Here is a 57,671-nt window from a genome sequence, read left to right as displayed (position 1 = left end):
ACTCGATAACGGGCCTGTATCCTTTTCCCCATTACATTCAATTCTTCTTCATATCGCTCAAAAGACTTAATACATCATTAGTATGACATTAAGTAAAGAAAGGAATGGAACATTTGAATTCAAAATCACAGCCATTAACAGATCTATTTAAAAAGAAAGTCTATGAAACTTTCAGCCATCTTCATAAAAACCCGGAGCTTAGCTGGGAAGAGTGGAAAACTACAGAATATATTGAGTGCATTTTAAAGGATGCAGGCTGCCATAGGGTAACCACATTTGACGACTGTACAGGTGTGATTGGAGACATGGGGAATTTCAGCGGAAACTGTCCAATCATTGCCATCCGGGCAGATATGGATGCCCTATACCAGGAAGTAAACGGTAAAATGCAGGCCAATCACTCCTGCGGGCATGATGCCCATATGACACTGGTATTAGGCGTTTTATGGAGCCTGCAGCATAATGAACATCTGAAGAAACAAATAGGTGTACGTTTTATTTTCCAGCCTGCAGAAGAGGTGGGAGCAGGCGCCCTGAAGCTGGCTGGAAAGGGAGTTGTTGCTGATGCGGATTACTTATATGGAGTCCATCTCCGGCCGATACAGGAGCTTGCAGCAGGCTATGCGGCTCCTGCCATTCTGCACAGTGCGACACGTTCCATCGAGTTTGAAATCCATGGTGAAGATGCCCATGGCGCAAGGCCGCATCTCACACAAAGCGCCATTGAAATTGGCGCCTATATTATGAATGCGATTCACTCTCTGTATTTTGACCCCAATATTCCGCATTCCGCGAAAGTGACACGATTTATCTCAGGAGGAAGGAATACAAATATTATTCCCGGGAAAGCTTCCCTGGCCATTGATATGAGGGCACAAACAAATGAACTTATGGAAAAACTCCATAACCGTGTGCTTGATGTTATCCATAATGCACAAGAAATTTATAAAACAGATATTGAGATTACCAGCGACCATGGAATAGTGGCTGCAGAATCAAGCCAGTCTGCGCAGGACATTGCTGCCAAAGCCATACAGAATATTCTGGGACCTGAAAAAACGGCTCCTCCTGTCGTGACTCCCGGCGGTGATGACTTCCATTTTTATAAAGTGAAAATGCCTGACTTAAACGCCACAATGATTGGTTTAGGATGTAATCTTCAGCCTGGTTTGCATCATCCTGATATGCATTTTGAGATTGATTCGCTATTTACCGGAATTCATATCTTTAACGAAATTTTGCGCCTGCATAGTCTGGCGGATTAAAAATTGGGGCGGCAGAGTTTATCTGTTGCCCTATAACCAAATGAACACCCATGCAAGAAGGCTGAGTCCTCCAAACACCAATTCCCCCGCATGAATAGCCATGATAAGGACATCACTCTTTTTCGACCGGGGAATTCCAAAAAATCCTGTGTTATGGATGATATAGGTGAATCCAGAGGCAAAAATCAGGACCGCCAGGTAATTCACAGCCTGTGGGACAGTGAGGGTTTCTTCAGAACCGCTTTCCATTCCTACATTTAACTGAATTCCGCAGTGCTTCGAAATCAAAAAGGATGCTGCATAAAAAAGGAACAGTATAAGTGACAAACTGAAAGGCTGTTTACGGTAATCTGCCATGTTCAGAAATGTATTTTTAGGCTGCCGCTTTTCACCCTTATCCTGATCATGGAGAATAAAAATAAGGGCAACACCGCTCATGCCTGCTACAAATAAAGGGCTAAGCAGGCTAATTGCAAGGTTAAAATCAAAACATGCGATAATAATCAATGCCGCAAGGATTCCTCCTGCCAGTTTTTTTCCGTACTTCTCGCCACTTCTCCATGCCCATTCCATGTAATCCTTTTTATCTTCTGATTTCTGCAGTGATGGTTTCCGCCGCACTGCTGCGGTTAATAAAAATGATACGATGGACAGAACAATCCCCGTAATCAACAGCATGTATGAGAAATAAGGATATGAATCATAATCATCATACACATTTAGAACCCAAAGGCCTGATGAAACAATACAAACCAGACCCGCAAGCAAAAAATAAGGTGCTGCTTTCCTAATGAACATTGTAACCCTCCCTATTTAAAGAAAGGCTTTTGCTAAACCCTGCTGATTACCATCCCGAACAATTGGGGACCAGCGCCTCTAGAAGTAATCCCACCCGACGCAAACAGCCCTGTACTTTAACAAAGCCCATATGAAAAAGGAAGCTGGACTTTGGATCACTGCTTCCTCTTCTTATTTGTATCGATTATGAAACTATTTTGCGCTGACACTATAAATCAGTAAAAATTGATCGCTGAAATTATATATTTCCCATTTGACTGCAGAATGAATGTGAAGGCTACCTTGGCAGATATGTAAGAGCCTGCTGGTTTATATTCATAAGTGATCTGCGCGGAATAATCCTTAATATATTTTTGTTCTATTTTGAGCTTTGAAGCTGTTGCTTTTTTTAAACCTTTAGAAAAACGGCTCACTTTTTCCTTTGAAGTATACTTCTTAGTTGTGCTTACCCTCGTTTTGTAGGATTTTTTAGTAGCTTCACGGCCGCCTACGAATATTTTTGAAGTGCTGTTCATCATATGTTTATCTACATAGGCATTGAAATTTCTGGTGCTCCCTGTCTGAAGGGTTGAGCCATAGGTTTTTATGAGATTGACTGCTTCTGGCTTCAGCTCATTGATGACATTTTTCTTATTGAATCTTTTCGGAAATGACATGACACCCTTTTTCGACACAGTTGCAGCTGCTTTCACGGAGCTGGCATATAGCTGGGCTTGCCTTGTTTTGCTTGCTGCAGTGCTGCCTTCTGCTCCAGCCCCCATTGAACCAGCAAATAGGCTGCATGCTGCAATCGCCGAAATTACGATTGCTTTTTTAGATTTCCTGTTTAGTAGTTTCATACAATTAACCTCCCATTATCCGATAATTGACTTATAAATATGTAAAATGTTTAATTTTACCATATCCTCCTTACCCTCTTTGGCTTTTTTGTAAACATGAATAAATAAGGTTTACTGGCCCATATCTTGATCATGAACGGTTTGTTTGTAAACCTTAGATATCTGCTTCTCCAAGTTGGCAAATTTTTAAAATTCCACATAGCCATTGACCTCTCCACTGATGATAGTTAGAATGTAAAATAATAAATTTCCAACAAAAAAATGCATATAGTCACTCGTATAATATTGGAGATAGGGTCCAAAAGTTTCTACCAAACCGCCGTAAATGGTTTGACTACGAGAAGGATTTGAGTTTTGGCACTCTTTTTTTGCTATGACTCTATTTTTCCTTCTCCATGTTAAACCTTAGATAAATCTAGGGTTTATTTTTTTAGGGAGAGATTAAAATGACAGCTGAAAAAACAACATTAAAAAAACAAATAGCATCCGCCGGAAAACAGGCACCTGCAGATATTGTGATTAAGAATGGACGGATTATTGATGTTTTCAACCTTGAAATAATTGAAGCGGATCTTGCGATTTCAGAGGGTATGTTTGTTGGCATTGGAGATTTTGAAGGAAAGCAAATCATCGATGCAAAAAACCGGTATGTCTGCCCTGCTTTCATTGATGGACATGTCCATATCGAATCTTCAATGGTGAGCCCTGCTGAGTTCGCCAAAGTCCTGCTTCCCCATGGGGTTACAGCCGTTGTCGCCGATCCCCATGAGATTGCTAATGTATCCGGAAGTGAGGGTATACGCTTTATGATTGAAAACTCCAGCGGCCTTCCACTGGATACATTTTTCATGCTCCCTTCCTGTGTACCTGCCACTCCCTTTGAGAACTCAGGGGCCGTGCTGAAAGCAGAGGACCTGGAACCTTTTTATGCCCATAAAAGGGTGCTGGGATTGGCAGAGATTATGGACTATCCTTCTTTAGCAAATAGGGAGGATGCCATGATGGATAAAATTGCGGCTGCATTGAAGCACCGGAATCAGATAGATGGCCACCTGGCAGGATTGGATACCAATGCAATTAATATATACAGGGCAGCCGGGGTCAGCACCGACCATGAATGCAGTACACCTTCTGAGGCGTTAGAGCGCTTAAGGCGCGGCATGTATCTATTGATTCGCGAAGGTTCTGTTGCAAAGGATTTAAAGTCACTCATTAAAGCAGTGAATATCCATAATGCCCGCCGCTGTTTATTTTGCACGGATGATAAGCATTTGGATGATTTGATGCAAGAAGGCAGCATTGACCATAATATCCGTTTAGCCATCCAATGCGGCCTTTCTCCGTTAACAGCGATCCAGATGGGCTCATTAAATGCTGCCGAATGCTACGGTTTGTCTAAAAAAGGGGCAATCGCTCCAGGCTTTGAAGCAGATTTCTTATTGTTGGATGAACTGGAGTCCATTGCGATTTCGGAAGTATATAAATCCGGAAAGCTTGTTGCGAAAGATGGAAAATATACCGGAGAGTCCATTGTAAAGGAACAACCGCTATCTCAGCTCACTGCTACCGTCCATATCCCACACATAGAGGAAAAGGATATCCAAATTCCTATCGGGAAAACTGGCAGAGCGAACATCATTGAAATCATCCCCAATCAGCTGAGAACCAATAAGCGAATAGAAACTGTCCATGTAAAGAATGGCTGCTTTTCTCCCTCTGGTGATGAGGACCAGCTGAAGATATTAGTGATAGAACGGCACAAATATTCAGGGAATATTGGAAAAGGCATCGTGAAAGGATTTGGGCTAAAAGGCGGAGCCATCGCGACAACCATTGCCCATGACTCCCACAATATCGTTGCAGCCGGCACCAATGACAGCGACCTTTTAACAGCAGTACGGGTCTTAAAAGAATTAAACGGGGGACTAGCCATCATCAAGAATGGAGAGATACTCGCCTCCATCCCATTGGCAATCGCGGGATTAATGTCCGATAAAGACTACCAATCAGTAAACGCGGAACTGGATCTATTGAAATCTGCTTTATCGCAATTAGGCTTTGCTGGAGCATTTAATCCTTTCCTTACCCTTTCATTCTTAACCCTTCCTGTCATTCCGGCATTAAAGTTAACCGACACCGGCCTGTTTGATGCAGAGAGTTTTCAGCATATTGACGTATCGATTACCTGACATAACACAAAAAAGGCCGCTTTGAAAGTGGCCTTTTTTGCATGATGCATATAAAGATGACACTATTATTCTCACATCATCTCTCACCTTAAAAAATTTGCAAGCCAAAAGAACTATTTTTTTATTAAAAGCGCTTGCATAATTTTAAAATCCGGTTATACTACTTGTATACAAGTATACTTCGAAAAATTATAGGGAGGGAGTTCATGGCCAAAGAGGAGTTTTTATATCCTGAAAAATGGCTTTTAAAGGCTTCAGCCGGCGAGAGAATCGCAAGTGAGCTAAGAATATCGATTATTTCAGGGATGATTGAAAGCGGTACCATACTATCTGAAAATAAAATTGCTGCAGACTTTTCTGTAAGCCGGTCTCCCGTCCGTGATGCATTAAAAATTCTGGCATCTGAAAATATGGTCCAGCTAAAGAGAATGGGTGCATCAGTCACTGGTTTAACAGATAAGCATATAGAGGAAATTTATGATGTCCGGCTGATGATCGAGTCGTTTGTATTTGAACGGATCGTAAAAGCAGATACCGGGGATTTAGTAAAAGAACTCAGCAAAATATTGGAAATGATGAAGGTTGCCGTCAAATATGGCGATGCAGATGAATTTTCCTGCCAGGATGTCATCTTTCATGAAACCATTATTCGTTTTATCAATCATTCCTATATTCTGATGATCTGGAATAACTTGAAGCCTGTTATGGAAAGCTTAATTCTCTTATCCATGCGAGTGCGTTTCAAGGAAAAATATGACGACTTTCAAAGAATCCTGAAAAATCATGAACTATATATTGATGCAATTAAAACAAAAGAAAGAAACTTAATGATTCAGTCCCTGCACCAGAATTTTGATGATGTCCAAGGAAAAGTCGAAGATCTGTGGATGTCTCAGCAGCTGCTGGCTAAAGGTGCGGGCCAGGGTGAACAGGCTTAACGCGCATACACTTGAAACCGATCCCAAACACCCGTGTTTAAAGCAATTGCCAAATAAATTTTACTTTTAAGGAGAAATTATCATGCCATTAATCATTGTTGCAGCTGGTATTCTCGCATTGCTGCTGTTAATTATGGGCTTAAAGCTCAACACATTTGTTTCACTGATCATCGTATCATTCGGAGTGGCCTTAGCACTCGGAATACCTGTAGAAAACATCGTCAAGACTGTTGAAACAGGACTCGGCGCCACTCTCGGCCACTTAGCACTCATTTTCGGCCTAGGAGCCATGCTCGGCAAGCTGATTGCTGACTCAGGCGGCGCACAGCGGATCGCTATGACTCTCGTTAACAAATTTGGAGAAAAGAATATTCAATGGGCAATCGTAATCGCTTCTTTCATTATCGGTATTGCTTTGTTCTTTGAAGTAGGTTTAGTCCTATTGATTCCAATTGTATTTGCGATTTCAAGAGAATTGAAAGTATCCATCCTGTTCCTTGGCATCCCGATGGCTGCTGCACTATCTGTTACACACGGCTTCCTTCCGCCGCATCCGGGACCAACAGCGATTGCAGGCGAATATGGAGCAAACCTTGGAGAAGTACTTCTTTACGGATTTATCATTGCCATTCCAACCGTGATTCTTGCTGGACCTGTTTTCACGAAGCTTGCTAAAAAACTCGTGCCAGATTCTTTCAAGAAAACCGGCAGTATTGCTTCACTAGGAGAACAAAAAACATTTAAGCTTGAAGAAACACCAGGATTCGGCATCAGTGTATTCACTGCCTTGCTTCCAGTAATCTTAATGTCCATTGCGACCATCATCACTTTGATTCAAAAAACAACAGGCGCTGCAGACAATCACATCCTTGTTGCTATCCGTTTCATTGGAGACGCATCACCTGCCATGCTGATTTCCCTTTTAGTAGCAGTGTACACAATGGGAATCGGCAGAAAGATTCCGATCAACAAGGTCATGGAATCCTGTACAACAGCCATCACCCAAATCGGAATGATGCTTCTGATTATCGGAGGAGGCGGCGTTTTCAAACAGGTATTGATTGACGGGGGAGTCGGAAACTATGTTGCCAAGATATTCGAACATAGCGCCCTGTCACCTATCCTGCTTGCATGGCTGATTGCAGCGATCCTGCGTATTTCCCTCGGATCTGCAACAGTTGCAGCTCTTACGACTGCAGGACTGGTCATTCCGCTGTTAGGACATTCTGACGTCAACCTTGCACTAGTTGTGCTTGCAACTGGAGCTGGAAGCCTGATTGCTTCGCACGTCAATGATGCAGGTTTCTGGATGTTCAAGGAGTACTTCGGTTTAAGCATGAAAGAGACATTTGCTACCTGGACACTGCTTGAATCCATTATTTCTGTATGCGGGCTGGGATTCACTTTACTTCTTAGCTTGATTGTTTAATAAATTGATAGAACAGGAAAGCACCCTCAAAATATCGGGGGTGCTTTCCTATTTCATTTGAATGGCTGCATAAAAAATGAAACAAAACCATATGCAAAGTGGTGTAAATAAATAAGTATCGTAATAGGAGAACCGCGAATCCCGTTCCTTTTTAAACAGTCCGAAGTACTTGAAATCTCCAACCACCCTCAAGAAGAAAACTGCGATACATGTCCAGCATCCCCACTTAATCACAAAGTTCGGCTGAACCACAGGAAATAGTCCCCCTTGCAGGATAAGAAGCAATGCTGAAGAAAATACAAGAAACGCGACAACAAGCGTCGCCATTTTACCGGGAGCAAACACTGGCTGCCTCCCCCTTGTTTTACCTTGAGGCAGAACATTATTACCGCCCCATGTGCCGCCGAACGCCCAGTAGACATGTATGCATCCAATCCCAATCAAAAGCACAGCCGATATTCCAATCATCAGTAAAATCAACAGCAGCCCTCCTTTGAAGGATAATACAGGTATATTCTATAGAGATTAGCGCTATTCCTTGTTCACATCATTCACAGCTACTGGCCATACAGCCACTCTATATCAATTGATTTTTAGTTAGGCTTGGCTGTTTAATTCCATTGTCATATTTAATTTACTTCAATATTTCATGAAGCTTTGTCACATACATTTCCTCTTCATCGTCATACGTTATGAAATAACAAATGGAGGTTATCTTATGGCTGAAAAATGGGATGTTGTTATTATTGGCGGCGGCCTGGCTGGTTTGGTGGCGGCTAATTATTTAGCGGGAAACAATTTGTCCATATTATTAATTGAAAAAGGCAAAAAAGCCGGCGGAAGGGCCAGAACTGATCAAATACGTCAGCAATATTTCAACTTAGGCCCACATGCGCTATATAAAAAAGGAAAAGCCATGTCGATACTCGAAGAATTAAATATACAGATCTCTGGAAGGTCACCTAAATTAGGAGGCATTATAGTCAAAGACAATCGGGAATATAAGGCACCATTTACTCCTTTAGGCATACTTGAAACAAGTCTATTAAACTGGAAAGAACGTATTGAATGGGCTAAGGCTTTGAAGAAATTGATGACAACTAATACGGAAAACCTGGCACAGCTGACATTCAAACAGTGGGTTGAGCAAACCTCACATTCAGCTAACATTCAATCACTGCTCTATACATTAGGCAGGCTTGCAACCTATTGCCATGCTCCTGAAGCTAGCGCAAAAATTATCGTATCACATTTAAAAACGGTCATGAGCGGTGTACTTTATGTAGATAACGGCTGGCAGACAATCATAGATCAGCTCCACAATAAAGCCGTAATCTCCGGTGTGCAGGTGCAAACTCATAAGAGCGTCAAGTACATTAATACTATGGATCATGACCATTTTTCATTAGTTCTATCTGGGGATGAGGAAATTTCCGCGAAATATATATTATGTACAACTGGCCCTCATGAACTCCATCACATGTTAGGTGAAAAATCTGCTTTCTCCCGCCCCTCTTTTGCCAAAATTACTCCTGTACAGGGAGCGGCGTTTGATGTTGCTTTAACACAGCTTCCAGAACCCAGAAAATTGTTTGCCATGAGCCTGACAGATCCGATTTATTTCTCCGTTCATTCAAATTATGCCCGCCTCTCCGATGATCCGGGAAGTTCAGTTATGCATGTATTTAGATATCACCATCCTGATGATACTTTAGATGGAACAAAGGTAAAGAATGAGCTTGAACTTTTTTTAGAAAAGATGCAGCCAGGATGGAAAAAATACGAAATCACCAGTCGTTACATGCCACAAATTACAGTTAACCAGCGCTTACCTCAACTGGGTGATGAACAAATGCTGCAAAATTCCAGCAGTATAATTCCCGGATTATATATAGCCGGAGACTGGACTTCTCCACATTCCATTTTGTCAGAGGGGGCAGCCAGCAGCGGAAAACTGGCTGCGGAGGAAATTATTGAAAAGGAAAAGAGTGGATTCCGTGCAAATCAGTAATGAAGATTATCGGCAATTTAAACCCTTAATGTTTTCAATAGCCTACCGTATGTTAGGTTCGGTTGCGGATGCAGAAGACATTGTGCAAGAAACCTTTTTAAAAGCATATCAAATGAATGAACAGAAGATAGATAATAAGAGAGCATACCTCTGCAAAATAGTGACTAACCGATGTCTTGATGAACTAAAGTCAGCACGTCACAGACGGGAACAATATACAGGGCCATGGAATCCTGTACCTTTGCTCCTCGAGAACACCGATCCTTCCTACATGCTGCTGCAAAAGGAAGGGTTAAGCATTGCCTTTTTACGAATGATGGAGCATTTAGCACCAGATGAACGAGCTGTCCTCCTTTTAAGAGAGGTGTTTGACTTCTCCTATTCGGAGATCTCTGCAATTATTGGAAAGAAAGAGGAAAACTGCCGGAAAATTCTCAGCCGCGCTAAGCAAAAAACCTCACGAATAGAGGATGAAAGTTTAAACTATGAGGACAATAAGTCCATTGTTAATCACTTTATCCAAGCTTTTCAAACACAAAACACTGATGCCTTAATACATCTTATCTCTGAAAATGTCACGCTATACTCGGATGGCGGCGGAATCGTCAAGGCTGCTGTCCGGCCAATCGTGTCACGCACTAATGTTTTGGCTTTATTATACGGAATCACAAAAATTGTCCCGGAAGACTACAATATTATGATTAAAAATGTCAATAATCAGCCAGCAATCGTGATTTATATGAATGGTAAAATTCATAGCATAATGAGTTTTTACATTTATAATGCTAAAATTAACGAAATTTATATGACGATGAATCCTGATAAGTTACCCGCTGTTTAAAAAAGGAAAGGGTCTGGGTGTTAAACACAATTCCCTAAAGGCTGGATGCAGCCTTTAGGGAATTGTGATTTATCCATGCCTATTTTATGAGTTCTCCCATAGCAGATTTATTTGAGTTCTGCCCTCTTGAAAGATTTCTCATGCAGAAGCAGCCATTCCTTTCTCCACAGGCCGCCTGCATAACCGGTTAATTTCCTATTTGAACCGATTACTCTGTGACAAGGAATGATAATGGTTAACTTGTTTTTCCCATTCGCATTTCCTACTGCTCTAATCGCTTTTTCATTCCCAATAGACACGGCAATATCCTTATAAGACCCCGTTTCCCCATAAGGAATTTCTTTTAAAGCCTCCCATACAGTTTTTTGAAAACCAGTCCCTTCAGACTGATAAGAAAATGTAAATTCACGGCGCTTTCCTTTAAAATATTCGTCGAGCTGGTTATAGCATTCTGCTAAAATCAGGGGAGTTTCAGCATGCAGCAGATTTACCTGTTTTTCCTCTTCAGAGAACATAATAGAACATATTGTTTTATCCGTACCGATTATTTCTAACACGCCAATCGGTGATTCATAATCTAATTTATATATTGTTGTCATATAAAGACCTCCAAAGATAAAATACAGCATATGCCTGCCACCCTTCCCAATCCGCTGCATATGCTTCTATTTCTTTTATAGCAGGTTTTTTCTCAAGATTTAATACATTCTTCAATGCATGATGGAGGCCGACATCGGCAACTGGTAAGGATGAGATATCATGCAGGCATTTCATCATCACATAATCTGCTGTCCATGGACCGATACCCCTTATTTTCAATAATGACCCGCGTATTTGCTGATGATTTTTTTCCTGAAGCAATAATTCCTTTGTTAATTCGCCGTTTGTCATCGCCGCAGCAATGCCAATGATATACTCTGCCTTCCTGCCAGTAAATTGAAGTTTCCTCAAGTCATCTGTGTTTATTAAAGCTATTTTTTCAAATGAGGGAAATAGCCAAAACGTTTCACCTTCGAATGTAAGACTTTCTCCAAATTGTTCGACGAGGCGTTTCTTCAGTGTGTAAGCAAATGTTAAATTAATTTGCTGTCCTATAATCGCCCACACTAACGCCTCAAATAAATCCGGAATACACATCATACGCAGCCCATAATATTTACGAACAAGATTCTTTAAAACTTTGTCCTGTGCTGCCATTTGATAAAATGCCCCTAAGTTCTGCTCCAAGTCATACCATTCCCAAATAAATTCTGCTGCTTTTTTGCGAAGTTGAGCGGACGGGGAACCCAGCGGAAATTCAATTTTCATGACATTATTAATGAACTCAATCTTACATAATATCTGGGATCCATTAACTTTTATTAGTTTATATACAGCCCCCTCGTTAATATGATGAAGGACTTCAAGGTCAGATCGTTTTAAAAAAATCAAACACTCTTCAAAGTTAAATTCTTCTGGTGGATATATTTCTATATATGATTCATGATCCATCCAATTCATTCATATGTTCCTTTCGGTATTCACTAGGTGAACAGTGTTTTAAGGTGCGGAATACTTTATAGAAATTGGAAGGGCTCCTAAATCCCGCCTCATAGCAAATATCCAGGTTCATCAAGGACGTGTTTTTAAGAAGATGGGCTGCTTTATCGATGCGTATTTTATCTAAATAAGTCCGCGGAGTCTCAGAGGTTTCTTGCTTAAATAAACGGTCCAAATAAAAGGGACTTAAACCGGCTTGATCTGCTATATCTTTTAAAACCAAATTTTGCTTATAACCGTTGATCAGGTACGTAATGACATTCTTAACAACCTCCATGTGGGGGGATTGTTCAGCTTCAGGCTGACATCTTTTGCAGGCACGAAAACCCGCTTTTTCAACTTCAGTGATATCATCGTAAAACTCTACATTCACTTTTTTCGGCTTTCTTGATCTGCAGGAAGGACGGCAGTATATTTTCGTTGTTTTTACAGCCGTAAAAAATAGACCATCATACATACGGTCACACGCGATGATTTTCTCCCACATCTCTTCGAAAGAAAGATTGATATTAGCCATGGCCCCACTATCCTTTCTGCACGAATGCTAGTGCGCATACAGGGGATGTATTCCGTTAACCTCCGCTTGCCGCAGCAAGATTGCTTTGAAGTACGCTATTGAAACCATTTTAACAAGTATCCGGCTTATATTTCATCCTCATTCTTGCTCTTATGGTCTGTCATTAAGAGCCCGCTACCATACAGCCATTCAAAATTGCTTTCAATTGTATCACTTCTTTCTGCGAATGCGTTGCTTAGAAATAATAATCTTATTCTTTAATTTTGGACTGAGTTATCATATTTCTTGCTGCAATCCCCTCTTTTGCAGGGAGTGACTTGCAGCATATGCAAGAATTTTATTTCACGTTGAATGATTGACACTTTACTGTTAGAAACAGTATACTGTCGTTAACAGTAAAAATGAATGTAAAATTTATATGAAACAGGCGGGTGTATATTTTATGAAACATACAGGGAGACATACGGGTGCATTCATATTGATGTTTTTATTAAAGGGAGATAACTATGGAGGAAAACTTCTGCAGAAATGTGAAGAAGAGCTGCCAATCAATCCTATTGATAGTGCCATTTTGTATCGCACACTTAAGAAATTGGAGGAAGAGGGTGCTGTGGAATCTTACTTGGATACTAATCGGGATAAGCCGGTAAGAATGTATAAAATCACTGCAGCCGGAAAAAGCAAGTTAGATGATTTTCAGATGGATATAGAAGAAAAAATGAAAAACCTGTCTTTTTTTCTAAAGAACTACAAAGAATGGAAAGCTCAAAATAATGATTAGCGGAATGGTTTTATATACAATAGCACTTGCGTATGTGGTTATTTCTTTCAAAAAAGATAAACATAAAACAAAGCTTGCCCTCTTAAAAGCATGGAAAATGTTTAATAATGCCTTGCCTGATTTATTAGCTATTATGCTTTTCATCGGGCTTGCCTTGTCTTTATTAACACCATCTATTATTTCTTCCATCATTGGCGCCAATTCTGGGTTCCTTGGCATCGCTTATTCAACAATCATCGGCTCAATTGCTTTAGTTCCGAGCTTTATTGTCTTTCCTCTCGGGCATACATTAGTCCAGAATGGTGCTGCTCTTCCACAGGTGGCGGTATTAATGTCGACTTTAATGTCCGTAGGACTTGCATCTTTATCTTTGGAACAAAAAACTTTTGGATCCAGCTTTGCCTATGCCAGAAATATTTCCGCCATCATCATGTCTCTTCTATTTGCCTGTATAATATGGGTGGTGATGACATGAAGAATCTAAAAAAATATCGTTTCTTTTTCATTTTATTATCAGGTCTGCTTCTAATTGCCATATTGAACCAATCTATTGCTATAAAAGCAGTTCAGTTAACCGGAAACAGCATGATTGATATGTTATTTTTGCTTCCTCCTATATTTATACTAGTGGGATTATTGGATCAATGGGTAAAGAAAGAAACACTCATTCGATATATGGGTGAAAAATCAGGCATATATGGCATCTTCTTCTCCTTATTTTTAGCAACAGTAGCTGCGGGCCCGCTATATATAGCCTTTCCGATTGCCGTACTGTTATTGAAAAAAGGGGCTAGTGTCCGATATCTGGTATTTTTCTTAGGCGCCTGGTCAACAGTGAAATTGCCAGTTTTAATATATGAATTCACTTCTTTTGGCCCTGAATTCACACTGATCCACATATGTTTCGGCCTCATGTTTTATTATGTAACAGGCCTTTTATTTGAAAAATACTATGATCAAAAAAAGCTGTTGAAACATGATATAACAAGTTAGTTGTTGTATCGAATTATGGAAACCTATAAACCAAGTAATTATTGAGAGAACATTCCCATGCATGTTCTCTCTTTTTGTATAAATCTTTCCGGTAACTATGACTTTTTTAACTAACTATATCTGGCTGATTTCCGATGAATTTGATACTTACTTTGACATCAACAGACGCTGAACATGCGGTTCCCTTGTTATATTTATGCCGATAAGCTATTTTTAGATACCCCGGCATTCTTGCCAATGAGTACGGAAAATACGACAATGATTGCCGTTATTATTGTTACGCTTGTAATAGATTCTCCTAAAAAGAGCACTGCAAATAAAATCATCAGAAACGGCTGCATATATTGCAGTTGGCTAATTCGTGCAATTCCGCCTAATGCCATCCCGCCATACCAGGCAACATATGCTAAAAACTGGCTTACAATCGCTAAGTAAAGTAAACTGGCCCAAGCTTGTATTGGAGCATTTAACATTTCCAAAGAAATACTCATCCCTACTGGAATCAGAAAGAATGGTGCTCCTATTACAATAGCCCATGCGATTACCTGCCAGCTTCCTATTTCTTTTGATAGTTTTCCGCCCTCAGCATAACTAAAACCTAAAATAACCACTGCAGCTAAGAGTCCTAAATCCTCCAATTGAAGTTTTCCAAAACCTAAATTAAACGCATATAAAATGACAGCTCCTGCACCAATGAAACTTGCCAGCCAAAATTTCAAAGAAGGTTTTTCCCCCGCTCTAAACAGCGCGATACCAGCTGTTGCTAACGGCAGTAATGCTAATTCAACGGCTCCGTGTGAAACGGGCAATGACTTCATCACCCATGAAGTCAGTAAAGGAAAACCTAAGACAGCCCCTGCAGCGACAATTACAATACTTTTAAATTGCTTCCGGTCAGGTACTTTTTCCTTTCGAACAATCAGTATTACACCAACCAGTATTCCTGCAATGACCGTTCTTCCTAAACCAACTACCGTTGTTCCGAAATATTCAACAGCAATCCTGGTAGCCGGCAAAGTCAGACTAAAACAAATAACACCCGCCAGCCCAAGCAATAACCCCAATTTTTCTCTTTCCACACAGCTTCCTCCCTAACTCCATGTATTTCTTCCTGAAAAATCCAATGATAATTTTGTTATAATCACATAATACTAGATACAGATAATGGATATGATGGCTGTTTTCTGCATCTGTCAGGGTACAGTTTAAGGAGGATGAAATAATATTGAATCCAAAGTACAAGAAAATTGCAGATGAAATTAAGCAGCAGCTTGCAAATGGAAATTTAGCTGCTGGTCATAAACTTCCCTCTGTTCGACAGCTATCTGAAAAATTTAACTGCAGTAAAAATACGGTCATTAAAGCTTACAGTGAGTTAGAAAGAGAACACTTAATTTATGCAATACCTCAAAGCGGCTATTATATTGTCAATGAATTCAAACTGCCTGATAATCAGCCTGATGTAATAGATTTCTTGTCAGCAGGACCGGATAAGCATTTGTTGCCATACATTGAGTTTCAGCATTGCTTAAATCAGGCGATTGAAAAATATCAGGAAGAAATTTTCACATATTCCGATCAACAAGGCCTTCTATCATTACGTACAGAAATCGTGAAAAACCTTCAAATTTCACAAGTCTTTACTGAAATAGACCGTGTTGTCATAGTCTCAGGCTCTCAACAGGCTATTCACTTATTAACGGCGATCCCCTTTCCAAACGGCAAAAAAAATATCCTTATTGAACAACCAACGTATTTCGGGATGATTGAATCTCTTGATTTAAACCAGGTTACAACCTTTGGCATCGAATTATCCATGAAAGGAATCGATTTAGAACGCCTTGAATATATGTTCAAAAACAACGATATTAAGTTTTTCTATGTCATTCCAAGATTTCATAACCCTCTTGGACATTCTTATACAAATAGTGAGAAGAAGAAAATTGTGGAATTGGCAAATAAGTATGATGTATATATTGTGGAAGATGATTTTCTAGGTGAATTAGAGCCTGATAAAAAAGCTGACCCGTTTTTCGCTTTTGATCCGTCTGGAAGAGTCATTTATATTCAAAGCTTTTCAAAAGTATTTCTTCCCGGGCTGCGGATTGCCAATGTTGTATTGCCAAAAATAATGATAAAAAGCTTTTTGCGTTATAAATTCAGTTCAGATTTCAACAGCCCTGTCCTTTCTCAAGGGGCATTAGATATCTATTTGAAAAGCGGGATGTATCACAGTCACTTGAAAAAGATAAAGAATGTATATTTTCATAAAATACAAATGCTAAAAAGTGCTTGCGAACAATTCCTTCCGGAAGGCACACAATACACGAAGCCTGTTTCAGGATTTTATCTTTCCATCTATTTACCAGATCACATTTCAGCAAAAAAACTCGCTATTCTACTTTCTGAACAACAAATATTAATAGATGATACAGGCAGAATGTTCTTATCCGATTTTAATAAAGACAATCTCATTCGTTTATGTATTTCTCAAGTGCATGACTATCAAATAAAAGATGGGATAGAAAAGATCGCTCAAACCATTAGCGATTTGGGCAATAAAAAGAACTACTATTTAAATAAGATCTCACTCATTTAAACAAATCTTCCTCTAATCATAAGCAGCACCAGACATATACAGACTGGTGCTTTATTAATTCATTGGAAAATCGCGTAAAAACTAGTACCTGTTTCACTTTATTTGACAGTCTCCAACGTTGAAGTCTTTTACTTTGGCTCTTTTCTTAAAGATTGTTGTTTTTTAATGAGTTCTGTGAGGAGACCTCATTATTAAAGGAGGGTGATTGGAGCATAGGGTGCGAGACTCCTGCGGGGTTAGCTGGAAGGTGAGACCCCGCAGGCAAAGCAGAGGAGGCTCACCGCCCGCCCCGCGGAAAGCGGGCATCCTAAGCGGAAATCAACCCCTTGTTCCATAGCAGAAAAGCTTTCGAAAACAGCCTTTACTTTTGATTAAATAATGTCGGTGTCTAAAAAAGTTTTAAAAATTCTTTTGCCGCTTTCGATAAATAACTATTCTTCCTCCAAATCACTTTGGGTTCAGATATTAAGGTCTGATCCTTTAGCTGAATGACCCTCAATCCTCCCAATGAATGGAGGGATAATAACGAGAGCGGTAAAATCGTTGCACCAAATCCCGATGAAACGAGACCAAGCAACATAATTAAATCCTGACATTCGCACAGTATATTTGGTTCTAAATCTAACCGTTGAAATTCATTGACAATTTGTCCATACGCACCTAAACCATAGTTTGGCCGCAGAAGAATCAATGGCAAATCGATGATTTCCTCTAAGCTGCATTGCTCCGATCCGCTCCACGTCCATTTTTCAGGCAAAACAAGCACATATGGGTCACTTTCCAATGTCATTTGAGAGATACTTTTTTCTGTTATTGGACTATTTGTTACCGCAATCTCAATCTGACGTTTAGATAACATTTTTATGAGATGAATCGTTTCACCTTCCCATACTTTGAAAGTGAGACCAGGATTTTTCTCACGAATATCTATCACCTTAGAAAGAATTAAAGGGGCACAATAAAGATTGGATCCAACAGATAAAATCCCACTGGCGTCTTTCCTCAATTCTTGAACTTCAACCATTGTTTCATCAAGTTTATTTAAAAGTTCTTTTGCTCGAAAAAGTAATCTTTCCCCCTCCAAGGTTAAATTAAGACTTTTGTTATCTCGATCAAATAAAATGACGCCTAGCTCTTCTTCCATTTGTTTGAGTTGTCTGCTCAAAGGGGGCTGGGCAATATTTAATTTCTTTGCAGCTGTCGTGATCTTACCTTCTTCTGCTATAGTGATAAAGTATTTTAACTGTCGAATATCCAAGATGAAACCTCCATCATACCTAAAGGGTATAGTAAAAAGATAAAACAGATATTTTAAGTATTGATAAATTAAGTATACACTAAGGTGTAGCGTAATTCATAAAGTGAAGGGGAGTGACTTTGTTGTTCAAAAAAAATACCATACAATTTCCAAGGCTTTTATCGGTTGGAAATATATCGAATGGATTTGTGGCCTGGCTTTTTGGTTCAGCAGGACCACTATTAATTGTTTTACAAGCTGCTGCAAAAGGTCATTTGTCTGATAGCATAACCAGCTCATGGATTTTCGCCATTTATGGAATGGGCGGACTCCTAACGCTCATCGTCTCCTTATATTATGGGCAGCCCATAGGCTATGCCTTTTCAATACCTGGAGCCATTCTTGTCGGCTCAAGCTTAACCCATTACTCTTTCAGCCAAGTGGTTGGTGCCTATATTATAACCGGGATCCTCATTTTCCTTTTAGGAGTAACTGGCCTTGTTACAAAATTGATGAAGGTTATGCCTATGCCAGTTATGATGGGGATGGTGTCAGGTGTCTTGCTCCCTTTTGGAACTAACATGATCGGCTCGGTTGTAAAAAATCCGCTACTTAACGGAATCCCGTTACTAGTCTTTCTGGCTCTTTCTTTTTTCTTACGATTTTCAAAAAAGTTTCCACCTATATTAGGGGCGATCATTGCAGCAATTCTTTGTCTTAAATTTTTGCCGAACGTATCGGTACAGCCTCTCCATATAGCAATGGGCATACCCCATTTTATCATTCCATCATTTAGTTTTTCCGTTGTAGGGGAACTTGTCATTCCATTGCTCTTAACGGTTATTGCCATTCAAAATGCCCAAGGGATTGCTATGTTAGAGACCCATGGCTATCAGCCGCCGATCAATGCCATGACCAATTGGAGCGGAATCGGTACCATTATAAATGCTTTTTTTGGGGGCCACCCAGCCTGTATTGCAGGTCCCATGACGGGCTTACTTGTTAATAAAGATTCAGGCAAACTTGAACATCGATATGTCGCTGCTATTGTATTAGGAGTATTATCCTGTCTATTAGCTCTATTCTCTCCAATAGCTTCACAAATCCCATATGTCATTCCTGCCTCATTAATTCAATTACTAGGCGGCATTGCCATGATTAGTGTACTGGTTGACTCTTTGAAAATGAGTTTCTCTGGCCGATTTAAATCAGGCGCCCTCTTTTCTTTTATAATCACAATCTCAGGGATCTCTATTCTCCATATTGGAGCGCCATTCTGGGGTCTGGTTGGGGGTACCTTGGCCACCGTATTCTTGGATAAACAAGATTTAAAATCTGCATCAAGTGACCCTGAAAATGAAACTGACTTTATTAAAGCTTCCTGACACAGTTTCTTTAGACCCCGGTTACATCCCATGACAAAATAAATGACACCTAGACTGCACTATGTCTAGGTGTCATTTATTTTTTGTACAGAATAACATCCTCCCTATCACACCGGAAACAATGGTATAAATTTTTTTCAAATGAACTATTCTGAGTATCTTACTTTTGGCAATAATACATTTCTTAAAAAGGGCACCATATCCCTTAAATTCACCAGTCTGTGTTCTCATTGAACCACATCGAAAAATTTCCTATACCACCGCCTATACAAAGGGTAAACAAAAGATTCTCTATCATAGCTAAGTTATTCACTAACTTCTGAAACATTTTTAATAACGATAATGAATCTTTCTGAGAACCATTGAAAAGAATATAATAAAAGTTTTTCTCTCCAATTATGAAACAGCCTTTTGTTCTTGATGTGAATTTAAATTCTATAGGGATTTGACAGGAATCTTCTTTGAATCGGGTGATTTGCAGGTAGCATCAAAATCATAGATAGCATGTCCTTGACCAAGTATTTCATTTACCCCCCATCCCCCTTCAACCTATGTAAATCACTTCCCAACCTGCCTGCTCGATAATCGGAATTAACTATAATATGCTAATTGGGCGAGTGCCTTCAGATGAAATTCGGCCAATTGCTGGACCAGCATTCTCATCCCGTTTCCCAGCCCTGCCTAAAGCATAAAAGTTGATTTTGGGTATAAAGAAAAGTAATATAGATATATCGCAAATTATCAATATCCTATTGTTTGGTTAGTTTATACGTATTCCAAAATAGATTTTAATCAGAAAGGGGCAGGCAGCATTGGATCGGGAATCAAATATGATAAAAGACGAACAGGCAGTTGAAATTTTCAAGGCTCTCTCAAATCAAATAAGAGTAAATATTCTGCAAATGTTGAAAGAACCTGATAATAATTTTTCCCCGCAGGCCCATGTCATCAATGAAAAAGGCTTTGATGGCGGGGTTTGTGTTAGTGATATTCGAAACAAAGTAGGACTATCACAATCCACTACCTCCCAGTATTTGTCTATCCTATTGCAAAGCGGTCTGGTGGAAATGAAACGAATCGGACAATGGACTTATTATCGACGCAATGAGGAAACCATTAAACAGTTTGAAAAGTATATAGGCTTAAAAATATAACCGTTTAAGGAGGACCAAGAGTGAGTTTTCAAAATCATCGTGCCTATAACAGCATGTATCTAAAAGACAAAATGACACTCGGATTTGTCCTCCCGACTGCAAGGATGTCTAAAAATCCGATTATGGAAAATCAGCTGGAGCTTGCCCGTAAAATTGAGGAATATGGCTTTGCTTCATTATGGCTCCGTGATATTACGATGCAGAATTTGAATATAGATGATAACGGCCAAAAGTACGATTTATGGATTTATTTGACGTATCTAGCTGCCTATACGAAGCACATCGCGTTAGTGACAGGAAGTGTCGTTCTCCCTTTGCGCCACCCTCTCAGGGTAGCCAAGGAAGCTGCATCAATCGATCAATTGTTTCCAGGTCGATTGATTATGGGAGTGGCTTCAGGGGACAGGGAAAAAGACTTTACAGCTTTAGGGATATCTAAGCAAGAAAGCGGCCCGTTATTTAAAGAAAATTTCCAAATTCTCGACCGGCTGTTAAAAGAGGATCAGCCGACAATCCACAGCAACAGAGGGGTGATCGATGGTACGGATATGAGGTTAATCCCAAAGCCCGTATCTTCGATTCCGACCATGGTAACCGGATTTAGCAATCAGTCTATCAATTGGATAGCCAGGAATGGGGATGGGTGGCTTCAATACCCAAGAAGCATTATTCAACAGGCGCAGCTTATCCAGGATTATCGTGCTTTAACTGAAGTTCATGCTCCAGGAGTTTTTAAGCCCTTCTCTCAAAGCTTGTTCATCGATTTAGCAGAAAATCCTGATGAAATGCCTGTCCCCATACCCTTAGGCTATTCCGTAGGAAGAAACCATTTAGTTGATCTGCTTCATCAATTCCAAGAGATTGGTGTCAACCATTTGGCGTTTGTTCTGTATTTTTCCAAGCGCCCTCCAGAGGAAGTAATCCAGGAGCTTGGAGAATTTGTTTTACCCCACTTTCCGACCCATAAAGGGACAAGCCAGCTTTAAAAGCTGTATAAAAGGAGGATGAATTATGACAAAGAAAATAGAACTTTCAGTACTGGATCCCTCCCCAATTGTCGAGGGAGGATCAGCCGGATTTTCCCTTCAAAACACGCTTGATCTAGCAAAGAAAACAGAACAGTGGGGATATAAACGGTTTTGGCTTGCTGAGCATCATAACTGGATAGGAATGGCGAGTTCAGCATCCCCGATCGTAATTGGACGAGTAGCCTCTGTCACGGAAAAGATGCGTATTGGATCAGGCGCAATGCTGCTTTCCCATTATTCTCCTCTCTCCGTGGCAGAGCAATTTGGAACATTAGAAACCTTCTTCCCTGGCAGGATCGACCTTGGATTGGGGCGGGCACCTGGCACCGACCAATTTACAGCAAATGTATTGCGGCAGCGGGTTGCTGGGGAACCAGAATTTGATGCCCGGCTAGAGGAGCTTATCGCATATCTTTATGGTACAGGAACAGCCACTGAGAATGGTTCATTTAGTTTTCACGCCATTCCCGGCGAAAAAACAAATGTGCCAATCTGGCTGTTAGGTTCAGGATTTTATAGTGCACAATTGGCTGGAATACTTGGGTTGCCATTCTCTTTCGCGGGACATTTTGCTCCAGGTAACATGATGGAGGCCATAAAACTGTACCGGGATTCTTTTCGTCCGTCTCAATTTTTGAAGGAGCCTTATGTACTGTTAGCCGTTCAAGTAGTGGCAGCTGATGAGAAACAGGAGGCACAAAGGCTTGCCACTTCGATGTATCAAAAATTTCTTTTGTTAACCCGCGGAAAGCCTTCGCCCATTTTGCCTCCTGTTGATAATATGGACGAGCTTTGGAGCGATAATGAACGCAGGGCGGTTGAAGAACAGCTTTTCACTTCCATCATCGGGGACCCTGCAGGCGTGAAAGAGCAGCTCCATGAGTTAGTAGAAAAGACTGGCGCTGATGAAATTATGGCTCATACAGAGATTTTCGATCATAAGGCACGGCTGCGCTCTTATGAAATTTTGTCTCAGGTGCAGTAAATTAGTCTAATAAAGGATGTATTTTCTGCAGATATTAAATCAGTTAAATTATTCTGATTTAGATTGAAGCATTAAAAGAAGACAAAGAAAATTATTAAAGAAAGAAGATGAACATATGCCTGAAAATGATACAAAACAAATTACGGATATTCCATTCTCTGTCCTGGATCTCTCTCCAATTGCAGATGGAAGTACGCCAGCTGATTCTTTCCGCAATACTTTGGAGCTCGCCCAGCTCGCTGAAAAGCTGGGATATAACCGATATTGGCTCGCTGAGCATCATAATATGCCGTTTATTGCCAGCTCTGCAACATCGGTAGTCATTTCCCATGTTGCAGCAGGTACATCAAAAATCCGGGTAGGTTCAGGCGGCATTATGCTGCCAAATCATGCACCTCTTGTTATTGCTGAGCAATTTGGTACTCTGGAATCATTATATCCAGGACGTATTGATCTTGGCTTGGGCCGTGCACCAGGCACTGACCAGCTTACCGCACGTGCATTAAGACGTGACTTGAGAAGTTCAGGAGAAGATTTCCCTGAGCAGCTGGCTGAGCTCCGGAATTACTTTGATCCTTCCCTGGCACAAGGAAATAGTCATGTTAAAGCAATTCCGGGTCAGGGATTAAACATACCTATTTGGCTGTTAGGTTCAAGCGGATACAGTGCCCAGCTGGCAGGAGAGCTTGGACTCCCGTTTGCATTTGCGAGCCATTTCTCGCCGCATAACACACTGCCCGCTATCCAGCTGTACCGCCGTTCGTTTAAGCCTTCTAAAGTACTGGACAAGCCGCATGCAATGGTAGGTCTAAACATCATTGCGGCCGATACAGATCAAGAAGCTGAGCTGCTCGCTACAACATTGCAGCAGCAGTTCTTGAATTTGATGCGCGGGAAGGAAGTCCCATTGCAGCCGCCAGTGGATAATATTAATGATATAGCGAGCGACTATGAAATAGCAGCCCTTAAGAATCAATTAGGAACTTCTATTGTCGGCAGTCCTCAAACCGTAAAAGAAAAGCTGGAAAAGTTTCTGGTTGAAAGTCAAGCTGATGAAATCATGGCAATCGCCCAGGTTTATGATCAAAAGGCCCGCCTCCATTCCTATGAAATATTGGCAGAAATCACTCAGCGAAAATAGGTCAAAATTGGCAATCCTAATAGAAAGCTTTTAATGTATATCTAAAAATTTTTTGTTTAGACTATAAAAAAAGTGCCTGTACAAAGAAAGTAGTCTATGTTATCCATTTGCAAATTAGTAACCCTTAAAACTTGATGTATACAAAAGGAGAATAAAGATGAATCCAAAATATGAAGCTGCATTTAAACCATTTACCTTCCGTTCTGGAGTTGAAATAAAGAACCGTATTACAATGGCTCCTATGACAAATACGGCGGCACATGAAAATGGTGAAGTATCAGACGAAGAAGTTGCGTATTATCAAGAACGTGCCGATGGTGTAGGAGCAGTAATCACCGCCTGCACATACGTCACCAGGGATGGAAAAGGATTCCCGGGTGAATTTGGTGCAGATTCCGATTCCCTGATCCCTAGTTTAAGACGTGTGGCGACAGCTATACAGGAAAAAGGTTCAAAGGCGATTTTACAAATTTTTCACGGTGGCAGAATGTGCCCTCCTGAAGAATTGCTCGATGGTCAACCAATTGCTCCGAGTGCGGTAGCAGCGGAACGGGACGATGCCGTGGTACCTCGGGAAATGACAGCAGACGAAATCGATGACATTATTAAAGCATTTGGTGAAGCAACCAGAAGAGCAATAGAAGCTGGGTATGATGGAGTTGAAATCCATGGTGCCAATACGTATTTGATTCAGCAATTCTTTTCCCCACACTCAAATCGCAGAACTGACAAATGGGGTGGAACGCTGGAAAAACGTATGGCCTTCCCGCTTGCTGTAGTTGACGTTGTTAAAAAAGCAGTTTCAGACCATGCAACCAAACCTTTTATCATCGGCTATCGGTTATCACCTGAAGAAAGAGAGAATCCTGGCATTACCATGGAAGATACATTGCAATTAGTGGACAAGTTAGCGGACCAGGACCTGGATTATCTCCATATTTCTGTCGGCGGCTTTTGGAACGGATCAATCCGTGATGATAACGATAAGACATCCCGAGTTGTTATGATCCACGAACGTGTCGGCGATCGTGTACCTGTGATGGGTGTTGGGATGCTGCGGACAGCCGATGAAGTGATGAAAGCATTTGAAACAGGTGTACCTTTAATCGCTTTAGGCAGGGAATTGATAATGGAACCTCAGTGGGTACAAAAAGTACAAGCCGGTGAAGAAGACAAAATCCGTACAACATTATCTAAAAAAGATCAAAAAGAACTGGCTATTTCTGACAAAATGTGGGAGTACTATACTAGCATCCCTGGCTGGCTTCCTATTGTATAAGGAGTTCATTTATCATTCCATCTCTGCTTCCATGAATTGTTCTACAAAAAATGGGAATCGTGATGATAATTGTCCTTGCTCAGCAAGTATAAGAATATAGCTTAAACTAAATAAGACAGAACATTTTAAAGGGAAACCATCTTAGTGGTTTCCCTATTTTATTGTGTATCAGAGCAGAAATCAGCCATAATTCATTTGTTTATGACTAGAAGTTATTGTTAATATATAATCAGCAATAGACGCACATAGAAAGGATTGGATATAAAGTGAACCTGGGGTTAAAAGATAAAACAGCACTCGTGACAGGCGGCAGTAAAGGTATTGGAAAAGCAATTGCCATCGCGTTTGCCAAGGAAGGCACCAATGTTGTAATTTGTGGCCGTGGTGAAGAAACATTAAAAGAAGCAGCAGCGGAAATTGAAAAGCTGGGAGGGAATGTGCTTGCCGTTCAGGCGGACTTAACGAAACAATCTGATGTGGAACATCTGGTCTCCTCTGCATTCGACCGCTTCAAATCAATCGATATACTCGTAAATAACGCAGGAATAGCCAGTGGATTTGACGACTTTGAAACATTGGACATAGAGGCCTGGCAGCATATATTTGATGTGAATGTATTTGGGACTGTCCGCGTAACCAAAGCAGTTATCCCTTTTATGAAAAAAGCCGGATTTGGTCGCATCATTAATATTTCATCTGAGTCAGGACTTCAGCCTGATTCGTTTATGCCTCATTATAATGCTTCAAAGGCAGCAATTATCAATTTTTCAAAGAGCTTATCAAAGGCGTATGCCGCTCAGGGAATTTTGGTGAATACTGTATCACCAGCATTTATCATGACACCAATGCTGGAAAATCTATTAAAAGATAATGCGAAGCAGCTGAATATAACCTATGAAGAAGCTACTCAACAATTTTTAAAGGAAAACCGTCCACATGTCGAAGTAAAACGGCCTGGAACAGTTGATGAAGCAGCGTCTGCTGTTGTTTATCTTGCTTCCAAACAGGCCTCCTTTATTAATGGTGTAAACCTTCGGGTAGATGGCGGTTCGGTTGCGAGTATATAAATTCCCTTAAGAAAAAACTTCAACAAAAAAGGCTATCTTTTTTAGATAGCCGCTTTTTTTTAGATTGCACTTACCTCGTTTTCTTTAGCTATGCATAAAGCTTTATCCGCCCGAGATAGTAAAGGAATGCTTCCTGTCACCCTTTTTATATTCTGTAACACCAAAACTGCATGTGATGTTTCTTTGAATAGTCCTGGATAAGGTAAACATGTTTGGAGTTTACTTTTTTTTGATACAGTTCCCCATAATGTGTCTGAATGAGTTTTTTAACTAGCTGACATTCCTTTGATTTCATGTTAAAAACAGAGACATTATCGCAACTGCCCCTGTCTTAGATATTTCAAGAAGTCTTAGAAAAACGTTTGGTTTGAGCGTTTGCTGCGCGATTACCGATGCCAAACGCGTAATAGCTGATGGAAACAAGCGCGAGAAAAACAATTCCTACAACAAGCGATACGCGTGTATCTTTATTAAAGCCCATCCCTATTAGTATCAGAATCAGAAAAACAATTGTCAGGTAGTTTGATACAGGGGCAAAAGGCATTTTGAATGGATGATTGTCCATTTTGTCACCCTTCGCTTTCCTGAATTGAATTTGGCTGATCAAAATGACAAACCAAGGAATCATCCCCGGAAGTACACTGGCACTATATACATAGACGAATAAATTTTTTGGTGCAATATAACTTAAAATAATGCCCACTGCCAAACCAGCCAATACACCAATCGTGCTTAAAAGCGGGACCCCACCTGAAGTCAATTTCGTGAAGATTTTGGGTGCTTGTCCATTAACGCCCAAGGTGTACAGCATCCGTCCTGCACTGTAAATCCCGCTGTTACACCCGGACATTGCCGCAGTGATGACAACAAAGTTAATAATTCCGGCGGCCGCTGTAATGCCAACTTTTGCAAAGGTTGCAACAAACGGGCTGCCGACTGAATGCAGCTGGTCCCATGGAAACACAGTCACAATCACAAATATTGCCCCTATGTAAAAAATTAAAATCCGCCAGATAATACTCTGGGTTGCTTTTGTTAAGGTTTTTTGCGGATCTTCTGCTTCTCCGGCTGTAATCCCGATTAATTCGACACCTTGATAGGCCCCAATAACAAGTGACAGAGCAAAAAAGAATCCTGTCCAGCCTCCTGTAAAGAAGCCGCCATGTTCCCAGAGGTTTGCGAATCCGGTTGCGGTTCCTCCATTGCCAAATCCGAAGAAAATAAGACCAAATCCGCCAACGATCATGATTAAAATAGTGGCAACTTTAATCAATGAAAACCAAAACTCAAACTCGCCAAATGATTTAACAGAAATTAAGTTTGCTGCCCCAAGAATGACAAAGGCTACTAAACCTGGAATCCAAGCAGGAAGATCCGGGAACCAATACTTCATGTAAGCCCCAACGGCAATAATCTCTGACATCCCGACAATCACCCATTGAAACCAGTTGCTCCATGCCGTTAAATACCCTGCCATTGGATGAATATACTTATAGCCGAATGTTGCAAAAGAGCCCGTACTTGGCTCCACATATAACATTTCACCCATTGCCCGCATAATAAAAAAGATAAAAATTCCGGCAATCATATAGGCAAGCAGCACAGAAGGACCTGTCCATTGAATCGTTTTTGCTGAGCCCATAAATAATCCGACACCAATTGTACCGCCTAACGCAATCATCTGAATATGACGGGACTTTAAGCCTCTCTTTAATTCTTCCGCTGCCACTTTGACTCCCCCATTCCAGCAAATCGCTTCTTTTTTACTTATCTGAATTATTATACAATTATAATACTACCACTCAAAAGATACAATTGTGTATTTCAGAAATACATCTATTTACCCAGCATTTTTCCATAAGAGGATTAAAATATAAATATATGTTAGATTTCACAATAACTTTACCATCAGCTCTTTTATATATTAACTGCTTCCTCCCTTCCAAATTATTTTAATCCTTCCTCCGTCTCGCTTAAAAACCCCTCGCCAGTGAACCGTAAACATAAACTATAAAACTGGAGTCTTTAAATTATGAATGGCTCTTCTCCCTATTACTTCGATTGAAAGCTTGATATCAGCTATTATCGCTACCCTTCTTAAGGCTGGTCCATATACAAATGGGATGTATTCAAAAAATCAAACAAGACATTTACTAAATCTTCTTACCTCTGATTCAATCGAAATACACTTTATGAGAGAAACAAGTACTTTATCATCAAAAATTGCATTTATACTAAAATAATTCTCTTCTGTCATCTTTCAGTAAAGTTCAATCAATTGGAATATTTTTGAATTATCTCTGCTGCCTCAAATAATAAATGATAAAATATATCTACCAGACTCCTAATGAGGTGACACCAACTTGATTATTTACGAAGCAACAAAAACCGAATTTATTTCTGATGTTACGAATGAACTCCTCGTAGAACGTCTTTATGAGTCATACCAGCGAAAAATAGGCAGGACTACTAAAAGTGAAATCAACTCTTGGGAGAATTCACTCCAACGCATGTCAAATGTTATGCAGGATAAGGAGATACCTGATGATACATCGGTGGCAATAGAATTTAAGATTCCGAATACTTCTAAACGAGTAGATTTCTTAGTGGCGGGGCACGATGGCGTTCAGGATCATGTTGTAATTGTTGAATTAAAGCAATGGTCGGAGGTTGAGAAGGTAACATCCAAAGATGCTCTTGTATCTACCTATCTTGGGGGAAGTAAGCGGATTGTAACGCATCCTTCATATCAAGCATGGTCATATGCAGCTTTGATTCAAGACTTTAATCAAAACGTTCAGGATCAGCAAATTGTCTTAAAACCATGTGCCTATTTACATAATTATCGAAAGTCAGAAGATGATCCTTTGACGGATTCTCACTATGCAGAACATCTAGCCAAAGCACCTGTTTTTGCAAAAGGAGAAATACAAAGACTTAGAGATTTTATAAAAAAATACGTTCGCTACGGTGACCGCAACCAATTGATTTATCAAATCGAGCACGGCAAGATCCGCCCGTCCAAGTCATTACAAGACTCACTTGTAAGCTTGCTGAAAGGCAATCAGGAGTTTGTGCTGATTGATGAACAAAAAGTTTTTTATGAAGATGCCTATCATTTAGCGTTGGAGAGTATTAAACATAACCAGAAGAGAGTTATGGTAATCGAGGGTGGGCCGGGAACCGGAAAATCGGTGATGGCTGTGAATCTTCTTGTTAATCTTATCAATCAGGGTTTAATGGCACTGTATGTATCCAAGAACTCAGCTCCGCGTAATGTTTATGCTTCTAAACTGAAAGGGACAATCAAGAAAACACAGATAGATAACCTGTTTAAAGGATCAGGCAGCTTTTATGAATCCGAAAAAAATGAATTTGATTTGCTCATAATCGATGAGGCACATCGTTTGAATGAAAAATCAGGACTATTCAGCAATTTAGGCGAAAACCAAATAAAAGAAGTGATACATTCATCTAAATTTACTATTTTCTTTATTGATGAAAATCAAAAAGTCACATTAAAAGACATTGGGAGCATTGATGTAATAAAAAGATATGCAAAAGAGTTAGATGCTGAACTGATTGAAGGCAAACTCGTTTCACAATTTCGCTGTGATGGATCTGATGCGTATATTGCCTGGTTGGATGACGTGCTTCAAATCAGGGAAACTGCGAATGCAAACGACCTTGGCATGGATTATGATTTCAGGGTATACGATGACCCAAATGAAATGCTAAAGGAAATTGAGGAGCTGAATAAGAAAAACAACAAATCACGTATTCTTGCAGGTTACTGCTGGGAATGGCCGAAAAACGGCAGGACTAATACCCTCCATAAAGACATCGCAATCCCGGAGCATAATTTTAAAATCAGCTGGAATCTCTCTGACAGCATCTGGGCAATCGAACAGGATTCTGTTTCTGAAGCAGGCTGCATCCATACATCTCAAGGACTTGAATTTGACTACGTAGGCGTCATCATCGGACCTGACCTTGCCTATCAGGATGGCGGGGTCATTACAGACTATACAAAACGAGCTAAAACGGATCAATCTCTTAAGGGAATTAAAACTATGGCAAAAGAAAACCCTGAAAAAGCTCAATCTCTGGCGGACCAAATTATACGGAATACCTACCGGACGCTTATGACAAGAGGACAGAAGGGATGCTTTATCTTTTGTACATATCCAGAATTAAACGAGTATTTCAGAGAACGGTTAAACAAATCTTTTGTATATGAAGATTTGTCACCTAGGCAGGCAATGGTGGTCGCGGAGAATCAGAGTAAGTATTAATGAAAACTTCGAAAAGGATGAACAATATGAATGAAATAAAGCAACTAATAGACTCGATCAATGAATTTCGAGATGCAAGAGGATGGAAACCATATCATAACCCAAAAGACCTTGCTATATCCCTCTCAATTGAGGCTGCTGAACTTTTGGAAGATTTTCAATGGAGGAGCAGCGAAGAAGCTCTGGATCAAAACATTGAAAACATCAAAGAAGAAATCGCTGATGTATTTATCTATGGACTAATGCTTTGCAGCGAATTAGATCTGGATGTTGAGACTATCATTAAAGATAAGATTAAAAAGAATGCGTTGAAGTATCCAATCTCTAATACAAATGGCAGAAATCAGGAATAGATATTATTTTTATTTCTCTAATAGAATCTTTTAGAGAAATTCATGAATAGAACTTCTGCTGTTTATAATATGAGGAAGCACGAGACCCGTTCTCGCGCTTCCATTATTCTACTAAGGTTTACCGTTATTTTATAATACGGTTCACAGCACCTATTCAAACTGAGATTTTTAAAAACTGTCAGCCTTTTAATTCACTTCTGCGCTAAATCGACGCTGATGAAGAAGCAGCAGCTTGATCAGCCTTTACACAATCAATGGCAACAACAAGTGCAATAATTATGGTTTCCAGTTCTTCATCTATAATTTGAACTTTGTAACTATCTCCCCAAGTGAACCACTCTTTGCTCACTTCGCCTGCAAGTTTACCATGATGAAAAACTTGAAAATCCATATCCCACCAATTACCATGTACTTCAATGCCTTCCGCATCAATTGAATAACGTGCTTTTAAGAAGGAAAATTCCTTCTTTATAGTAATTACATCCCGCCCATTCACATCAACGAAAAACTTTGGTAAAAAGCTGAACATCTTTTTTGTAATGAGTGCTACTTCGTCTCTTTCTGTATTCATAATGGAGAAAGTCTTTGGAACTTTCATAAAACTACCCTCCACGTAATATATATCCTTCTCCTGCTGATCCTTTACTGTAAATTTCCCGCTAAGACTGAATACCTTCTGCTTAATATAAAGCTGCCTCATACTCATGCCTCCCAAGCTTACGTCTTTTACAATATTTACGTTTGAAATGAGCATTTGTTTCATAATTATTCATAAAATTCTAAATAAAAACTCATTAAAAAGCGGCTAAAAAGAGCTCAGGATAAAAAAATCCTTTACTATTTGCATACAATGTCAGCAAATCAACTAACAGGGTGTGGTCTTCTAACCTGGAATAGCAAGAAGAGGGCTTACCCATTTAGGTTAAGCCCTCTTCTATTTGTTTAGCTATTAATTTCGGTCTACTTGTAATCATTTATTGGCCCAGAATCCATTAAAACTTCTACCATATTGGAAGCACCCATCCTAAGTTTTGGCCTGAATTCAGAGTTCGGGGCACTATACAGCTCCAATGGAGTGATTGCAATGCCATCTTGCGTATTATGAAGAATGCCTGGCACACAGGTATAGATTCTATCATTGTTATTTGCATTTTTGGAGGATATCGTAACGGAGGTGCCTTTGTGGTTATCTATACTCATGGACACTTTGTATCTGTAAAAGGAACCTGTTCCATTTGACTGAGCAGAGTACACCACAGGAACAACGGCGAGAATATCATTATTTAGCCTTAATTTAATGGTCTCTGTCTTCATCGACTTATTATCTCTTCCCACATCTCCCATATGCTCAACCGCACCGTTGCCATAGGTTCTGAGGGGAGGAGTTCCTTGTGCCCCAAACATAGCAACATCTATCTGCTTGCCGTTCTTTGTATAAACTAAAGCATATATATCGTAATCGGTACCCGTCTTCCACGATACCGTAGCCGTAATTTCGGGCGTTTTTTCAATGATCACCGATTTTTGCCCTTTGTCTAGACTGATTTTACCTTTCACCTTTTCTAGGCTGATTGAAGGAAGCATGTTTTTGTTTTCAGGAACTGCTGCAGCGGGAGCCTTGGACGGCTGCTGCAGAATAGTGTTAGGTTCAGAAGGCTTGTTTTGCTCATCTTCAACCTCAACACCAAAATGGTTACATAATCCATCAAGCCCAGAATCAAATCCGCGCCAAATGGACTTCGCCTTTGTCTGGCCATTTCTTACATATACCTCTAACGCAACAATCCCATTTTCATTTTTAAAACTGGATGGAACAAAATCGATAACAGTTCCCTCTGAACTTATTTGTGCCTTTAAGTTTTTTACATTAGCAAAGCCCGTGCTATTATCCTCCGTAAGAGTTATAGCTATTTTGGCAATACCTTGTGGAGCTTTACTCATGTCAAAATGAATCTTATGTACTTTTGTATGGCCTATTTCCTCCGTTGGCATAAGTGCCGCTACACCAGAGATAGTCGTTGGCTGATTATAAAAGATAACCCCGCTGTCTCCCTGTACCTTTTCTGAATCTGTTAAAAGAAAAGCGGTTAAGGAAATATCTATTAAATCAGACTTATCATAGCTGACAGTAACCGTACCTTTAGAGGAGCTTAACGGTGTATTCGCTCCCATCTGAAGCAATTGGTTCATTTTACCCTCTCCCTATTCACCGATCCCTTAACCTGCTGATGGATCTCCATGTTTTTTACATATTATTTTTGAATTTAATCATACCATTATGTTCCTTCCCCCTCAATTCTGCTTTTTGAACGTCTTTCAAACCATGTATCCACACTGTATCTGTATCAAAAGTATTAGAGAAACTTCACTCCTTTTGAGGACGAAATTACAAATATTACATCATAAAATAAAGTCAGGAAGAAAAACGTAAAGGGAGTTGTTGATATATGAATTTTCGTAATAAAGTTGTGATGATTACTGGTGCATCAAAAGGTTTGGGAAATGCGTTAGCTATCGCGTTTGCAAAAGGAGGTGCCAAATTGGCTATTTGTGCACGTAACCCTGAAGCAATTACTGCGGTTCAAAAAGAACTTGAACAGTTTGGCTCACCTGTAATAGCGATACCAGCCGATGTCTCCCTCACACGAGACGTTGAAAAATTTGTATCTATTACAGAGGAAACGTTTGGCCAAATTGATGTGCTCATTAACAATGCCTCCATTCTTGGCCCTAGCCCGATGCCCTATCTGCTGGATTATCCAGAACAAGACTTTACAGAGGTATTAAAAGTGAACACGCTCATTCCATTCCTAGTTAGCAAACGCGTTCTCCCAGGAATGCTTCAGCGTAACGAAGGGTCGATTATTAATGTAACTTCTGAAGCAGGGCACACCGGATATGCCGGATGGGGGGCATACGGGTTATCCAAATTTGCTGTCGAAGGTCTGACACAAACGTGGGCTGACGAAGTGAGCCATACAAACGTCAGAATTAACATGGTTGATCCAGGTGAGATGGATACGGAGATGCACGCACTCGCTATCCCAGATGCAGATTATGAATTAGCCGATCCCGCGGATATTGTTGCTGTATTTTTATACCTAGCATCAGAGGCTTCAAGCCAAATAAATGGGCAGCGTTTCATGGCACAAAACTTTCAAAAGGGAAGTGACTCTCATGACTTCTAACACTTCTATTAATTTCTATCTTCCTGATGAACTTAACGCTACAGCACCACCAGAACGCAGAGGCATACGTCGGGACCACGTTAAACTGATGGTGCTTGACAGAAATACAGGACAGGTTCGACATGATGTTTTTTATAGTTTAGAAGATTATCTCAAGCCAGGAGATGTTATTGTACTAAATGATAGCCGAACGCTGCCAGCCATCTTAATTGCAAGTCACCACAGACTGAACAATACGCTCACTAATCAAACAGAAATTCGCCTTGCACGAAGGGTTCATGATGATATTTGGGATGTTCTGGCAGTCACCGATCAATTAAAAGCAGGGGACACCTTTCACTTTTCTAACACGCTTTTTGCAACAGTTATAGACATTCCTTGTAATGGTCCAATTTCAAGACTTAGATTTTCCAAAAAAGGGACCTCTCTATTAGAAGACATTTATTCACTAGGTGAACCAGTACGTTATGAATATATCAATACCCCTTGGGAACTTGAATATTATCAAACAGTCTTTGCCAGTAAACCCGGTTCAGTTGAGATGCCTTCTGCTGGACGGCCGTTTAGTTGGCAGCAATTCATGAAGCTTCAAAAAAAAGGCATCAAGTTAGCGTTCCTGCAACTTCACACCGGATTAAGCTATTTTCTCGACGATAAATGGGAACACGATCCCACTGAAAATCATGAAGAATACAAAGTTCCAATAAAAACAATGAATGATATTCAGCAGGCCAAGGCAAGTGGACATAAAGTCATTGCAGTCGGTACAACTGTAGTAAGGGCACTAGAAACAGCCGTTCAGATGGGGCAACTTTCAGGCTGGACAAATTTATATGTCACAAAGGACTATCATCTCCAGATTGTCGATGCCATTATAACTGGACTTCACGAGCCCAAAGCGAGTCACCTTGATATGCTTTGCGCCTTTGTGTCAGCTGAACATTTATATAATGCCTATGAACTTGCCATCAAAGAGCAATATTTGTGGCATGAGTTTGGTGATATGAACTTAATCATATAGGAGGTAGGACATGTACCTGCATCATATCGCAATTGGAGTGACAGACATTGAAGCATCCCTAGACTTCTACCAGCGCATACTCGGGTTTACATTTTCCCGGACTGTTCAATTCCGAGGTTCAGATATTCCTTTTTTAGAGCTTAATGGATGTACGCTTGAGCTCATTTTGGTGAAAGAAGTCACCAAGGATTTAGGTGAACATCATTTTTGTTTCGAAGTACCCCATCTTAAAGAAACGATTAGGAGACTGCTAGCAGAGGACATTCCCCTATTAGAGGGGCCATATCAACTAGAGAATCTACAAACAGTTTTTTTTCAAGGACCAAGCGGAGAAGTCATTGAGTTTTTACAAAGGGCCTAGCAGAAAAAAGGGCACATCCTTGTGCTGTTTTTATCCTCGAAAAGTTATAATAGCAGTACCTTATTTTTTTACGGAAAGGAGGGGGTGTTTTGACCATTCGAAGGATAGATAAAGAGATTCATATTTTAAAAGAAATTGCAGAACTATTAAATGAGGGTACAGATATAATTCCTGTCTTACAGGAGGTTCTTAAAAAATTACTTGATGTTACTGGACTCAAAGTTGGCTGGGTATTTCTAATTGACGATAATGGCATGCATCGGCTCGCAGCCCATCAGTCCCTTCCACCCGCACTTGCTAATGAACAAGACCGCATCATGTGCCAAGGGAACTGTTGGTGTGTGGACCGTTATAACAGAAAGACTTTAACAAAGGCAACCAATATCATTGAATGTGCACGGATTGAGGAAGCCATTGAGAATAACATCGGCAGCCATCTAGGCATTACCCATCATGCGACAGTACCGCTCCGGGCGGGTGATGAACGATTTGGACTGCTTAATGTAGGATCGCCGCACAAGACTCATTTTGAAGCCTCAGAGTTAGATTTACTGGAATCCGTAGCCTATCAAATTGGTACAGCACTCAAGCGAATTACCTTAACACAGCGCGAGCAGGAACATGCGTTACTCGCCGAACGCAACCGCTTAGCAAGGGACTTGCATGATTCGGTCAACCAACTATTATTTTCCCTTTCACTCACGGCACGAGCAGGAAAGGAACTGTCAGAAGAAAAACAAATCAACCAAACCTTTTCCCATATCCAAAAACTTGCTCAGGAGGCTCTAGGGGAAATGCGCGCTCTCATCTGGCAGCTGCGGCCGCGGGGTCTTGAGTGCGGCTTGATCAGTACTCTTACAGGCTATGCTGAATTACTTGGATTAACAATGAATACGACGGTTACCGGTATAACCAGTCTGCCAGGAAAAATAGAAGAGGCTCTACTGCGAATTGGCCAAGAAGCACTTTCCAATTGCAAAAAACATGCGCAAGTCAATCACGTAGAGGTCAATCTCCACACCACTTCACGACTAGTGACCTTGACGATTACGGACAACGGTTGCGGATTTTCATATTCCAAAGACTCCAGCCTACCATCTCTGGGGCTCAGAACTATGCGCGAGAGAACGGAAGACTTACAAGGTCAGTTTTCGGTAAAGTCAGTACAAGGGAAAGGAACATCCATCAATATCAAAATCCCATTATAAAGGAGGCTCGTTATGATCAAAGTACTTATCGCAGATGACCATCATATGGTCCGCAAAGGCCTTGCCTTTTTTCTCAGTACACAAACCGACATGGCTATTGTTGGGGAAGCCAGTGATGGGAAAGAAGTGGTGCAGCTTGCTAAACAGTTGCAGCCTGATCTTATTTTAATGGACCTCGTCATGCCTGGAATGGATGGAATTGAAGCAACAAAGCAGATCAAGAAATTATATCCCCCTATAAAAATTATGATGTTGACCAGCTTTTCCGACCAGGATCATGTTATACCGGCACTTGAGGCAGGAGCAAATGGGTATCAGCTAAAGGATATCGAGCCTGATGAACTCGCTCAGTGTATTCGTAAGATATACAACGGATCCAACGAGTTAGACCCTAAAGCCACATCACACTTATTAACTCGCTTATCTAATCCGAAACAGAATATTAATGAATTAACAAAACGTGAATTGGAAGTCCTAAGAGAAATTGCGACTGGAAAAAGTAATAAAGAAATTGCGGATGCACTAGTCATCACTGAACGCACAGTCAAAACACACGTCTCTAATATACTCTCAAAATTAGAACTCGCTGACCGCACACAAGCTGCACTTTTTGCTGTAAAGCATAAATTAGTGGATTAGGAATAACATGAATATAATAAAATAATAATTGGAGGTAAGGTGATGAATAAATTACGAGGATATGCAGCATAAGTAATTAAAAAAATGATCTATAAAGGTGAATCGATTTTCGAAATTGGTGGACAGAGATACTTTTTATCTATTCCAGACAAGATAAACAAAAATCTCTTGCCTAGTTTATACTTTTATTCCCATAATCTGGAGTTTTTTCAATTTTAACAAAAAAACGCCTCTATTTATGATACGGTTCACCGTAGTTATTTAAGAGGCAAAAAAACAGACAGGATAAGTATTTCCTGTCCGTTTTAGTTTATAAAATGCGGAATTTAAATAACGGTAATTCTAGGTTATTAACTAATCTAATAAAATGGTAAACAATTATAACTTTTGAACTGAGTATTAACGATAGTATGATTCAATGCTTGCGGACGATGAGCCAATAATTGCAGAAAGGAAAGGAACTATTGATTAAACCATGGTATACCACTTATCCCATTTTTCTAGAAATGCAATCTTGTTCAAATTGTCCACCAATGTGTAACGTCAAAAGAATGCGGATTAAACCGAAGAATCTTTTACAATTATACCCGATTTGAGAGTACCGTTTTCTATTGTAGAGTATCGTTATAATATTTAACAAAGAGCCCTTATATAAACTACAGATTGCACGAACGCGAAATAAGGTCGACATTAAACTACATATAGGTCCAGATTGTTGAATAACACTTTAGTATGTCATAGATGGGGTGCTTTTAAATCCCCATCTCTTGTATTAAACTCTTAAAAGTATTATAAGCAGGTTTCGGAGAATAATCATCACGAATAATCCCGTATTGATGGAAAAGGTCATCTTTGGAGCTATCTGCATCCCGAAGTCCGAAAAGCTCATAATGGGAAATATTTAGTTCGATTCGCAAATTATAGATTGTCCGTATTACTGTTTCAAGAACAGCTGATTGACGTTCATAAGATCTTTCTATATTGGAAACAGGATTTTTTCCTGTGGGCCATCCGTTTTCAGTAACTCGAATAGGGACTGAAGTAGGTATGCCTACTGTAGTAAGATTTCTCCTTAGATTGAGAAGCGTATGTTCAACAGAAGCAGGTATTTCATTTAAATCGAGTGGATGGTCTTCAAATACGTCCACGTAAAAATTATGGCCGACAAAATCAACAGATTCAATAAATATAGAACTCCCAGATTTAGCTAGGTTTTCCCAATAATGTGGAACCGATGCAGGGCCTTCCGGAACCGAACCAAAACCAATCTTTAACGGTAGATTAAGCAATTGGGCTTCTTTTTTTGCTGCAATTACTCCTTCTACTAGGGCTTGCATTATATATGATTTCGAACCTTCCATAAATGATAAATTAGGTTCGTTTGTAATTTGAAGAGAAGCTAAATGAGAGCCGTACTTGTTAATGACTTTTCGAATAAAACCTAGCCAATTATCGAGTTCTATTTCTGGTTCCTGACTATTTGTCCAATCCCCGCACCCTATAGTTAAGTCTCCTAATAAATTAGATTCAAGATAGCATTCAGCATTTGCTAACATTTTTGATTCCCATTCCTTTGTATAAATGAGATAGGTTCTTGGAAACAGCTTTTTTGAATCACCCCGCAGTTCCTGTAAAGCTGTTTGAATTTTTTTGTAGTCATCAGCAGGACCTGTAGTCAAACCAAAAGGAGTACCTGCTACGCTTAGTGGGTAAATCCCAAATGTTAATCCGGTTGAAATCATATAGTTCATCCTTCCTATTAAATAAAAATCACTCATACCACTATTCTGCCTGATCTATTTTCTCTTGTTTCTTTCTGGTAATAGACCATCGGGACCCGATATTAATCAATACAATAATGGTAAGTAATAATTAATTATGCTTTTCATTTTCAAGTTTCATCGGAAAATTTGCCCCATCAAAAACCTCCTGAATTGCATTATTTACTAATTTATTTAAGATTGGTCTTTAAAGTTTTTTTGGTTTAGTATTACCATAATTACTGAGGATACAACGGCACCAGTAATTAAGCATTTGTACATATCCTTAAGTATTAATCACATTACCATCCCCATTATTACACCAATACTTATTATCGAAACTCGTTCCCTTTGGTTCATTTTTTAATCCTCCATCTTCTTTAGTAATACATTCACCTTATGAAGAGAGAAGGCTAAATCTAGTTTCTCTTCGTTACTTATTTTGGTTAAATTTTCAATAAATCTTTGATATATTTCCGTCCACCTTTTATTTTCTAATTCCCTCCCTTTTGATGTTAATGAAACTAACACTGCACGTTTATCTTTAATATCAGGCTCCTTGACTAAATAACCTTGAGCTTCTAAATCACTAATAATATTTGTCAGTTGTTGCTTAGTGATATTTAAACCAATACTTATATCTTTTATATTCAACGGTTTTTGTTGCATATACAAAAACTCTATTACATGATTCTGCGTATGTGTTAACTCGGATGAATCCTTGTTTAACTCACTAAAGCTATTAAATAAATTTGGTATCAAAGCAATATATTCTTTAGCAATTTTATCGTCCATCAACAATCACCACTTCATTGAGTATAGTAATGTTTTTATTACTAATTTGTAATTTAGTCAAGATTTACTATAGAAAAAGTAAATTTTTTTTTACTATTTTACCAAATATAATTAACAGTTGCCAGCAAACTTAAGTTGTGTTTATTCAAGAAATGGACTCTTTAATGGAGCAATGAAAAAAGCCTAATTTCTTCGGATTAAATTGAGAAATTAGGCTTCTTTATATTATTATTACCTTAATGAAAGAGCTTAAAATAACGAACATAACCATCGAAGGGTCTAGTTTCGATGGCATTGCCATGTTTTGGTCCGGTTCTGCCAAAGAGAGGATAATCTAATCATCGCAGCTGTAGTCTCAATATCTCCGCGGTTCCAATTTTTTAAAATTTTTCCGATTAGAGTAACTGTTTTCCTTTTATTGATCTGGCTTTTCTTTGTTAGTTCCAAACAAGTTTTTTGAGCCGGAGTAAATGATGGTAAATCATCACTGGTAAGCTGTGAACTTTTGGAATTAAATTTTGATTAAGAATACTAATTCGGAAAAGAGAATAATTTCTAGAATACTCTCTCTATGTTTAATGATTGAATTAGTCTTCCTAACAACTCTTTCTCAAGCGCAACTTTAACCTTCTGCTTTACCACTATTTATGATACGGTTCCCCCCGATTAATCCTATACGCCCGGTAAATCTGTTCCACAAGTATCAGTCTCATGAGCTGGTGCGGGAAGGTCATTTTTGAGAAGGAGAGGGATTCGTCTGCCCGCTGCAGGACTTCTTTGCTGAGACCGAGTGATCCGCCAATGACAAAGGCGACTTTGCTTTTTCCGTATGTAGCGAGCTTGTCCAGGGTTTCTGCAAGATCTTCGGATGATTTCATTTTCCCCTGGATTGCAAGGGCGATGACATGGGCGTCACTGCTGATTTTCTGGAGGATTCTTTCTCCCTCTTTTTCTTTGATTTGTTCCATTTCTACTTCACTTAGTGTTTCAGGTGCTTTTTCATCCGGCAGCTCAATGATTTCAACTTTGGCATAAGCGGATAGCCGTTTCAGATATTCATCAATGCCCTGCTTCAGGTATTTCTCTTTTAGCTTTCCTACTGTTACAATACTGATATTCATTCTTCATCCCCACTTTACAAACAGGTTACAAACAGTTTACGAACACGTTATCCACAATACTTATCCACATATACACATTTTCTATCCACATGTTGTATGCGAATATTAGTTCCCTACCATATATACAGCTGAGTTTCGACAATATTCACAGCATGTTGATAACTGTTTTCCCGTTGGAATTTCTTCTAATAATGGTGCCGTTTCATGCTCTGCTACCACTGTATCCAGCGCCTTTTCTACATGTTCCTTGCAGCAATAAATCATATAGGGAGGCCTCCTGTACATATCATATATTTCGACATAATTCTTGTTTTTCTCCTGTGCCTTTTTTTATCCACAATTCTCTATAAACGGCCTTCAATATATTTTATCCACACCGTATCTATCCTATCAGAAATAAGAAAAATCGTCATTACTGCATGAAAAAACGGGAAAGCAACTGCTTTCCCGCTGAATATTTGCCTTTATTACATCGTTTCAGCAGATAACCGGACTGTTGCCGATTTCTTTTTGCCGTCACGGTAGAACGTTATTTTTACGCTGTCGCCAATTTTCTTTTCATTATAAAGGTACTTTCTTAATCCTACCACGTCTTTAATTTCTTTGTTATCCATCGCAATGATGACATCGAATTCCTTTAAGCCGGCTTTTGATGCCGGTGAATTTGGCTGCACACCTGTAATGGCAACCCCAAATTTGACTCCAGCAGGCAGCTTAAGTGTATTTTGCTGATGATACTGAGAAATTTCCTCTACAGAGCTAAGGTTCACTCCCATATAGGCTCTTTTCACTTCACCGTACTTTTCAATATCGTTAATAATCGGAATGGCTGAATCGATTGGAATCGAAAGGCCAATGCCTTCAACAGCGCTTTCGGCAATTTTCATGGAGTTAATGCCGACAACCTGCCCCGCCATATTGACCAGTGCACCGCCGCTGTTGCCCGGGTTGATGGCCGCATCGGTTTGGATGACCTCGGCATTCCAGTCCACTTCTCCATCTTCATTGATATCTACATCAATCGTACGGTTTAACCCAGACACAATTCCCTGTGTAATGGAGCCTGAAAATTGCAGCCCAAGCGGATTGCCGATTGCTATTACAGGCTCACCTGGCTTCAGCTTGTCTGAATTCCCGAATTCAGCAACCTTTTTGACCTTGCTTCCATCTACCTCAATAACCGCTAAGTCTGTCCAGGGATCGCTTCCCCTAAGCTTAGCCGTAAGCTTGGTGCCATCCTTTAATGTTACCTCAAGTTCATTGGCACCTTCAATTACGTGATTGTTCGTAACGATGTACGCTTTGCCATTTGCCTTTTTATACACTACCCCTGAACCTGATGCCGAAGCGGATTTGCCGTTATCCTGATCCCAGAAGCTTGATTTCTGGATATTTTCGATGCCGACAACCGCATCTCCTGTTTTATCTACTGCTTTCGTGACAGATGTTGTAACATCCAGGTTCACATGTTCATTGACGCTTTTGCCGTTTTGAACTGTTGCATCCTGGGAAACATTACTTTCATCCCCGTTATTTTTGAACATCCCAAGACTCGGCAGTATGCTCAATACCAGAATGGCTCCGATGATGACGCCCGCAAGCCCCGCCATAAAATAACCGAGTTTACTTCCTTTTTTTCTTTGTTTCCTATTTTCAAAATCGTGGTCGTCGTAATATCCCAATCCCTTCCATCCTCTCTTGTTTAAACATGCGATAATTGCAATTTCTAGTCTTTGTTTATACCCATAATTATACTCAAAGAACTCTACATTTATAAAAAAAATATACTTTTATTGGCTGATTAAGCAGGTTTTATGAGTTCTGTAAGGCAATCCCATTATTAAATCAGGCTGATTGGAGCGCAAGGTACGAGACTCCTGCTTAGATTAGCGGGAGACCCCGCAGGCGCAGCCGAAGAAGGCTCACCGCCCGCCCGGAAAGCGCAGCATCCTATAGCGGAAATCAACCCCTTGTTCTATAGCAGCAAAATTTCGAAACCAGCCTAAAAAAACAAAAAAAAGGAATGAAAAGAAAATTTCCTTCTCATTCCTTCCTGCTATTCTACAATTGTACAAGCTCTGTAGGCTTTTTCGGGTCTGTATCATACAAGGAGAATTGCTCGCCGATTACTATGCCCTGTGTCTGCAGGGTTTGTTCCACAGACATTCTGGCCAGATCCTTCATATTGTTATCAAGGCTTAAATGGGCGAGGTAGATCCGCTTGGTACGGTCGCCTGCCACGTCACTCATGGCAAGTGCGGCATCTTCGTTGGACACATGCCCGACATCGCTTAAAATCCTCCGTTTGATGCTCCACGGGTACCTTCCCATCCTCAGCATGGAAACATCGTGATTGCTTTCGAATATATAAGCATCTGCATTAGAAATGATGCCCTTCACCCTGTCACTGACATACCCGGTGTCTGTTATTAAAACCAGCTTTTTCTCACCCTGATGAAAGACATAAAACATCGGTTCTGCCGCATCATGTGAAACACCAAAGGATTGAATATCAAGGCTTCCAAAGGTTTTGACCTGTTCCATTTCAAATGAGAACTTCTGCTCCAGGGGAATGGCCCCTATGGAACGCTCCATAGCATCCCAGGTTTTCTTATTTGCATAGATTGGGAGATTATGTTTCCTTGCAACAACACCGAGGCCCTTAATATGATCGCTATGTTCATGGGTGACGAGAATTCCGGATAGCTTGGACATATCCCGGCCGATTTCGCTGAATAAACCCTCCATCGCTTTGCCGCTCAATCCTGCATCCACGAGAAAGGATTGATCCTCTGTCTCGACGAAAAAGGCATTTCCCGTACTCCCGCTTGCGAGAACACTAAAATGCATAGTCATGAAACTCACTCCAATAGTATTTTTTCTTCTGTATTTAATTCAATGATTTCACCGTCAAAGGCATTTACAAACAAATCCTTCTTATCATTCACAGTAATTCTCCAGGTAGGAATCAGCAGATTGGAAACCGAGGAGGACTGAAGTGAATTGTAATAACCGAGCTCGGCTTTTACTTCACTTTTCGCAGGGATATCGCCATCGATGTATAAATTTTCAATCGCCTGGCTTGCCGGCAGAATTTCCTTCTCCTTATTCGACTGTTCATTGATGCCTTCAAGAAATGTTTGCTCATATGAAGCAATTTCCCGATTATCATTGAGAAATAACTTCAGTTTTCCCTTACTATTGTTAAAAAAGGTCTTATTGTCCGCATACTGATAATAAATGAGAACATTATTGGTTTTATCATATGACCAAAAGCGGTACTGGTCGCCGTTCAATATGTTCCCCTTCAGATATGTGTCCAGCTGATTGGACTGAAACTTGTCACTCAGGGAGATTTTATTCTTGAATGTCCCCCGGATCTGGGTCCCTCCGCTTAAAATCTGCACCTTCTGATTTTGAAGCTCCTGTATATCCTTTTTTTCAAAGACCTTGCTCTTGGCAATAAGGAACTTTTCTTTCAGGCTTTCCTTGGGCATATTAACGTATTTAATGTCATCCTCTTTAATCAAATCCTCTGTAGAGGTTTTTGACATGAGGTCGTATTTGCTGCTGTTTCTTTTTTCAATAAATTGATACAGCAAAAAGATATCGAGAATAAGAAATACCATAATGAAAATCGTTTTGGTTTTATTCCAATCCACGCTTATCGCCTCCTGGTCCCGGGATCTTCATCGGGAACCATGATCCAATCATCGCCGGAACGATAATACCACTTGGGCTCCAGTGAAACTAATTTACTATCAGTCGGATCCTTCATCATCATATATCCGCATGCAAGGTCCTGGACCGCATCCATATCGATATTCCGCATATTCCTGAGCCTCTGGTACACTTCTTCGCCAGATTGCAGGGTGATGGAGAGATCCTCCGGCAGAGGCACTTCCAGGAAGAAGCTGGGATGCTCATAGCGGTAGATATCTGCATTGCCCCAGATTTCATTAATGCTGCCAATATCATTAAACACAGGATATCCTTTGACAAATAACCGGAAGCGGACACTTTGTTCTTCCTCATTTAATCCGTCAAACAGATAGCGGTTATCTTCCCATCCCGCGTGATTATTGATAAAATCAATGCTTTTTTTCAAAAGGTCGCTTGAGGTTCCGAATACTTTGCTTTTTTGAGCAGGGTTCACAAAGGAAATCATCGAGCTTTCTTTATTTACAAGCATAAGCCTCAAGCCATCTGAATACTCATCGCCCTGAATCACGGACTCATGGCGGACAACATATTTAGGATCGCTGAATAATGCATCCTTGAATTTTTCGGTATTGATTCTTGTGATGCTGTACTTGTACTGATTCATTTTTGATGGATCTTTTGAAACATATAAGACATTGCGCTTGCCGTGCTCCTGGTACTCGGGATATTCGGCTGCCTTTTGATAAAAGGCCTGATTGAATTTTTTTATATAAGAAGAATTCACTTTAGCTTCGAATACCCTCTGCTTTTCATACGAAACAAAATAGACATTTGCTTCTCTGCGAGGAGAATCAGCAGGCCTAAATACGATTCTGTCGAATGAGATGGATGGAAGATTTTCTTCATCGATATCAAGGGTTTTTTTAAATAAATCAAGCGGCACAATATCCCTGAAGATGATTTCCGTATTTCCGTTCCCATGGACAAAATCCTTGAATTTTAAGGAGTTGACGGTTGAAGAAATGTCCCGGAAATTGTATAAAGTCCAGCCCGACAGCTCTTTTTGAATATTGTATATATCTGCTTCCTCAAAAGTCTGATAGTGCTTTCCATTTTTATGAAAAAGGACACTATTTGGCTTTACAACATCATCAATACCCTTTTTGTCAATATCAACCGAATACGTATCGCCGCTTTGGCTGATGGGATCATACTTCGGCTGATATGTCCAAATATTCCAGGTCAAAAATGCACTAATCATTATGAGAAGCGTCAGTATAATGCTCTTTGCTCCTTCTATATTCATGACCACTCATCCTCTTGTTCCGGTTCATAAGGAAGGGTAAAGAACACTGTAGTTCCTTTGCCTTCAACACTTTCAGCCCAGATTTTCCCGCCGTGGGCCACAACCATTTCCTTCGCTATGGCAAGTCCCAGTCCGGTTCCGCCAAGGTTCCTTGAACGCGCCTTATCCACCCGGTAAAACCGCTCAAAGATCTTATGGATGGTATTCTTCGGTATGCCCACTCCCTGGTCGCTGATGCTGATGATAATCTGCTTTTCTTCAGCACGCAGACCAAAGGTGATCTGCCCCCCCTCAGGTGAATACTTCATTGCATTGGAAATGATGTTGTAGAGAACCTGGGTGATTTTATCTTCATCAATTTCCACAAGGAAGGACTCTTTAGGAATGAGCCTTTTAAAGGTGATGTCTTCCTTCTTCGACATTTCAAAACGGTCTATAATATGATTAAAGAACTCGCCGAAATCAGCCCAATCCTTGGATAGCCTATAATCCCTGCTGTCCATTTTAGATAGCTTCAGCAAATCATTAACCAGTCTGATCATCCGCTCGGTCTCGTTTTGGGTAACATTTAAGAAAGAAGGAGCTAGATCCTCATCCTGCCATGCACCCTCTGCCAGCGCTTCGAGATAGCTCCTCATCGTAGTCAGTGGTGTCCGCAATTCATGCGAAACATTCGCCACGAACTCACGGCGTTCTTCATCGATTTTTTCCTGATCGGTTATATCATGAAGAACCGTGATCAGACCATTAACAAAGCCAGTTTCTTTCTGGATCACGGAAAAATTCGCCCGCAGTATATAGGGCTTATTTTGTTTTCCGTAATCAAGGATTAAAGACTCCTGCTGCTCGAGCAAATCCTCAAATGAATACTCATCCTCAAGCCCCAGAAGCTGCAGAATAGGCTGGTTAAGCACTGTTTCACGTGAAACATCGAGAAGCCTTGCAGCAGGTTCATTGATCAGATTGACTCTTCCCCTGCGGTCGGTCGAAATGACTCCATCCGTCATATAGGAAAGGACAGAGGATAGCTTTCTCCGTTCGCCATCCGTGCTTGACTGGGAGTCCTGAAGCTTTTTCGTCAAGTTGTTAAAGGTGACGGCAAGCTGGCCGATTTCATCATCCCCGTACACCTTAACCTTCCGCGAGAAGTTCCCTTTTGACATCGCAATGGCCTGTTTCCTCATATCGGTCATCGGCCTTGTGATGGTCTTGGCCAGGAAAATGCCGAGTATGGCTGTAATGCCTAAGGCAATGGCAGTCCCTGTAATGAAAATGCGGTTAATGACATTCATTTGCTGGTACACATTTTCCATCTGGGCAATGATATAGATGGCGCCAATCACCTTGCCTTTTGATTCAATAGGGGTGGAAAGCACCAGGATTCTCCGGCCGTTTTTTGGATCACGGAATATCTTATTTTCATTTGTGCCAAAAACAAGGGTCCGCTTGATCATGACTTCTGTTGTTTTCCGGCCGACAATCTTTTGATTGCCAGGATCAGATGTTGCGATGATTCGTCTGCTTGGCAAGTCAATGACCCGTACCTCTGATATATCATTGGAAGAGTTATTTTTTTCCGATAGAATTCTATTAATGTCTGTCTCAAGCGGCGGTGAATCCTTGTCTCTTTCCTTCGCCATTTCTTCGCCAACACTGTAGGCCAGAAGGTTTACATGGCCTTCTATAGAGTTTTTGAAGTTTCCGACAAGGTTTTTCTCCAGCTTCCCGACGAAATATACGCCAATGATCTGCATGGCCACAAAAATCAGCAGTACATAGATTAAGACAAACTTAAGCTGTATGGAACGGAATATTCCTACCTTTTTCATGCATCTTACTCCTGTTCAGGGTTACGAAGGTAATAACCTACCCCTCTTCTTGTTACAATCCAGCCTGGATGGCTTGGATTATCTTCAATTTTTTCGCGCAAACGCCTTACAGTGACATCCACCGTACGGACATCTCCGAAATAATCATAGCCCCAAACAGTCTGCAGCAGATGTTCCCGTGTCATAACCTGTCCAATATGCTTCGCTAAGTAGTGAAGCAGCTCGAACTCACGGTGAGTCAGCTCGATGGTCTCGCCCCGTTTCGAAACGACATATGCATCAGGATGAATAATAAGAGAGCCTATTGTGATTTCTCTTGATTCATCTTCCGTTTCTGTAACCGCTATGGCCTGCTGGCGCCTAAGATTTGCCTTGACCCTTGCAATTATTTCCCTGGTGCTGAACGGCTTCGTTACATAATCGTCCGCTCCCAGTTCAAGCCCAAGCACTTTATCAATTTCAGAATCCTTTGCCGTCAGCATAATGATTGGAATTTCATATTTTTTCCTGACTTCCCTGCACACTTCCATACCGTCTCTTAAAGGAAGCATAATATCAAGCAAAATAAGGTCAGGCTGAAGTTCTTCCACCATTTTCAGCGCTTCATTGCCGTCATACGCACACTGTACATCGAAGCCTTCTTTTTTCAGGTTAAACTGCAGAATGTCTGCAATTGGCTTTTCATCGTCCACTACAAGGATTTTCTTTTCCATATCTCCCGCTCCTTTGTTTACAATTCATTCTCAGTATTTATGAAAGAAAGGCTTGTATCATAATAGCAAGCCTTGTAACCGGTACTTATAAGCGCATGCGGCATGTCCCATGCTTCCCTCAAGCATCGCATATCTTGTCTATTCTACTTTATCATTTTATTACCGGTAAATCACCTTTTTACTTTTCAGCTCAACATTTACCAAATACAAGATTTCCACTCTTGTATTCATTCAGCTAATCCATCAATCCTTTATGAAGGCTCTCTTTTTCTTAGGCTCTTTTCTTAAAGATTGTTGCTTCTTAACAAGCACTCGAGGTAAATCCATTGTTAAAGCAGGCTGATTGGAGCATCCTGCAGCGGAAATCAGCCACTTGCTGGGGCAGAAATAAAGGTTACGAAACACCCTTACAAAAAAAGTCCCCAGTTTAAGTAAGCCGGGAGACCGAATGATATAATCCAGAAAATAAAAAAAACGCCCTAAAGGCGTTTTAGAGATGGCTCAGGACGGAATCGAACCGCCGACACAAGGATTTTCAGTCCTTTGCTCTACCGACTGAGCTACTGAGCCAAATATGGCGGTCCCGACGGGAATCGAACCCGCGATCTCCTGCGTGACAGGCAGGCATGTTAACCGCTACACCACGGGACCACATTTGAATATTTTACTAGCATCAAGGCAAGCTTCGGATGGGAGGGAAATCCTTCCCATCTTCCTGCTTCGCTTTTGCTAATGACCCATACGGGATTCGAACCCGTGTTACCGCCGTGAAAGGGCGGTGTCTTAACCGCTTGACCAATGGGCCGGAATGGTGAGCCATGAAGGATTCGAACCTTCGACCCTCTGATTAAAAGTCAGATGCTCTACCAACTGAGCTAATGGCTCGGCATAAAAGAGTGTATCAATAAAACGTTACAACCTGAGTGTGCCGCTCTTTGGCATCCCCTGCTGTTTTACTCTCTATTGTGACGACGCTTTTGATAATATCATAGAATCTATGACTATGGCAATAGTATTTCAGAATAAAAATTTTTTATTTTTTCACGGGACAATTTTCATCTGGAATTAAGGCAGAGAAAAGGCCTGCTGTACTCAATACAAGCAGGCCATTTTTCCTTATACCTGGCGCCATGGGCTTCTGACAACATTCGTCTGCATGCGGTCAGGGCCGACTGAAAAAGTCGTTAAAGGAATCCCTGTAAGCTGTGAAACACGCTCAATATAGTGGCGCGCATTTACCGGCAGCTCATCAAGAGATTTGCAGCCCGTAACGTCCTCTTCCCATCCTGGAAGCTCTTCATAAACAGGCTCACATTCAGAAATGGTTTTCAGGCTTGCCGGGAATTCTTCTATGATGGTTCCTTTATGATTGTATGCTACACAAATTTTCAATTTCTCAATGCCTGTAAGCACATCGATGGAATTCAGAGATAGATCTGTAATCCCGCTCACACGGCGTGCATGGCGGACAACAACAGAATCAAACCACCCGACACGGCGCGGCCTTCCAGTCGTTGTACCATATTCGCGTCCGACCTCGCGGATTTGATGGCCGATCGCATCGTCCAGTTCGGTAGGGAATGGGCCATCGCCCACACGGCTTGTATAGGCCTTGCATACGCCGACAACATGATTGATTTTAGTAGGGCCTACTCCTGATCCGATCGTTACGCCGCCTGCTACAGGATTGGAAGAAGTAACGAAAGGATATGTTCCCTGGTCAATATCAAGCATTACTCCCTGCGCACCTTCAAATAATACCCGTTTTCCGTCATCCAAGGCATCATTAAGCACCACAGAAGTATCGCAGACATACTGCTTCACCTGCTGGCCATATTCAAAGTATTCATCAAGAATTTCTTCCAGTTTGAATCCTTCTGTTTCATAAAAGCGTTCAAGAAGGCGATTTTTTTCCTCCAGATTGCGTGCAAGCTTTTCTTCAAAAATCTCTCTGTCCAATAAGTCCGCCATGCGGATGCCCATTCTGGCTGCTTTATCCATATAAGCTGGACCGATTCCCTTTTTCGTTGTTCCAATCTTGTTATCGCCTTTGCGCTCTTCTTCCACTTGATCCAGTTTTAAATGATAAGGCAGGATCACATGTGCACGGTTTGAAATGCGTAGATTATCCGTTGTTACGCCATGATCATGAAGATAAGCAATCTCTTCCACAAGCGCCTTGGGATCTACAACCATGCCATTTCCAATCACACAGATTTTATCGCTATAGAAAATTCCTGATGGAATTAAGTGAAGCTTGTATGTTTCCCCGTTAAACTTAATCGTATGCCCAGCATTGTTTCCGCCTTGATAACGAGCGATGGCTTCCGCATTTTCAGATAAAAAATCTGTAATTTTGCCTTTGCCTTCGTCTCCCCATTGCGTACCGACCACTACCACTGATGACATATACAGCACCTCCAAAGATTTCACGTAATACCGGCTCTCATAACCGGTTCTTATCAAACAAACTCATTTTAACAGGTTATCGTGTATGAAGTCAACAAAAACCGAACAATGAACAACATAATTACTTCATACGTTCGTGAATGAGCACAATAGCCTGCTTTTACAGGTTAACCAAAATAAGGCCATTCTTTCCTAAGCAGAAGAATGGCCTTACATTTAACGTGTATGATATTATGCGCCAGGCGGCATCTGCGAATCGTCAAGCCTTCGTTCCAGGTTTACGAATTTATTGTATTCCTTAACGAAGGCAAGAGACACCGTGCCTACAGGTCCGTTACGCTGTTTAGCTATAATGATTTCAATGATATTCTTATTTTCGGATTCTTTATCATAATAATCATCGCGGTATAAGAAAGCAACGATATCAGCATCCTGCTCAATACTTCCTGATTCACGGATATCCGACATCATCGGGCGTTTGTCCTGGCGCTGCTCCACTCCGCGGGAAAGCTGTGACAAGGCAATGACAGGCACCTGCAGTTCACGCGCAAGCGCCTTAAGGGAACGGGATATTTCAGAAACCTCCTGCTGGCGGTTTTCACCTGATCTTCCGTTTCCTTGGATGAGCTGCAGATAATCAATCAAGATCATGCCAAGGCCATGCTCCTGCTTCAGCCGGCGGCATTTTGACCTTATATCCCCGATTCTTACCCCAGGGGTGTCATCAATATAAATGCCGGCATTGGAGAGGCTTCCCATCGCCATGGTCAATTTCCGCCAGTCTTCATCGGTCAATGATCCTGTCCGCAGATTCTGGGCATTGATATTGCCTTCAGCACACAGCATACGCATTACAAGCTGCTCAGCACCCATCTCCAGGCTGAATATAGCTACATTTTCCTCTGTTTTTGTGGCTACGTTTTGGGCAATATTCAGTGCAAATGCTGTTTTACCTACAGAAGGACGGGCAGCCACAATAATTAAATCATTCCGCTGAAAGCCGGCTGTCATCCTGTCCAATTCGGCGAACCCTGTTGGTATGCCCGTAACGTCGCCTTTGCGGTTGGTTAAAACCTCAATATTATCATAGGTGCGTACCAGTACATCCTTGATATTCTGAAAGGCGCCAGAGTTCTTTCTCTGTGCCACCTCCATGATATTCTTTTCGGCTTCGCCAAGAAGATTTTCCACTTCATCTTCCCTGCTGTAGCCTTCCTGGGCAATATTCGTAGCTGTGCGGATCAAGCGCCGCAGGAGGGATTTTTCCTCCACGATCCGCGCATAATATTCAACATTGGCAGCAGTCGGCACAGATGCTGCCAGTTCGCTTAAATAAGAGACGCCGCCCACTTCTTCAAGGTTCTTTGCAGCTGCAAGCTCTTCTGTGACCGTAATTAAATCCACGGCTTTTCCTTCATCATTCAGGTTGAGCATGACATTAAATATTTTCTGGTGAGAGCTGCGGTAAAAGTCTTCTGGAATCAGCATTTCCGATGTAACTGTCAAAGATGATGGTTCCAGGAATATAGCCCCTAGTACAGCCTGTTCCGCCTCCACATTTTGCGGCGGAATCCGATCCTGAAATAATTCGTTCATATGCAGCCTCCATTCGAGAGGATTTCTCTTGCTATAGTGAACTCTTTCTTTAAAGAGTTTAGTAGGTGTATACATATATGTCCAAAAAGAAAAAAAGTGATGGACGCGAAAGACCTATCACTTTTTTCCCTAGTTCTATTTTATCAAGTTTTCATAGATTTGAAAGAGCTAAAATTAGTTAATTTCTTTGACTTGCACGGTAAGTGTCGCCGATACCTCTGGATGAAGCTTTACAGGAACCTTTGTATGGCCCAATGAGCGGATGCCTTCACTTAGCTCCATTTTGCGCTTATCGATTTTGATTCCGTGCTTTTTCTGAAGCTCTTCAGCAATTTGTTTAGTTGTGATGCTGCCAAACAATCTGCCGCCTTCACCAGCCTTGGCAGAAAGCTCCACAGTCAGCTTTTCAATCTTTTCTTTTAGTTCCTTCGCTTGCTGCAGCTCTTCTTCTGCAAGCACTTTTTCTTTGTTTTTCTGTGCATCCAATGTTTTGACATTGGCGTTAGATGCTTCTACTGCAAGGCCCTGCTTCAGCAAAAAGTTATGTGCATAGCCATCTGCCACGTTTTTCACTTCGCCTTTTTTACCTTTGCCTTTTACGTCTTTTAAAAATATCACTTTCATTCTTTTTGTCCTCCTTCTAAATATTCATCTATAGCGGACTTTAATTTAGCTTCCGCTTCATCTATGGAGCATACTTGCTGTGTTGCGGCATTGGTCAGATGCCCGCCTCCATTCAGCATTTCCATGATTATCTGGACATTGATATCCCCAAGCGACCTTGCACTGATCCCCACCATCTCCTCAGAGCGTTTGGCAATGACGAATGAAGCAATGACGCCTTCCATCGTCAAAAGGGTGTCAGCTGCCTGGGCAATCAGCACCTGATCCTTGATCTCGCCTTCCGTTCCTCTCGCAATGGCAATGCCATCCTTATAGAAGGATGCAGATTCAATAAGCTTGGAGCGCTTAATATAGGTATCCACGTCTTCTCTCAGGAACTTCTGGACAAGCACGGTATCTGCACCGTGTGCACGGAGGTAAGAGGCAGCATCAAATGTCCTTGAACCTGTCCTCAGGGTAAAGCTTTTTGTGTCTACAATGATGCCGGCAAGCAGTGCCGTGGATTCGAGCATATCAATCTTGTTTCGTTTTGGCTGATATTCCAATAGCTCTGTAACGAGTTCTGCCGTTGAGGAAGCATAAGGCTCCATATATACAAGCAGGGAATTATTAATGAATTCCTCTCCGCGCCTGTGATGGTCGATGACAACCACTTTATCGATTCTGCCAAGCAGCTTCTCTTCAATCAGCATGGATGGTTTATGCGTATCGACGACCACTAGCAGAGTGTCTTCAGTCAGTATTTCAAAAGCATCCTCCGGGGTGATGAAACGGGAATAAAGCTCTGGCTTCGTATTTTTCGTTTCTTCCATCAGCTTGCGGACAGCAGTATCAATTTCCTGAAAATTAACAACAATATACCCTTCACGCTGGTTCATCTGGGCTACTTTTAAAATCCCGATGGCTGATCCGATTGCATCCATATCCGGATGCTTATGCCCCATTACGATGACTTTATCGCTGTCGAGGACTATATCCTTCAAAGCATGGGAAATGACCCTTGCACGTACCCTTGTCCGTTTTTCCATAGGGTTTGTTTTTCCGCCGTAGAATTTCACCTTTCCATTAGGCAGCTTAATGGCTACCTGGTCGCCTCCCCGGCCTAACGCCAAATCAAGGCTGGACTGGGCCATAGATCCGAGTTCCGGCAGCGAGGAAACGCCAGAGCCCACTCCTATGCTTAATGTGAGCGGAACATTTTGCTTCGATGTTGTTTCGCGGATTTCATCTAGAATGGTGAATTTCCCTTTTTCAAGAAGCTGCAGGATGCTTTCATTAAAAACGGCAATAAAACGCTCTGATGAAGTCCTTTTTAAGAATGCGCCATTGTCTTTAGCCCATTTATCAAGCAAAGAGGTGACAATGCTGTTCAGGCTGCTTTTTCTCTGGTCATCCATGCCCTGTGTCAGATCATCATAATTATCCAGAAAGATAAAAGCAATGGCTGTACGCTCTTCTTCATATAATTTTTCAATTTCAATCTGCTCTGTCACATCAAAAAAATACAGCAGCCGTTCCTCTGTCTTATGAATCACTCTGAACTTCCTGCCATGAAGGGTCACCGTTTCCGATTCCACTTCCTGTTTGATCAGGGGCACGATAGATTCTGCGACATCATAGAGCGACCTTCCTGCCAGTGTGCCTTCATCAAAGCAAGACGCAAGGAAGGGGTTGGTCCATTCAATATAGTAGTCTTCGTTAATCAGCATAATTCCTATCGGCATTTCAAGCAGGGCTTCTTCCCCTACCTTCTTCAGCCTGTAGGAAAGTGTCGAAATGTACTCTTCCGTTTCACGCCGCTTAAGGGACTCAGCCCTTAATGTAAGAATAAGAATTCCGCCAAGCAGCAGAAACCCCAATGCTGCAGCCCACCAATTATAAAAGGCAAGGACGCCAAGAAATACGATGCTGATCACCAATAGTCCATATATGGATGAGCTTCCTGTCTTTTTTAAATAAGATGGCATATATTCAGCTCCTAAAAACATCTGCTGCAATGCAGAAAGTGTAAACTAGTTCTTTTTCCGGATGTATTCCCTAAAAGGAAAACCTAAATCTATTATACCTAATAATCTTACGGCAGACTGTATGATTGGAATGAAAAATGAAGCAATTACCAAAATGACCGGCACTGCTTTTGGCAGCTTCTTGATATGGCTGATATAAAAAAACAAGGAAAGACCCTGTATGGTCATAAAGAACTGCAGGATGAAAAAAAGGTTCATCAGCACAATATACCACGTGCTGCCTTTATCCGGACGCATGACGGCCAAAAGAATCATGGTAATTAAATAATACCACAAAATGCTTTTAGGGAGCTGAATCTCCCGGAATCGGGGCCAAGCTGTCTTTTTGGGGCTAAACCTTTTCAAAATCGGATGTGCTGCCCAAAGGAAAAGTAACACCATGAATATGGAAGCAGTCACGATAAGGCTTGGCAGCAGGGTCATAATAAGTTCAGCTCTCTCTATAAACTGATCTTTTAACTGCCCGGCCGAAGTATGTCCCATTGAGGATAGCAGTCCTGCTGACTTATCAATCTGGAGCAGGGCTTGTTTCATGAACTGTTTATATAAGGAGATGAAGTTAAAATGAAAGAATAGTACTGCACTGGCTGCCAGAATGGCAAAGCCCGCTATAAAGACAAGGACCGTACGGATAAACATCAATATAGGAGATTTATCATGCTGGATATGATATCCGATTGTAATCCCGACCAAACCTGTCACAAGCACCATCGGTATTTGCCACACCATCCCAAGGACAGCTGCCAGAAGGCTGGCCATGAACAGCATTCCAAAAGACCATGACAGCTTTTGTTTAATAGCTGCCAGAATGAATGGAGCCGGCAAAAAGAAAAATAGAAAAATCAAAAATGGCAGCTGAACCACCAGTAACAATAAAATGCTATACAAAGCGAGGAGCACTCCGCCCTCTGCTACTTTTCTCCCATTATTCAATCCTTCACTTCCATTCATCAAAAATCAGAGAAGTCTGCTATATATTCTTTCCCTATTGTAGCTGTTACAAAAAACAGATTCAAACGATTGCTTTTAGATTTATGGGGCAATCAAGTAATTAGGCCAGAAAATGTTGATTCAGCAGGCCTGCTGGCATCTTCTATCTTCAAATGCTTCGGCCATCCGCACAATGTGCAGACATATAAAAACAGCGTGTATTTTCACGCCAAATAAAAAGCACACCAAGGCAAGCGCCTTGATGTGCTGAATTGGATTATTCACCAACAACGTATGGTAATAATGCCATTGTACGAGAGCGTTTGATAGCAATCGTTAATTTACGCTGCCATTTTGCGCTTGTACCAGTTACACGGCGTGGTAAAATTTTACCGCGCTCTGAGATAAACTTTTTAAGAAGATCTACATCTTTGTAATCAATTTTAGTGATTCCGTTTGCTGTGAAGTAACAAACTTTACGGCGTTTTGCACGTCCGCCTTTACGGTTTCCTGCCATGATTATTTCCCTCCCTGCAATTTAAAATTATCCATTCATCCATTAAAATGGAAGATCGTCATCCGAAATGTCGATGGTTTTGCCGTCGCTGGCAAATGGATCATCGTCTACACGAGTGTAGTTGTTGTTGTTGTTGTTATTGCGTTGATTCTGATTCTGATTTTGTCCAAACGGATTATCATTATTGTAGCTTTTCTGATTTCCGTATGAACCGCCATCATTTCTTTCACCCGCTGAACTGCTTCGTGGTTCAAGAAATTGAACGCTCTCAGCCAGAATCTCTGTTACATACACTCGTTTGCCGTCTTGTCCTTCATAATTACGTGTCTGGACTCGTCCATCCACGCCAGCCAGGCTTCCTTTTTTAAGGAAGTTAGCTACATTTTCTGCCGGTTTACGCCAAACTACACAATTAATGAAGTCTGCTTCGCGTTCTCCCTGCTGATTCGTAAATGCACGGTTAACAGCTAAAGTGAACGTTGCTACAGGAACCCCATTCGGTGTATATCTTAGTTCAGGATCTTTAGTTAAGCGTCCTACTAAAATCACGCGATTCATCATCAGAATCAACCCCTAAGTTTCCAGATCTTTTTCAATCAAATATGCTTTATTATACTGGCATTAAGCTTCTTTAACAGCCATGTGGCGGATAATGTCTTCGCTGATTTTAGCCAAACGATCGAATTCCTGGATCGCAGCTGCCTCAGAGTTAACACGCACGATTTGGTAGTAACCGTCGCGGAAATCATTGATTTCGTAAGCAAGACGGCGTTTACCCCACTCTTTTGATTCAGAAACCTCTGCACCATTATCAGTAAGAATTGTGTTGAAACGTTCAACTAACGCTTTTTTAGCGTCTTCCTCAATGTTTGGACGGATGATATACATAATTTCGTATTTTCTCATCTCTGTCACCTCCTTTTGGTCTAAGCGGCCCTATTGGGCAAGGAGCAATTAAATTTAAATTACTCACAATGCAAAATTATATCACAGTGTCTGTCTCTTTGCAATGTCCGCTGCGGGGTTATTTTTAAAGGCTATTTTCGTAAACTTTGTTGCAATGGAACAAGGTGGTTGATTTCCGCTCCAGGATGCTCGCTTTCCGCGGGGCGGCCGGTGAGCCTCCTGATATGAACGAAACTGTCAAGGCTCCCACTCTTCCTGGTACTTGGTTTTGTTTTTGGGCAATCTTAAGAAGAGAAGCACTTTTTGGCTTCTTTGCCGGGTAAGATATTCAGCCATTTGGCTAGACTAGCTCCTTCTTTAGCTTACAGACCACTCATTATCTCTGCCTATACGTG

53 protein-coding genes, 4 tRNA genes and 1 riboswitch are annotated in these 57,671 nt (G+C 40.9%); of the genes, 24 read left to right on the top strand and 33 right to left on the bottom strand.

The features are described 5' to 3' along the window. Positions 1-113 precede the first annotated feature (113 nt). Positions 114-1,265 carry a M20 peptidase aminoacylase family protein gene (locus BIV59_RS01255; RefSeq protein WP_240501831.1) on the top strand — a complete coding sequence of 384 codons (1,152 nt, stop codon included), beginning with the start codon at positions 114-116 and terminating at the stop codon, positions 1,263-1,265. 30 nt (positions 1,266-1,295) lie between these two features. Here BIV59_RS01255 and BIV59_RS01250 read toward each other — a convergent pair whose 3' ends face one another. Further along, positions 1,296-2,063, bottom strand: coding sequence for a hypothetical protein (locus tag BIV59_RS01250; RefSeq protein WP_071349615.1), 768 nt, complete (start codon positions 2,061-2,063; stop codon positions 1,296-1,298). Positions 2,064-2,278: 215 nt separating this feature from the next. Next, positions 2,279-2,902, bottom strand: coding sequence for a hypothetical protein (locus BIV59_RS01245; protein WP_071349614.1), 624 nt, complete (start codon positions 2,900-2,902; stop codon positions 2,279-2,281). A gap of 255 nt (positions 2,903-3,157) precedes the next feature. Beyond that, positions 3,158-3,259: riboswitch (purine riboswitch) on the top strand. 89 nt (positions 3,260-3,348) lie between these two features. Here BIV59_RS01245 and ade point away from each other — a divergent pair. From ade to BIV59_RS01230, 3 genes are all read left to right on the top strand, one after another. Further along, positions 3,349-5,091, top strand: coding sequence for an adenine deaminase (ade, locus tag BIV59_RS01240; RefSeq protein ID WP_071349613.1), 1,743 nt, complete (start codon positions 3,349-3,351; stop codon positions 5,089-5,091). A gap of 206 nt (positions 5,092-5,297) precedes the next feature. Then, entirely contained in the window at positions 5,298-6,029 is a 732-nt protein-coding gene (locus BIV59_RS01235; RefSeq protein WP_071349612.1) for a GntR family transcriptional regulator, read from the top strand. 82 nt (positions 6,030-6,111) lie between these two features. Further along, positions 6,112-7,458: a GntP family permease gene (locus BIV59_RS01230; RefSeq protein ID WP_071349611.1), complete on the top strand. Its 1,347-nt coding sequence runs from the start codon at positions 6,112-6,114 to the stop codon at positions 7,456-7,458. 48 nt (positions 7,459-7,506) lie between these two features. On the opposite strand, the gene BIV59_RS01225 is transcribed toward BIV59_RS01230, so the two are convergent. Beyond that, positions 7,507-7,938, bottom strand: a complete 432-nt coding sequence (locus BIV59_RS01225) for a DUF3995 domain-containing protein (RefSeq protein WP_240501830.1) — start codon at positions 7,936-7,938, stop codon at positions 7,507-7,509. Between the two features lie 238 nt (positions 7,939-8,176). Between BIV59_RS01225 and BIV59_RS01220 the strand changes: the two genes are divergently transcribed. Continuing rightward, positions 8,177-9,469 (top strand): phytoene desaturase family protein, encoded by a 1,293-nt coding sequence (locus BIV59_RS01220; protein WP_071349610.1) that lies wholly within the window; start codon positions 8,177-8,179, stop codon positions 9,467-9,469. Continuing rightward, positions 9,432-10,310: an RNA polymerase sigma-70 factor gene (locus BIV59_RS01215; RefSeq protein WP_346417291.1), complete on the top strand. Its 879-nt coding sequence runs from the start codon at positions 9,432-9,434 to the stop codon at positions 10,308-10,310. The genes BIV59_RS01220 and BIV59_RS01215 overlap by 38 nt, the downstream gene beginning before the upstream one ends. Before the next feature lie 107 nt (positions 10,311-10,417). Here the strand turns inward: BIV59_RS01215 and BIV59_RS01210 are convergent, their stop codons facing one another. The 3 genes from BIV59_RS01210 to BIV59_RS01200 are packed head-to-tail and all read right to left on the bottom strand — an operon-like array spanning position 10,418 to position 12,366. After that, the gene (locus tag BIV59_RS01210) at positions 10,418-10,909 is read right to left on the bottom strand and encodes a methylated-DNA--[protein]-cysteine S-methyltransferase (RefSeq protein WP_071349609.1); all 492 of its coding nucleotides are present in this window, start codon (positions 10,907-10,909) and stop codon (positions 10,418-10,420) included. Further along, a complete protein-coding gene (locus BIV59_RS01205; RefSeq protein ID WP_071349608.1) occupies positions 10,893-11,810 on the bottom strand; it encodes a DNA-3-methyladenine glycosylase family protein in 918 nt (305 codons plus the stop codon). Before BIV59_RS01205 ends, BIV59_RS01210 begins: the two co-directional genes overlap by 17 nt. Next, entirely contained in the window at positions 11,791-12,366 is a 576-nt protein-coding gene (locus BIV59_RS01200; RefSeq protein WP_071349607.1) for a bifunctional transcriptional activator/DNA repair enzyme AdaA, read from the bottom strand. Before BIV59_RS01200 ends, BIV59_RS01205 begins: the two co-directional genes overlap by 20 nt. A 442-nt stretch (positions 12,367-12,808) precedes the next feature. Here BIV59_RS01200 and BIV59_RS01195 point away from each other — a divergent pair, with 442 nt between their 5' ends. Genes BIV59_RS01195 through BIV59_RS01185 form a run of 3 tightly spaced genes read left to right on the top strand, consistent with a single transcriptional unit; the run spans position 12,809 to position 14,140 of the window. Then, on the top strand, positions 12,809-13,147 hold the full coding sequence (locus BIV59_RS01195; protein ID WP_071349606.1) for a PadR family transcriptional regulator: 339 nt from the start codon (positions 12,809-12,811) through the stop codon (positions 13,145-13,147). Next, positions 13,140-13,622, top strand: a complete 483-nt coding sequence (locus tag BIV59_RS01190; protein ID WP_071349605.1) for a hypothetical protein — start codon at positions 13,140-13,142, stop codon at positions 13,620-13,622. The genes BIV59_RS01195 and BIV59_RS01190 overlap by 8 nt, the downstream gene beginning before the upstream one ends. Further along, positions 13,619-14,140, top strand: coding sequence for a permease (locus BIV59_RS01185; protein WP_071349604.1), 522 nt, complete (start codon positions 13,619-13,621; stop codon positions 14,138-14,140). Before BIV59_RS01190 ends, BIV59_RS01185 begins: the two co-directional genes overlap by 4 nt. A gap of 194 nt (positions 14,141-14,334) precedes the next feature. Here BIV59_RS01185 and BIV59_RS01180 read toward each other — a convergent pair whose 3' ends face one another. After that, positions 14,335-15,219 (bottom strand): DMT family transporter, encoded by an 885-nt coding sequence (locus BIV59_RS01180; RefSeq protein WP_071349603.1) that lies wholly within the window; start codon positions 15,217-15,219, stop codon positions 14,335-14,337. A 146-nt stretch (positions 15,220-15,365) separates the two neighbouring features. Here BIV59_RS01180 and BIV59_RS01175 point away from each other — a divergent pair, with 146 nt between their 5' ends. Next, entirely contained in the window at positions 15,366-16,739 is a 1,374-nt protein-coding gene (locus BIV59_RS01175; RefSeq protein ID WP_071349602.1) for an aminotransferase-like domain-containing protein, read from the top strand. 388 nt (positions 16,740-17,127) lie between these two features. On the opposite strand, the gene BIV59_RS01170 is transcribed toward BIV59_RS01175, so the two are convergent. Continuing rightward, positions 17,128-17,997 (bottom strand): LysR family transcriptional regulator, encoded by an 870-nt coding sequence (locus BIV59_RS01170; RefSeq protein WP_071349601.1) that lies wholly within the window; start codon positions 17,995-17,997, stop codon positions 17,128-17,130. Positions 17,998-18,119: 122 nt separating this feature from the next. On the opposite strand from BIV59_RS01170, the gene BIV59_RS01165 reads away from it, so the two are divergent. The 7 genes from BIV59_RS01165 to BIV59_RS01135 all read left to right on the top strand — a co-directional run bounded on the left by BIV59_RS01165 (position 18,120) and on the right by BIV59_RS01135 (position 26,015). Continuing rightward, positions 18,120-19,361 (top strand): benzoate/H(+) symporter BenE family transporter, encoded by a 1,242-nt coding sequence (locus tag BIV59_RS01165; protein WP_170846062.1) that lies wholly within the window; start codon positions 18,120-18,122, stop codon positions 19,359-19,361. 830 nt (positions 19,362-20,191) lie between these two features. Then, positions 20,192-20,515, top strand: a complete 324-nt coding sequence (locus tag BIV59_RS01160) for an ArsR/SmtB family transcription factor (RefSeq protein WP_071349628.1) — start codon at positions 20,192-20,194, stop codon at positions 20,513-20,515. A gap of 20 nt (positions 20,516-20,535) precedes the next feature. Beyond that, positions 20,536-21,501, top strand: coding sequence for a TIGR03571 family LLM class oxidoreductase (locus BIV59_RS01155; protein ID WP_083391982.1), 966 nt, complete (start codon positions 20,536-20,538; stop codon positions 21,499-21,501). A 25-nt stretch (positions 21,502-21,526) separates the two neighbouring features. Further along, on the top strand, positions 21,527-22,528 hold the full coding sequence (locus BIV59_RS01150; protein WP_071349599.1) for an LLM class flavin-dependent oxidoreductase: 1,002 nt from the start codon (positions 21,527-21,529) through the stop codon (positions 22,526-22,528). A gap of 115 nt (positions 22,529-22,643) precedes the next feature. Continuing rightward, entirely contained in the window at positions 22,644-23,669 is a 1,026-nt protein-coding gene (locus BIV59_RS01145) for an LLM class flavin-dependent oxidoreductase (RefSeq protein ID WP_071349598.1), read from the top strand. Between the two features lie 157 nt (positions 23,670-23,826). Next, complete coding sequence (locus BIV59_RS01140) at positions 23,827-24,948, top strand: NADH-dependent flavin oxidoreductase (protein WP_071349597.1); 1,122 nt, start codon at positions 23,827-23,829, stop codon at positions 24,946-24,948. A 266-nt stretch (positions 24,949-25,214) separates the two neighbouring features. Beyond that, positions 25,215-26,015, top strand: a complete 801-nt coding sequence (locus tag BIV59_RS01135) for an SDR family NAD(P)-dependent oxidoreductase (protein WP_071349596.1) — start codon at positions 25,215-25,217, stop codon at positions 26,013-26,015. 340 nt (positions 26,016-26,355) lie between these two features. Here the strand turns inward: BIV59_RS01135 and BIV59_RS01130 are convergent, their stop codons facing one another. Further along, positions 26,356-27,744, bottom strand: a complete 1,389-nt coding sequence (locus BIV59_RS01130) for an amino acid permease (protein ID WP_071349595.1) — start codon at positions 27,742-27,744, stop codon at positions 26,356-26,358. A 634-nt stretch (positions 27,745-28,378) separates the two neighbouring features. On the opposite strand from BIV59_RS01130, the gene BIV59_RS01125 reads away from it, so the two are divergent. Then, positions 28,379-30,310 (top strand): DUF2075 domain-containing protein, encoded by a 1,932-nt coding sequence (locus BIV59_RS01125; RefSeq protein ID WP_071349594.1) that lies wholly within the window; start codon positions 28,379-28,381, stop codon positions 30,308-30,310. Positions 30,311-30,336: 26 nt separating this feature from the next. Beyond that, complete coding sequence (locus BIV59_RS01120; RefSeq protein WP_071349593.1) at positions 30,337-30,663, top strand: nucleotide pyrophosphohydrolase; 327 nt, start codon at positions 30,337-30,339, stop codon at positions 30,661-30,663. A gap of 202 nt (positions 30,664-30,865) precedes the next feature. Here the strand turns inward: BIV59_RS01120 and BIV59_RS01115 are convergent, their stop codons facing one another. Next, positions 30,866-31,363 (bottom strand): LURP-one-related/scramblase family protein, encoded by a 498-nt coding sequence (locus BIV59_RS01115; RefSeq protein ID WP_071349592.1) that lies wholly within the window; start codon positions 31,361-31,363, stop codon positions 30,866-30,868. Positions 31,364-31,623: 260 nt separating this feature from the next. Beyond that, on the bottom strand, positions 31,624-32,853 hold the full coding sequence (locus tag BIV59_RS01110) for a TerD family protein (RefSeq protein WP_071349591.1): 1,230 nt from the start codon (positions 32,851-32,853) through the stop codon (positions 31,624-31,626). A 257-nt stretch (positions 32,854-33,110) separates the two neighbouring features. Here BIV59_RS01110 and BIV59_RS01105 point away from each other — a divergent pair, with 257 nt between their 5' ends. From BIV59_RS01105 to BIV59_RS01085, 5 genes are all read left to right on the top strand, one after another. After that, positions 33,111-33,851, top strand: a complete 741-nt coding sequence (locus BIV59_RS01105) for an SDR family NAD(P)-dependent oxidoreductase (RefSeq protein ID WP_071349590.1) — start codon at positions 33,111-33,113, stop codon at positions 33,849-33,851. Beyond that, positions 33,841-34,872: an S-adenosylmethionine:tRNA ribosyltransferase-isomerase gene (locus BIV59_RS01100; RefSeq protein WP_071349589.1), complete on the top strand. Its 1,032-nt coding sequence runs from the start codon at positions 33,841-33,843 to the stop codon at positions 34,870-34,872. Before BIV59_RS01105 ends, BIV59_RS01100 begins: the two co-directional genes overlap by 11 nt. A 10-nt stretch (positions 34,873-34,882) precedes the next feature. After that, positions 34,883-35,233: a VOC family protein gene (locus tag BIV59_RS01095; protein ID WP_071349588.1), complete on the top strand. Its 351-nt coding sequence runs from the start codon at positions 34,883-34,885 to the stop codon at positions 35,231-35,233. Positions 35,234-35,322: 89 nt separating this feature from the next. Next, positions 35,323-36,441, top strand: coding sequence for a GAF domain-containing sensor histidine kinase (locus tag BIV59_RS01090; protein WP_139194281.1), 1,119 nt, complete (start codon positions 35,323-35,325; stop codon positions 36,439-36,441). Between the two features lie 12 nt (positions 36,442-36,453). Continuing rightward, the gene (locus tag BIV59_RS01085) at positions 36,454-37,080 is read left to right on the top strand and encodes a response regulator (RefSeq protein ID WP_071349587.1); all 627 of its coding nucleotides are present in this window, start codon (positions 36,454-36,456) and stop codon (positions 37,078-37,080) included. Positions 37,081-37,832: 752 nt separating this feature from the next. On the opposite strand, the gene BIV59_RS01080 is transcribed toward BIV59_RS01085, so the two are convergent. From BIV59_RS01080 to rpsF, 22 genes are all read right to left on the bottom strand, one after another. After that, positions 37,833-38,822: a hypothetical protein gene (locus BIV59_RS01080; RefSeq protein ID WP_071349586.1), complete on the bottom strand. Its 990-nt coding sequence runs from the start codon at positions 38,820-38,822 to the stop codon at positions 37,833-37,835. 381 nt (positions 38,823-39,203) lie between these two features. Then, complete coding sequence (locus tag BIV59_RS01075) at positions 39,204-39,635, bottom strand: MarR family winged helix-turn-helix transcriptional regulator (protein ID WP_071349585.1); 432 nt, start codon at positions 39,633-39,635, stop codon at positions 39,204-39,206. 641 nt (positions 39,636-40,276) lie between these two features. After that, a complete protein-coding gene (gene rlmH / locus BIV59_RS01070; RefSeq protein ID WP_071349584.1) occupies positions 40,277-40,756 on the bottom strand; it encodes a 23S rRNA (pseudouridine(1915)-N(3))-methyltransferase RlmH in 480 nt (159 codons plus the stop codon). A 105-nt stretch (positions 40,757-40,861) separates the two neighbouring features. After that, complete coding sequence (locus tag BIV59_RS01065) at positions 40,862-41,020, bottom strand: CxxH/CxxC protein (protein ID WP_071349583.1); 159 nt, start codon at positions 41,018-41,020, stop codon at positions 40,862-40,864. A gap of 203 nt (positions 41,021-41,223) precedes the next feature. Further along, positions 41,224-42,438 carry a S1C family serine protease gene (locus BIV59_RS01060; RefSeq protein ID WP_071349582.1) on the bottom strand — a complete coding sequence of 405 codons (1,215 nt, stop codon included), beginning with the start codon at positions 42,436-42,438 and terminating at the stop codon, positions 41,224-41,226. Between the two features lie 379 nt (positions 42,439-42,817). Continuing rightward, on the bottom strand, positions 42,818-43,612 hold the full coding sequence (locus tag BIV59_RS01055; RefSeq protein WP_071349581.1) for an MBL fold metallo-hydrolase: 795 nt from the start codon (positions 43,610-43,612) through the stop codon (positions 42,818-42,820). A gap of 5 nt (positions 43,613-43,617) precedes the next feature. Then, on the bottom strand, positions 43,618-44,418 hold the full coding sequence (locus tag BIV59_RS01050) for a two-component system regulatory protein YycI (protein ID WP_071349580.1): 801 nt from the start codon (positions 44,416-44,418) through the stop codon (positions 43,618-43,620). A 2-nt stretch (positions 44,419-44,420) separates the two neighbouring features. Beyond that, positions 44,421-45,725, bottom strand: coding sequence for a YycH family regulatory protein (locus tag BIV59_RS01045; protein ID WP_071349579.1), 1,305 nt, complete (start codon positions 45,723-45,725; stop codon positions 44,421-44,423). Next, a complete protein-coding gene (gene walK / locus BIV59_RS01040; protein WP_071349578.1) occupies positions 45,722-47,554 on the bottom strand; it encodes a cell wall metabolism sensor histidine kinase WalK in 1,833 nt (610 codons plus the stop codon). Before walK ends, BIV59_RS01045 begins: the two co-directional genes overlap by 4 nt. Positions 47,555-47,559: 5 nt before the next feature. Next, positions 47,560-48,267: a response regulator YycF gene (gene yycF, locus BIV59_RS01035; RefSeq protein WP_071349577.1), complete on the bottom strand. Its 708-nt coding sequence runs from the start codon at positions 48,265-48,267 to the stop codon at positions 47,560-47,562. A 497-nt stretch (positions 48,268-48,764) separates the two neighbouring features. Continuing rightward, positions 48,765-48,837: transfer RNA gene (locus BIV59_RS01030), tRNA-Phe, on the bottom strand. A 5-nt stretch (positions 48,838-48,842) separates the two neighbouring features. Continuing rightward, positions 48,843-48,918: transfer RNA gene (locus tag BIV59_RS01025), tRNA-Asp, on the bottom strand. 82 nt (positions 48,919-49,000) lie between these two features. Further along, a tRNA-Glu gene (locus BIV59_RS01020) sits at positions 49,001-49,072 on the bottom strand. A 4-nt stretch (positions 49,073-49,076) separates the two neighbouring features. Beyond that, positions 49,077-49,152 (bottom strand) — tRNA-Lys (locus tag BIV59_RS01015). Between the two features lie 231 nt (positions 49,153-49,383). Next, complete coding sequence (locus tag BIV59_RS01010; RefSeq protein WP_071349576.1) at positions 49,384-50,676, bottom strand: adenylosuccinate synthase; 1,293 nt, start codon at positions 50,674-50,676, stop codon at positions 49,384-49,386. A 231-nt stretch (positions 50,677-50,907) separates the two neighbouring features. Further along, complete coding sequence (dnaB, locus tag BIV59_RS01005) at positions 50,908-52,272, bottom strand: replicative DNA helicase (RefSeq protein WP_071349575.1); 1,365 nt, start codon at positions 52,270-52,272, stop codon at positions 50,908-50,910. Between the two features lie 174 nt (positions 52,273-52,446). Continuing rightward, positions 52,447-52,896 (bottom strand): 50S ribosomal protein L9, encoded by a 450-nt coding sequence (rplI, locus tag BIV59_RS01000; RefSeq protein WP_071349574.1) that lies wholly within the window; start codon positions 52,894-52,896, stop codon positions 52,447-52,449. Then, on the bottom strand, positions 52,893-54,863 hold the full coding sequence (locus BIV59_RS00995; protein WP_071349573.1) for a DHH family phosphoesterase: 1,971 nt from the start codon (positions 54,861-54,863) through the stop codon (positions 52,893-52,895). Before BIV59_RS00995 ends, rplI begins: the two co-directional genes overlap by 4 nt. Before the next feature lie 45 nt (positions 54,864-54,908). Beyond that, entirely contained in the window at positions 54,909-55,856 is a 948-nt protein-coding gene (locus BIV59_RS00990) for a YybS family protein (protein WP_071349625.1), read from the bottom strand. 274 nt (positions 55,857-56,130) lie between these two features. Continuing rightward, a complete protein-coding gene (gene rpsR / locus BIV59_RS00985; RefSeq protein ID WP_071349572.1) occupies positions 56,131-56,370 on the bottom strand; it encodes a 30S ribosomal protein S18 in 240 nt (79 codons plus the stop codon). Between the two features lie 42 nt (positions 56,371-56,412). Further along, on the bottom strand, positions 56,413-56,931 hold the full coding sequence (ssb, locus tag BIV59_RS00980; RefSeq protein ID WP_071349571.1) for a single-stranded DNA-binding protein: 519 nt from the start codon (positions 56,929-56,931) through the stop codon (positions 56,413-56,415). 60 nt (positions 56,932-56,991) lie between these two features. Next, a complete protein-coding gene (gene rpsF / locus BIV59_RS00975) occupies positions 56,992-57,276 on the bottom strand; it encodes a 30S ribosomal protein S6 (protein ID WP_071349570.1) in 285 nt (94 codons plus the stop codon). Between the last annotated feature and the right edge of the window lie 395 nt (positions 57,277-57,671).

Origin of the sequence: Bacillus sp. MUM 13, from assembly GCF_001866725.1 — a bacterium.
Classification (GTDB): Bacteria; Bacillota; Bacilli; order Bacillales; family DSM-1321; genus Peribacillus.
Note: the sequence above shows the minus strand (reverse complement) of the source record. Positions and strands in the feature narration are given on the sequence as shown.

Coding starts and splice junctions, on each gene's coding strand:
- rplI (WP_071349574.1), bottom strand. CDS start 52,896: ATGAAAGTGATATTTTTAAAAGACGTAAAAGGCAAAGGTAAAAAAGGC.
- ade (WP_071349613.1), top strand. CDS start 3,349: ATGACAGCTGAAAAAACAACATTAAAAAAACAAATAGCATCCGCCGGA.
- BIV59_RS01110 (WP_071349591.1), bottom strand. CDS start 32,853: ATGAACCAATTGCTTCAGATGGGAGCGAATACACCGTTAAGCTCCTCT.
- ssb (WP_071349571.1), bottom strand. CDS start 56,931: ATGATGAATCGCGTGATTTTAGTAGGACGCTTAACTAAAGATCCTGAA.
- BIV59_RS01140 (WP_071349597.1), top strand. CDS start 23,827: ATGAATCCAAAATATGAAGCTGCATTTAAACCATTTACCTTCCGTTCT.
- BIV59_RS01150 (WP_071349599.1), top strand. CDS start 21,527: ATGACAAAGAAAATAGAACTTTCAGTACTGGATCCCTCCCCAATTGTC.
- BIV59_RS01185 (WP_071349604.1), top strand. CDS start 13,619: ATGAAGAATCTAAAAAAATATCGTTTCTTTTTCATTTTATTATCAGGT.
- BIV59_RS01055 (WP_071349581.1), bottom strand. CDS start 43,612: ATGACTATGCATTTTAGTGTTCTCGCAAGCGGGAGTACGGGAAATGCC.
- BIV59_RS01205 (WP_071349608.1), bottom strand. CDS start 11,810: ATGAATTGGATGGATCATGAATCATATATAGAAATATATCCACCAGAA.
- rlmH (WP_071349584.1), bottom strand. CDS start 40,756: ATGAATATCAGTATTGTAACAGTAGGAAAGCTAAAAGAGAAATACCTG.
- BIV59_RS01245 (WP_071349614.1), bottom strand. CDS start 2,902: ATGAAACTACTAAACAGGAAATCTAAAAAAGCAATCGTAATTTCGGCG.
- BIV59_RS01085 (WP_071349587.1), top strand. CDS start 36,454: ATGATCAAAGTACTTATCGCAGATGACCATCATATGGTCCGCAAAGGC.
- BIV59_RS01100 (WP_071349589.1), top strand. CDS start 33,841: ATGACTTCTAACACTTCTATTAATTTCTATCTTCCTGATGAACTTAAC.
- yycF (WP_071349577.1), bottom strand. CDS start 48,267: ATGGAAAAGAAAATCCTTGTAGTGGACGATGAAAAGCCAATTGCAGAC.
- BIV59_RS01045 (WP_071349579.1), bottom strand. CDS start 45,725: ATGAATATAGAAGGAGCAAAGAGCATTATACTGACGCTTCTCATAATG.
- BIV59_RS01080 (WP_071349586.1), bottom strand. CDS start 38,822: ATGATTTCAACCGGATTAACATTTGGGATTTACCCACTAAGCGTAGCA.
- BIV59_RS01220 (WP_071349610.1), top strand. CDS start 8,177: ATGGCTGAAAAATGGGATGTTGTTATTATTGGCGGCGGCCTGGCTGGT.
- BIV59_RS01235 (WP_071349612.1), top strand. CDS start 5,298: ATGGCCAAAGAGGAGTTTTTATATCCTGAAAAATGGCTTTTAAAGGCT.
- BIV59_RS01195 (WP_071349606.1), top strand. CDS start 12,809: ATGAAACATACAGGGAGACATACGGGTGCATTCATATTGATGTTTTTA.
- BIV59_RS01250 (WP_071349615.1), bottom strand. CDS start 2,063: ATGTTCATTAGGAAAGCAGCACCTTATTTTTTGCTTGCGGGTCTGGTT.
- BIV59_RS01075 (WP_071349585.1), bottom strand. CDS start 39,635: ATGGACGATAAAATTGCTAAAGAATATATTGCTTTGATACCAAATTTA.
- walK (WP_071349578.1), bottom strand. CDS start 47,554: ATGAAAAAGGTAGGAATATTCCGTTCCATACAGCTTAAGTTTGTCTTA.
- BIV59_RS01105 (WP_071349590.1), top strand. CDS start 33,111: ATGAATTTTCGTAATAAAGTTGTGATGATTACTGGTGCATCAAAAGGT.
- dnaB (WP_071349575.1), bottom strand. CDS start 52,272: ATGAACGAATTATTTCAGGATCGGATTCCGCCGCAAAATGTGGAGGCG.
- BIV59_RS01145 (WP_071349598.1), top strand. CDS start 22,644: ATGCCTGAAAATGATACAAAACAAATTACGGATATTCCATTCTCTGTC.
- BIV59_RS01190 (WP_071349605.1), top strand. CDS start 13,140: ATGATTAGCGGAATGGTTTTATATACAATAGCACTTGCGTATGTGGTT.
- BIV59_RS01065 (WP_071349583.1), bottom strand. CDS start 41,020: ATGATTTATTGCTGCAAGGAACATGTAGAAAAGGCGCTGGATACAGTG.
- BIV59_RS01010 (WP_071349576.1), bottom strand. CDS start 50,676: ATGTCATCAGTGGTAGTGGTCGGTACGCAATGGGGAGACGAAGGCAAA.
- BIV59_RS01120 (WP_071349593.1), top strand. CDS start 30,337: ATGAATGAAATAAAGCAACTAATAGACTCGATCAATGAATTTCGAGAT.
- BIV59_RS01230 (WP_071349611.1), top strand. CDS start 6,112: ATGCCATTAATCATTGTTGCAGCTGGTATTCTCGCATTGCTGCTGTTA.
- BIV59_RS01095 (WP_071349588.1), top strand. CDS start 34,883: ATGTACCTGCATCATATCGCAATTGGAGTGACAGACATTGAAGCATCC.
- rpsR (WP_071349572.1), bottom strand. CDS start 56,370: ATGGCAGGAAACCGTAAAGGCGGACGTGCAAAACGCCGTAAAGTTTGT.
- BIV59_RS00995 (WP_071349573.1), bottom strand. CDS start 54,863: ATGCCATCTTATTTAAAAAAGACAGGAAGCTCATCCATATATGGACTA.
- rpsF (WP_071349570.1), bottom strand. CDS start 57,276: ATGAGAAAATACGAAATTATGTATATCATCCGTCCAAACATTGAGGAA.
- BIV59_RS01160 (WP_071349628.1), top strand. CDS start 20,192: ATGATAAAAGACGAACAGGCAGTTGAAATTTTCAAGGCTCTCTCAAAT.
- BIV59_RS01115 (WP_071349592.1), bottom strand. CDS start 31,363: ATGAGGCAGCTTTATATTAAGCAGAAGGTATTCAGTCTTAGCGGGAAA.
- BIV59_RS01210 (WP_071349609.1), bottom strand. CDS start 10,909: ATGACAACAATATATAAATTAGATTATGAATCACCGATTGGCGTGTTA.
- BIV59_RS01200 (WP_071349607.1), bottom strand. CDS start 12,366: ATGGCTAATATCAATCTTTCTTTCGAAGAGATGTGGGAGAAAATCATC.